51 protein-coding genes and 1 pseudogene (1 of these 52 only partly in view) are annotated in these 57,671 nt (G+C 63.9%); 38 read left to right on the top strand and 14 right to left on the bottom strand.

All coding sequences use genetic code 11. The features are described from left to right. The first annotated feature begins 434 nt into the window (after window positions 1–434). Together AB0H50_RS27460 and AB0H50_RS27455 are read left to right on the top strand one after the other, a co-directional pair. The gene (locus tag AB0H50_RS27460; protein ID WP_357457913.1) at window positions 435–1,967 is read left to right on the top strand and encodes a hypothetical protein; all 1,533 of its coding nucleotides are present in this window, start codon (window positions 435–437) and stop codon (window positions 1,965–1,967) included. Further along, window positions 1,967–2,419, top strand: coding sequence for a YbaB/EbfC family nucleoid-associated protein (locus tag AB0H50_RS27455; RefSeq protein WP_357457911.1), 453 nt, complete (start codon window positions 1,967–1,969; stop codon window positions 2,417–2,419). The genes AB0H50_RS27460 and AB0H50_RS27455 overlap by 1 nt, the downstream gene beginning before the upstream one ends. A 96-nt stretch (window positions 2,420–2,515) precedes the next feature. Here AB0H50_RS27455 and AB0H50_RS27450 read toward each other — a convergent pair whose 3' ends face one another. The 4 genes from AB0H50_RS27450 to AB0H50_RS27435 form a co-directional block, all read right to left on the bottom strand. Continuing rightward, entirely contained in the window at window positions 2,516–3,415 is a 900-nt protein-coding gene (locus AB0H50_RS27450; RefSeq protein WP_357457909.1) for an isocitrate lyase/PEP mutase family protein, read from the bottom strand. A gap of 74 nt (window positions 3,416–3,489) precedes the next feature. Further along, window positions 3,490–4,944, bottom strand: a complete 1,455-nt coding sequence (locus AB0H50_RS27445; RefSeq protein ID WP_357457907.1) for an AMP-binding protein — start codon at window positions 4,942–4,944, stop codon at window positions 3,490–3,492. A gap of 112 nt (window positions 4,945–5,056) precedes the next feature. Beyond that, window positions 5,057–5,350: a DUF4254 domain-containing protein gene (locus tag AB0H50_RS27440; RefSeq protein ID WP_357457905.1), complete on the bottom strand. Its 294-nt coding sequence runs from the start codon at window positions 5,348–5,350 to the stop codon at window positions 5,057–5,059. Window positions 5,351–5,727: 377 nt separating this feature from the next. Further along, on the bottom strand, window positions 5,728–6,981 hold the full coding sequence (locus tag AB0H50_RS27435) for a peptidoglycan DD-metalloendopeptidase family protein (RefSeq protein ID WP_357457902.1): 1,254 nt from the start codon (window positions 6,979–6,981) through the stop codon (window positions 5,728–5,730). A gap of 215 nt (window positions 6,982–7,196) precedes the next feature. Between AB0H50_RS27435 and AB0H50_RS27430 the strand changes: the two genes are divergently transcribed. The 8 genes and pseudogenes from AB0H50_RS27430 to AB0H50_RS27395 all read left to right on the top strand — a co-directional run bounded on the left by AB0H50_RS27430 (window position 7,197) and on the right by AB0H50_RS27395 (window position 15,278). After that, entirely contained in the window at window positions 7,197–8,612 is a 1,416-nt protein-coding gene (locus tag AB0H50_RS27430; RefSeq protein WP_357457900.1) for a PPE domain-containing protein, read from the top strand. Then, window positions 8,609–8,953, top strand: a complete 345-nt coding sequence (locus AB0H50_RS27425; RefSeq protein ID WP_357457897.1) for a hypothetical protein — start codon at window positions 8,609–8,611, stop codon at window positions 8,951–8,953. The genes AB0H50_RS27430 and AB0H50_RS27425 overlap by 4 nt, the downstream gene beginning before the upstream one ends. Beyond that, entirely contained in the window at window positions 8,950–9,618 is a 669-nt protein-coding gene (locus AB0H50_RS27420; RefSeq protein WP_357457895.1) for a hypothetical protein, read from the top strand. Before AB0H50_RS27425 ends, AB0H50_RS27420 begins: the two co-directional genes overlap by 4 nt. Before the next feature lie 55 nt (window positions 9,619–9,673). After that, window positions 9,674–10,030 carry a hypothetical protein gene (locus AB0H50_RS27415; protein ID WP_357457894.1) on the top strand — a complete coding sequence of 119 codons (357 nt, stop codon included), beginning with the start codon at window positions 9,674–9,676 and terminating at the stop codon, window positions 10,028–10,030. Window positions 10,031–10,841: 811 nt separating this feature from the next. After that, window positions 10,842–11,153, top strand: a complete 312-nt coding sequence (locus AB0H50_RS27410) for a hypothetical protein (RefSeq protein WP_357457891.1) — start codon at window positions 10,842–10,844, stop codon at window positions 11,151–11,153. A 50-nt stretch (window positions 11,154–11,203) separates the two neighbouring features. After that, window positions 11,204–13,438, top strand: a complete 2,235-nt coding sequence (locus tag AB0H50_RS27405; RefSeq protein WP_357457889.1) for a hypothetical protein — start codon at window positions 11,204–11,206, stop codon at window positions 13,436–13,438. Between the two features lie 67 nt (window positions 13,439–13,505). Next, window positions 13,506–13,790: pseudogene (locus AB0H50_RS27400) on the top strand (type VII secretion target); the annotation flags it as partial. Between the two features lie 306 nt (window positions 13,791–14,096). Beyond that, on the top strand, window positions 14,097–15,278 hold the full coding sequence (locus tag AB0H50_RS27395) for a hypothetical protein (RefSeq protein WP_357458364.1): 1,182 nt from the start codon (window positions 14,097–14,099) through the stop codon (window positions 15,276–15,278). Window positions 15,279–15,337: 59 nt separating this feature from the next. Here AB0H50_RS27395 and AB0H50_RS27390 read toward each other — a convergent pair whose 3' ends face one another. From AB0H50_RS27390 to AB0H50_RS27375, 4 genes are read right to left on the bottom strand one after another with little or no spacing between them, the layout of a single operon-like run. Beyond that, window positions 15,338–15,508 (bottom strand): hypothetical protein, encoded by a 171-nt coding sequence (locus tag AB0H50_RS27390; protein ID WP_357457886.1) that lies wholly within the window; start codon window positions 15,506–15,508, stop codon window positions 15,338–15,340. 44 nt (window positions 15,509–15,552) lie between these two features. Beyond that, window positions 15,553–15,714, bottom strand: a complete 162-nt coding sequence (locus AB0H50_RS27385; protein ID WP_357457884.1) for a hypothetical protein — start codon at window positions 15,712–15,714, stop codon at window positions 15,553–15,555. 28 nt (window positions 15,715–15,742) lie between these two features. Then, a complete protein-coding gene (locus tag AB0H50_RS27380; protein WP_357457881.1) occupies window positions 15,743–16,801 on the bottom strand; it encodes a hypothetical protein in 1,059 nt (352 codons plus the stop codon). Beyond that, window positions 16,798–17,136: a hypothetical protein gene (locus AB0H50_RS27375; RefSeq protein WP_357457879.1), complete on the bottom strand. Its 339-nt coding sequence runs from the start codon at window positions 17,134–17,136 to the stop codon at window positions 16,798–16,800. Before AB0H50_RS27375 ends, AB0H50_RS27380 begins: the two co-directional genes overlap by 4 nt. Window positions 17,137–17,579: 443 nt before the next feature. Here AB0H50_RS27375 and AB0H50_RS27370 point away from each other — a divergent pair, with 443 nt between their 5' ends. Then, window positions 17,580–18,155 carry a hypothetical protein gene (locus AB0H50_RS27370; protein ID WP_357457876.1) on the top strand — a complete coding sequence of 192 codons (576 nt, stop codon included), beginning with the start codon at window positions 17,580–17,582 and terminating at the stop codon, window positions 18,153–18,155. 29 nt (window positions 18,156–18,184) lie between these two features. Here the strand turns inward: AB0H50_RS27370 and AB0H50_RS27365 are convergent, their stop codons facing one another. Beyond that, window positions 18,185–19,078 carry a hypothetical protein gene (locus AB0H50_RS27365; RefSeq protein ID WP_357457874.1) on the bottom strand — a complete coding sequence of 298 codons (894 nt, stop codon included), beginning with the start codon at window positions 19,076–19,078 and terminating at the stop codon, window positions 18,185–18,187. A 162-nt stretch (window positions 19,079–19,240) separates the two neighbouring features. On the opposite strand from AB0H50_RS27365, the gene AB0H50_RS27360 reads away from it, so the two are divergent. The 6 genes from AB0H50_RS27360 (at window position 19,241) to AB0H50_RS27335 (ending at window position 29,532) form a co-directional block, all read left to right on the top strand. Then, entirely contained in the window at window positions 19,241–20,203 is a 963-nt protein-coding gene (locus AB0H50_RS27360) for an NlpC/P60 family protein (protein ID WP_357457872.1), read from the top strand. 193 nt (window positions 20,204–20,396) lie between these two features. Beyond that, complete coding sequence (eccA, locus tag AB0H50_RS27355; RefSeq protein WP_357457870.1) at window positions 20,397–22,157, top strand: type VII secretion AAA-ATPase EccA; 1,761 nt, start codon at window positions 20,397–20,399, stop codon at window positions 22,155–22,157. A 3-nt stretch (window positions 22,158–22,160) separates the two neighbouring features. Continuing rightward, window positions 22,161–23,711, top strand: a complete 1,551-nt coding sequence (gene eccB / locus AB0H50_RS27350; protein WP_357457867.1) for a type VII secretion protein EccB — start codon at window positions 22,161–22,163, stop codon at window positions 23,709–23,711. Further along, a complete protein-coding gene (gene eccCa, locus AB0H50_RS27345; RefSeq protein WP_357457864.1) occupies window positions 23,711–27,721 on the top strand; it encodes a type VII secretion protein EccCa in 4,011 nt (1,336 codons plus the stop codon). Before eccB ends, eccCa begins: the two co-directional genes overlap by 1 nt. Beyond that, window positions 27,700–27,969, top strand: coding sequence for a WhiB family transcriptional regulator (locus AB0H50_RS27340; protein ID WP_357457861.1), 270 nt, complete (start codon window positions 27,700–27,702; stop codon window positions 27,967–27,969). Before eccCa ends, AB0H50_RS27340 begins: the two co-directional genes overlap by 22 nt. 264 nt (window positions 27,970–28,233) lie before the next feature. Continuing rightward, on the top strand, window positions 28,234–29,532 hold the full coding sequence (locus AB0H50_RS27335; RefSeq protein ID WP_357458340.1) for a sigma-70 family RNA polymerase sigma factor: 1,299 nt from the start codon (window positions 28,234–28,236) through the stop codon (window positions 29,530–29,532). Window positions 29,533–29,611: 79 nt separating this feature from the next. Here the strand turns inward: AB0H50_RS27335 and AB0H50_RS27330 are convergent, their stop codons facing one another. Continuing rightward, entirely contained in the window at window positions 29,612–29,959 is a 348-nt protein-coding gene (locus tag AB0H50_RS27330; protein ID WP_357457858.1) for a hypothetical protein, read from the bottom strand. A 211-nt stretch (window positions 29,960–30,170) separates the two neighbouring features. On the opposite strand from AB0H50_RS27330, the gene AB0H50_RS27325 reads away from it, so the two are divergent. Then, complete coding sequence (locus AB0H50_RS27325) at window positions 30,171–30,872, top strand: class I SAM-dependent methyltransferase (protein WP_357457855.1); 702 nt, start codon at window positions 30,171–30,173, stop codon at window positions 30,870–30,872. A gap of 4 nt (window positions 30,873–30,876) precedes the next feature. Here the strand turns inward: AB0H50_RS27325 and AB0H50_RS27320 are convergent, their stop codons facing one another. Both AB0H50_RS27320 and AB0H50_RS27315 read right to left on the bottom strand, forming a co-directional pair. Next, complete coding sequence (locus tag AB0H50_RS27320; protein WP_357457853.1) at window positions 30,877–31,575, bottom strand: MerR family transcriptional regulator; 699 nt, start codon at window positions 31,573–31,575, stop codon at window positions 30,877–30,879. Between the two features lie 479 nt (window positions 31,576–32,054). Beyond that, a complete protein-coding gene (locus AB0H50_RS27315) occupies window positions 32,055–32,864 on the bottom strand; it encodes a hypothetical protein (protein ID WP_357457851.1) in 810 nt (269 codons plus the stop codon). A gap of 148 nt (window positions 32,865–33,012) precedes the next feature. Between AB0H50_RS27315 and AB0H50_RS27310 the strand changes: the two genes are divergently transcribed. Together AB0H50_RS27310 and AB0H50_RS27305 are read left to right on the top strand one after the other, a co-directional pair. Further along, window positions 33,013–33,525, top strand: coding sequence for a DUF4254 domain-containing protein (locus tag AB0H50_RS27310; protein WP_357457849.1), 513 nt, complete (start codon window positions 33,013–33,015; stop codon window positions 33,523–33,525). Beyond that, window positions 33,522–34,004 (top strand): DUF4254 domain-containing protein, encoded by a 483-nt coding sequence (locus AB0H50_RS27305; RefSeq protein ID WP_357457847.1) that lies wholly within the window; start codon window positions 33,522–33,524, stop codon window positions 34,002–34,004. The genes AB0H50_RS27310 and AB0H50_RS27305 overlap by 4 nt, the downstream gene beginning before the upstream one ends. Window positions 34,005–34,085: 81 nt before the next feature. Here the strand turns inward: AB0H50_RS27305 and AB0H50_RS27300 are convergent, their stop codons facing one another. Further along, on the bottom strand, window positions 34,086–36,623 hold the full coding sequence (locus AB0H50_RS27300; protein ID WP_357457844.1) for a discoidin domain-containing protein: 2,538 nt from the start codon (window positions 36,621–36,623) through the stop codon (window positions 34,086–34,088). Between the two features lie 673 nt (window positions 36,624–37,296). Here AB0H50_RS27300 and AB0H50_RS27295 point away from each other — a divergent pair. The 14 genes from AB0H50_RS27295 to AB0H50_RS27230 all read left to right on the top strand — a co-directional run bounded on the left by AB0H50_RS27295 (window position 37,297) and on the right by AB0H50_RS27230 (window position 52,693). After that, window positions 37,297–38,844, top strand: coding sequence for an amino acid permease (locus AB0H50_RS27295; RefSeq protein WP_357457841.1), 1,548 nt, complete (start codon window positions 37,297–37,299; stop codon window positions 38,842–38,844). Between the two features lie 234 nt (window positions 38,845–39,078). Beyond that, window positions 39,079–41,328: a tetratricopeptide repeat protein gene (locus tag AB0H50_RS27290; protein ID WP_357457839.1), complete on the top strand. Its 2,250-nt coding sequence runs from the start codon at window positions 39,079–39,081 to the stop codon at window positions 41,326–41,328. A 108-nt stretch (window positions 41,329–41,436) separates the two neighbouring features. Beyond that, window positions 41,437–41,754: a PE domain-containing protein gene (locus AB0H50_RS27285; protein WP_357457837.1), complete on the top strand. Its 318-nt coding sequence runs from the start codon at window positions 41,437–41,439 to the stop codon at window positions 41,752–41,754. A 9-nt stretch (window positions 41,755–41,763) separates the two neighbouring features. Further along, window positions 41,764–42,996 (top strand): PPE family protein, encoded by a 1,233-nt coding sequence (locus tag AB0H50_RS27280; RefSeq protein ID WP_357457834.1) that lies wholly within the window; start codon window positions 41,764–41,766, stop codon window positions 42,994–42,996. A 78-nt stretch (window positions 42,997–43,074) separates the two neighbouring features. Continuing rightward, window positions 43,075–43,446, top strand: a complete 372-nt coding sequence (locus AB0H50_RS27275; RefSeq protein WP_357457832.1) for a hypothetical protein — start codon at window positions 43,075–43,077, stop codon at window positions 43,444–43,446. A gap of 36 nt (window positions 43,447–43,482) precedes the next feature. Further along, complete coding sequence (locus tag AB0H50_RS27270) at window positions 43,483–43,782, top strand: WXG100 family type VII secretion target (RefSeq protein ID WP_357457829.1); 300 nt, start codon at window positions 43,483–43,485, stop codon at window positions 43,780–43,782. A gap of 37 nt (window positions 43,783–43,819) precedes the next feature. Beyond that, window positions 43,820–44,632 (top strand): ESX secretion-associated protein EspG, encoded by an 813-nt coding sequence (locus AB0H50_RS27265; RefSeq protein WP_357457826.1) that lies wholly within the window; start codon window positions 43,820–43,822, stop codon window positions 44,630–44,632. A 34-nt stretch (window positions 44,633–44,666) separates the two neighbouring features. Then, window positions 44,667–45,950 carry a MinD/ParA family protein gene (locus tag AB0H50_RS27260; RefSeq protein WP_357457824.1) on the top strand — a complete coding sequence of 428 codons (1,284 nt, stop codon included), beginning with the start codon at window positions 44,667–44,669 and terminating at the stop codon, window positions 45,948–45,950. Further along, complete coding sequence (eccD, locus tag AB0H50_RS27255; RefSeq protein ID WP_357457821.1) at window positions 45,947–47,452, top strand: type VII secretion integral membrane protein EccD; 1,506 nt, start codon at window positions 45,947–45,949, stop codon at window positions 47,450–47,452. Before AB0H50_RS27260 ends, eccD begins: the two co-directional genes overlap by 4 nt. A 17-nt stretch (window positions 47,453–47,469) precedes the next feature. Continuing rightward, complete coding sequence (mycP, locus tag AB0H50_RS27250; RefSeq protein WP_357457819.1) at window positions 47,470–48,807, top strand: type VII secretion-associated serine protease mycosin; 1,338 nt, start codon at window positions 47,470–47,472, stop codon at window positions 48,805–48,807. An 11-nt stretch (window positions 48,808–48,818) separates the two neighbouring features. Further along, entirely contained in the window at window positions 48,819–50,534 is a 1,716-nt protein-coding gene (gene eccE, locus AB0H50_RS27245; protein WP_357457816.1) for a type VII secretion protein EccE, read from the top strand. A 6-nt stretch (window positions 50,535–50,540) separates the two neighbouring features. Then, complete coding sequence (locus AB0H50_RS27240) at window positions 50,541–50,891, top strand: helix-turn-helix transcriptional regulator (RefSeq protein ID WP_357457814.1); 351 nt, start codon at window positions 50,541–50,543, stop codon at window positions 50,889–50,891. Between the two features lie 90 nt (window positions 50,892–50,981). Next, a complete protein-coding gene (locus AB0H50_RS27235) occupies window positions 50,982–52,022 on the top strand; it encodes a hypothetical protein (RefSeq protein ID WP_357457812.1) in 1,041 nt (346 codons plus the stop codon). Window positions 52,023–52,030: 8 nt separating this feature from the next. Further along, on the top strand, window positions 52,031–52,693 hold the full coding sequence (locus tag AB0H50_RS27230) for a hypothetical protein (RefSeq protein ID WP_357457810.1): 663 nt from the start codon (window positions 52,031–52,033) through the stop codon (window positions 52,691–52,693). Window positions 52,694–52,718: 25 nt separating this feature from the next. On the opposite strand, the gene AB0H50_RS27225 is transcribed toward AB0H50_RS27230, so the two are convergent. Then, the gene (locus AB0H50_RS27225; protein ID WP_357457807.1) at window positions 52,719–53,993 is read right to left on the bottom strand and encodes an SPFH domain-containing protein; all 1,275 of its coding nucleotides are present in this window, start codon (window positions 53,991–53,993) and stop codon (window positions 52,719–52,721) included. Here AB0H50_RS27225 and AB0H50_RS27220 point away from each other — a divergent pair. The 4 genes from AB0H50_RS27220 to AB0H50_RS27205 all read left to right on the top strand — a co-directional run. Further along, the gene (locus tag AB0H50_RS27220; protein WP_357457805.1) at window positions 53,957–54,907 is read left to right on the top strand and encodes a hypothetical protein; all 951 of its coding nucleotides are present in this window, start codon (window positions 53,957–53,959) and stop codon (window positions 54,905–54,907) included. The two genes, AB0H50_RS27225 and AB0H50_RS27220, sit on opposite strands and share 37 nt — an antisense overlap. 108 nt (window positions 54,908–55,015) lie before the next feature. Then, complete coding sequence (locus tag AB0H50_RS27215) at window positions 55,016–55,435, top strand: nuclear transport factor 2 family protein (RefSeq protein WP_357457803.1); 420 nt, start codon at window positions 55,016–55,018, stop codon at window positions 55,433–55,435. An 11-nt stretch (window positions 55,436–55,446) separates the two neighbouring features. Beyond that, on the top strand, window positions 55,447–56,298 hold the full coding sequence (locus AB0H50_RS27210) for an SDR family NAD(P)-dependent oxidoreductase (protein WP_357457800.1): 852 nt from the start codon (window positions 55,447–55,449) through the stop codon (window positions 56,296–56,298). A gap of 588 nt (window positions 56,299–56,886) precedes the next feature. Then, window positions 56,887–57,671: the 5' portion of an MFS transporter gene (locus AB0H50_RS27205; protein ID WP_357457797.1), read on the top strand. The gene runs 415 nt beyond the window's last position; the window shows 785 of its 1,200 coding nt (coding positions 1–785); it begins with the start codon at window positions 56,887–56,889; its stop codon lies off the right edge, out of view.

Below are 57,671 nucleotides of genomic sequence, written 5' to 3'. Positions count from 1 at the left end.
TGTGGTGCAATTGGTTTCGATGTTGTCCACGACCACAGTGACTGCTCCCGAGAAGGGCGAGTTACGACGGGGCTGAATCAGTTGGCGCTTCGCCGAGACCGCTGCCTACCGCCGAACTCAGTGCCCGTTGATCAGAGCCATTTTCCAGCCTTCTCACCAGTGGGACGGGAGCGAGAGTAGCGCGGCAACCCGCTGGCGTTCACTGCGTTTTCCGAAGGCTGGCGGGCGGACAGGCACCAGCACCCCGATCACCAGCGACGTTATGTTCATCGAGCATGGTCGTGATCCCCAGTTGTGGGAAGGCTCGAAAATCAGATCCAATACTTCGACCGGGCAACGGCGCAAATGACACGCTCTCAGGCAGGAGCGGTTACAGACTCCGTTTGGCGCCGCAGCACCGGGGTGGGTTGGCATGTTGCAGGGACGGAGATGAAGTGGCTCAGGCGCTGCATGTGGACTTGGACGGGCTACGTGCGCAGGGTGCGGCGTTCGAGGAGATCGGGGATGCCATGCGGGCGACCGTCGAACGGTTGAGGGCCGGCCTCGCAGCAGAGGGAAAGCCCTGGGGTGACGACGAGCCGGGTCGGGCATTCGAGCGAGGCTATCTGCCGAACTCTGAGCAAGGGATGGCTGGCCTTGCCCAAACAGCTGAAACACTCCGCGAATTCGGCAAACGGATGCGGACAACTGCTGGCAACTTCGAGGGCGAGGACTTCGCCGGGGGAGAGGAGATCGACGCCCTGGACAATCAGTTTCCGGCCAACGCCAGTCCGTCCATGGTTCCAAGCCCTGAGTCAGTCTCCGATACAGGTGACGTTGTGACGGCTGATCCTGTGGGAGAGGGAAGCGGCCAGACCGGTTACGGAGCAGCGCGCCCCCAGTTGCCCACGGCGCCAAACTTCGACACAAGCGCAAGCAACCAGTCGCGAGACACTTCCAGCTCTCCCCGCGGTCAGTCGGCTGGAGCGGCCGCCACACCAGTGGATCGTCGGGTCCCCGGCGCCGGAGCGCGTCTGCTCGGCCCGACGCCGTGGCGCGAACAACAACGTGTCAGCGCTGCACAAGACCGCAGGCCATCAACCAACCCGTGGTCGAAATCTGGTATGTCCGCAGATCAGTCGTCGACTCCGCCGCGGCCGACCGCCAATTCGAGCCAACGTCCCCGGCGCCACGGGACCGACGATCGTCGTGGGCGCACGAACATGTCGAAATCGGACGGGCTGTCTGGAACTGCAGCGGGTCGTGAGGACTCGGGTAGCGTCACCGAGCTCGCGCGGATGCTTGCCGACCGGCATGGTCTCGAGGTGATCGGATTCGAGACCTCTGGGTTGGACCTGGTGACCGTTCGCGAGTTCGTGAGTGCGGTCGACGATGTGCTGTCGACCTACCCCATGCTCCGTTTGCGGTGCGTCGGCATTGGCGTTCTCGGTCCTGAATCGACCGTGATAAGCGTCCAGCCCAGCAGGACGAGCAGAGACGATACGTCGCAGCCATCTGCGTGGTCGATCATTCTGGACGCAGATGCTGCCCGTGAGCCGCATCGTCATGCTGAGGGTTTCCGTGAGGTATTGCAGGGGCTCTTATCTGTTGTGGCAGGCGCAGACCAACGTCCGATCTATTCATCCGCGGTTCTCTCCCTGGGTCGCGCCCTTGATGTGGGAGCCTGCGGTGCCGCGCGTCAGCGGGCCGAGAGGGCGCTCATTGCCGAGTACCTGTTCGTCCATGGTGGCGGATATCGCAGGCTGGGACTCGGACGGGTCGTCAGTGACTACCGTCGCTGGCGCGGGCCCTTGTGCGGGAGCGCTTATGGCTCGCTAGATCCAGGTCGAGCGCTCGCAACAGCATTCACCGACGTCGTCCTCAATCGTGCTTGTGCCGCCGAGCCTGCCAAAGCGTTGCATCGGCTGCTTGTCGAAACAGCGAGGCAGGCATTGACGCCTGCGACGACAGAGGACAGGAGTGGGTAATGAGCACTGATTACGAGTTCGCCGACGACAGATTGAGAAGGGAAGCGGAGCGCGCACTGACGGCGTTCGAACGACAGCAGGCTGCGCTGCCCGATGTAGTTGCACAGCTCGCCGCTCTGCGTTCCCAAGCCAGCTCCGTGGACGGGCTTGTCACTGTGACGGTCAACGCCGCTGGAATCGTGGTCGATGTTCAGCTCGCCGCTGATGCGTTCCGTCGCAGCAGCCCCGCGAAGTTGGGGCGCTCCATCGCCGAAGCAGCCGCCCGCAGTGCCCACCTCGCGCAGCAGCAGTCGGCGGCGGTGACCGAGCCCCTGCTCGCCGCCACAAGCGATCTTCCTGATGTTTCGGAGCTGATCCCTGGTGCCGAAAGCCTGCGTGATCTACGCGAATCGCTGATGCGGGACTTGGACACCGTTCGGGGGGCGTCGAACACTGATTCCCGAGGCGTATAGGGCATTCACGTGCGTCCATAAGCCAGGCCAACCGGCCTACCAGCAAAGAACTCGGGGTCGGTTATGTCGTTCGTTGGTCTCGGCGTGATGCCGTAGTCACCCGGCTGCTGTCGTGTTGTTCAAGACGAACCGTTGCTCCTGGGCGCGGATTTCGGGTAGTCCGATCACCTCGGTGAACTGGTCGAAGCCAACCTTGTCGGTGAAGTCCCTGGGACTGCCGCCTCGGCGCATGAACTCGAGTATGGCGATCACGTTGTGGGTAGCCGCGAAGAGCACGCTGACCGAGTAGAGAACCAGGGTGAAGCCCAGCGCTTCGAGTTCGAGTTGTGACGGTAGCGGCATCCTGCCGCTCTCGACCCAGTTGAATGCCAATGGGATTCCGCGGAAGTTTCGGCTGATGGTGATGAGTTCTTTCTCGGATTGGGGCGCTTCCAGCAGGATCATGTCGGCACCCGCCGCTGCGTAGGCCTCTGCGCGGTGCAGCGCGTCATCGAAGCCGTTGACGGTGTTGGCGTCGGTGCGGCCTATGATGACGAAGTCGGGGTTGTCGCGGGCGTCGACGGCGGCGCGGATCTTTTGGACCATCTCCTCGCACGGGATGACGCGCTTGCCATCGAGGTGGCCGCACTTCTTGGGCCACACCTGATCTTCGAGGTGCAGGCCGGCGACGCCGGTGCGTTCGTATTCGTGTACGGTGCGCCGGACGTTGATCGGGTTGCCGTAGCCGGTGTCGGCATCGGCGATGACTGGTACGCCCGTAACGGTTTCCGCGAGTGCCGCGGCGCGCTGCGACATCTCTGTCATGGTCATGAGGCCAACATCAGGCTTGCCCAATGCGCTTGCAGCCGAACCGAATCCAGTCATGTAGACTGCATCGAATCCCGCCTGCACGATGAGCCGCGCGGTGAGCGCGTCATATGCACCCGGGGCGGTGATGATGCCGGGTTGGGACATCAGTTTCCGGAGCTGTGCGGGACCGTGCATGTTCTTCCTCATCTTTGCTGCTTCCTCCTCCCATCGGTTATCCCCCGGTACTCGAGCCACGGACGACGCGGTTCGGCGGATATCGGTCACTGCCGTGCGTCTGCTTTGAACAGCGTCGCGGCCAGGCGTCGGCTGGGTTTGCCGTTCGGCAGTTGGGGCAGCGCCGTCACGATCCGCAGCTCGCCGGGAATCTTGTAGTCCGCGAGGCTGTTTCGACAGTGTCGTAGGAGATCGCGGCGGGTCACGTTCGAGCCTGACCGGGTTTGCACGACAGCCGCGAGTTCCTGGCCGAGGTGCGGATGGTCCAAGCCTGTCACCAGGGCGCTCACCACTTCGGGGTGCTCGCACAGCACGGTCTCTACCTCGACGGGCGCGATCTTGTAGCCGCCTCGGTTGACGATCTCGCTGAGGCGACCCAGCAACTGCAACTGGCCGTCGTCGGTCCAACGCGCCACGTCGAGGGTGCGGAACCAGCCGTCGGGAGTGAACGCGGCCGCGGTCGCATTCGGGTCGCCGAGGTAGGCCCGGAATACGGCCGGGCCCTTGACCTGCAGCTCTTGGCCACCGATGACTATGTCACCGGCCAATCGGAACTCGGTGCCGGTGGCGGTGCCTACGGTGCCGAGCACCCGGTTCCATGACGGTGGGTTCGCGGCGGCTTGATGGCTGGTCTCGGTGAGCCCAAGTGCCTCCGCGACGGGGCAGGCCAGGAGCTTCTCGGCTCGTTCGGCTACCGCATGCGGGAGCGGCGCCGAGGCGGTTCGCAGGAATCGCAGTCTCGGTCCGGTTGTGTCGGAGTGCTCCAACCCGGAGACGAGCATCGCCAGCTGGGTGGGGGTGGAGGTTATCCAGGTCGGTCGAACGGTGTTGAGCAGCGTGTGCGGTCGTCTCGTCTCGCCTACCGCTGGCAACACGACAGTCCCACCGCTGCGATAGGGTGCCAGCAGCGTTGCGAACAGGCCATGTCCGTGCGACCACGGCATCAGCGCAAGGGTCCGGTCCTCCGACGTGAGCGCGAAATGATATGCGACTGCAGCAATGCCGGCATTGACGTTGTCTTCGGTGAGCACCACTGCCTTGGGTCGGCCGGTGCTGCCCGAGGTGAACAGCAGGAGCCGGTCCGTCTCGGAGGTCAGTGGCTCGGGCATCGGATTACCCCGGAACCAGTAGAGGCCGTCGGGAGCGCCGAATGGATCAGGCCACACGAGGGTGGAGACCCGAAACATCGGTGGGGTAGCCGCGACCACGAGTTGGGGGTTCGTGAGGGCAATGATGTCGTTCTTCTCGCGAGCGGTGAGTTGCGGGTTCATCGGGGCGAAGACTGCGCCGATATCCCAGGTTGCGCGGAGGACGGCAGCGAAAGCGGGTGAGTTGGGGAGGTCTGCGATGACTACGTGACCGGGTCTGACACCGTGACGAAGCAGTTCGCTCGCCGCCGTCTCGGCCCAGGTGTCGAGGCCTTGGATGGTGAGGATGTGGTCCGCCGTGCCGACCAGAAACGGGTTGTCGGAGGCGGATGGCTGGTCGGGTGGAAGGATCATGGGGTTTCCTCGTTCGGTCCGGGGACCTGGTGACGCGCTTGCCTGATATGACGGTCGATGTGTGGACGGATTTCGACCTCAGTGATGCAACGGTGAGTTGTCTGCGTGTGTTCTATTCGAGTGCGGCCGGAACCGGGAGGCGGCGGCGGCCGGTGGTTACTTCGGCGATCAGGTCGGTGTATCCGTCGGCGAGCTCGGCTAGCCGCAACCAGGCTGTATGGGCGGCCAGATCGCTGGGCCCGATGTCGACCATCAGATGGTCTGCGGATACGCAGGCTGCGGCGATCCGGTCGACCACTGAGCCGAAGGTCTCGGTGTGCAGGGTGGAGCCGTACCGATGTTGTGGCACATGTGATTCCATCCAGACGTCGATCGCGTGCACCACGTGTGCCCGGGAGTGTGCCATGTCGCTCGTGGCTTCCGTTTCACCTGTCACGTGACGGTGTATCTCGGCTAGTTCGCGGGCCCAGCAGGTGATAGGGTGCTGGATCGCTCGGCAGTCTCGGATAGCGAGAAGAAGTTCGGTGGCGGTCGGTAGGGCGTCGCCGGGGTTGAGCTGGCGCACTGCGGTTCCTTCGACGAGCAGGCGGCCCCGGCATGCTCGGATTTCGTTGCCTACCATGGGATCTCCTTGTATCCACTTCCCGCGAAGAAGAGCGGCAAATGCGCAATTCACCCTTCGCGATCCGGTGTCGAAGTCATCGTCGCACCTTCCCAATGTTGGGAATAGTCATGGTTGTGTGGAATGCGCACCTCATTTGCGCGACGCATGGAAGCGGCAGGTTAGGAAGATAGTTGAATGCCGTGTTGCTGCAGCCAATCCAAGGCATTGATGGATTGCCCGTTACGTCTGACTTCAAAATGGAGGTGTGGCCCTGTGACTTTACTTCCAGTACTACCCATGGTGGCAATTTGGTATCCCGCCGATACCTGCTGTCCAACTTCAACGGAAGAGGAGTTGAGGTGGTAGTAGATTTCAGTAGTGCCGTCTGACTGTTCTATCTTTACATAGTTTCCGCCTGCAGGATCGGATCCGACTGCGGTGACTTTTCCGCCGACCGCGGCGTAGACGGGGGTTCCGATGGAATTGGCAATATCGATGCCATGATGGAAGTCGGATACCGTCTGATCAGTCGGGTCGGTGCGGTGACCGTACGGGGAGGTCAATGTTCCACGGGCGGGGAGTGCGTAGCGTGTACCTGTTTCGGTTGTCTTCCCCGCGATACTGTCCAGATATATCTGGGTTAGTGCATCAATTTTCTTGACAATCTCATCCGAATTCGACTTTCCTTCTTCTATGATGCTCATAGCGCTTTTCAGGGCGTTGGCGATGATCGTATGGACTGCGGCTTTGCCCGCCTGTGTATATGCTCCCGAACCAAGATCATTCAGCTGTTGGTTGACCTTCGCTACGATATCGGTGATGGCCTTCTTGTTTTCTGCCGAACTGGCCGCGAGAGATTGAAGATAGTCGGCGAGTTGTGCATCGACGGCCGTGAATGCGGCCTTGCGGTTGTTTTGGAATCGTTGCTGTGCCTCCAATGCGGCGGCGGTTGCGCCCGCGCCGGCCAATCCGCGTTCTTCGAGGAGCCTGATGGCGTCCGGATCGGTCAACTCACCTTTGCCGTACGCGTTAGCCAGCTGATTCAGCACTTGCATCGCCCGCTGCGCTTCCGGTGTCATTCCCGACCCAGCAACCGCGGCGGGGGCGGTGCTTCCGCCTCCGAGCCCGGACAGCGCGGACGCCAGCATCGGCAACATCATCAGCGCGGTTGTCCCAGCGGTGACGGCAACCGGTGCCAGCTTGGCTACGAGATCCGGATCTATCAGCGGCGCAGGCGGATTCGACTCGTTGTTCGGTGTCGCCGTTGGCCCCTGAGCCTCGTCGGGCGGCGGCGCCTCCGTGGCGGGGTCCTGCCCGGGCTGCTGCTCATCACCGGCAGTCGAAGGAGATTTGGTGTCTGTGCCACCGCTCGTACAATCCGGTTCCGCACCGGTGGTGGCCGGCTCCTCGATCGAGGCTTCTGCTCCTGTCATCGTTCCTCCGCTCATCGGCGAATCACGCGGCACCGGTGCATGATTCGCGGAGGTCTCGTACCGGGCCATGGCTGTGCGCTCATCGTGACCGCTACACGCGGGTTCCGGTTCCCATGATTGGGAATCTTCGACAATGGTGGGTGCCGAGACCATCGGTTCGGCATTCGTGATATTCGGATCGGGATCGTTGGCTGGGGCGGTGAGAGGAGGCGAGGGTGGAGGTCGACCCATCGGAGCTGACGACAATCGCGGTGAAACTCGCCGAATTGGCGCGCGACCTCGGGGCGGCCTTGCCTGCTGGTGGTGTGGTGCCTGCGGGGTCGGATCCCATCTCCGCCCAGTTGGTGCCGCAGCTGAACAATCATGCGACGGCGCTGTCGAACGGCATCATCGCGGTGCTCAATGAGGTACTGCGGCATGCGCACGAAATCGGAGCCGCCGCCGCGGAATACAGTACGACCGACGATCACAGCGCAGCATTGCTGGGCGGTGGCGGCGGTGACCTGGTCGCCAACCCGGTCACACTTGTGGAAGCTCTCGCGCCGTGGCGAGCGCAGCAGTTCACCATGAAGGGTGCGGTCGGTGAGTCGGTGGATCCGCTGACCTTCGCCCGGCAGTTGCGCGCGGGCCCGGGGCCGGCGGCGGCGGCTCAGTACTCTGGCGATTTGCGGTCGTTCCTGACCGGTAGTTACGCCACGGCTGGTGATGGCCTCGGCGTGGCCTCCTCGGTCATGAGCAACTGGACACCGGTCGGCGAGACGGTGGCCGAGAACCTGAACCGTCACCAGTCCTGGATGGATCAGCTCGGTACCGGGCTGGGGTTGCTCGCCAATGACATCGACACTTACACCGCCGCTTTCACCGCCGCCCAAGCCAAGCATCCAACTCCCGAGGAGATCCTCGCAGCACGCAAGAAACTGCTGGCAGCCGTGCGGGCTAAGGACGAGCTCACCGCACAGGAGGCGCTTGCCGAACTCGGAGAGCAGACTACGCGCTCGGCCGAAACTGCTGGAGAATACGGGAATGCGGTGAATACTGCATCCGGGTCGGGCGGAAGTTCCGGAGGCAGCGATATGAGCATGCTCGCCTCTATGCTGCCAGCCCTGATGAGCGCGATGTCTGCGAACGGATTCGATCTGGGCGACAATCTTTCGGACGACATAGACGAATTCGGTTACGACGACTATCTCGACAGCTATCCGGCACTGGGGGGAGGTGGGGGGTCCGGCGGCGGAGGCCTTGATATCGGTGGAGGCGAGGAATCTGCCCCGGGATCGGTATGGACGCCCACCCCGCTGGTCAACGCAATGACGACGGCCGGCGCCACCTCGGCGATGCCACGTGCCTCGGTGATCGAGCCCTTCACGGCTTCCTCGTCATCGAACTCGGCTTACGGGCGCAACGGGATGCCGATGACGCCGTACATGCCCATGGCGCCGGGCACCGCCGGTGCGGGGACAGGAAGCAACGAACGCAGCCGCGTGGTCGCGTGGCATCCTGATCGGCTCATGTACGTCGACAGCACCCCGTACACCGAGCTGGTGATCGGTGAGAGGCCGACGATCGCCCCGGCCGTGACACCACCGACACCGGGCCAGCAGGCATCGTCTCAATCCGGAGGTATCGCATGAGTGACATCCATCCCGACGTGCAGGCAGCACTAGACGCTGCCCGCGACCTGCGGCACCGCATCGCCGACATGCGAGAACGTATCGACCGTGTCCGCGCCCGGCGGCCCTCCCCCGGTGGTGGGGTGATCCCTGAGGTCGACGCGATGGGTCGGCTCACCGATCTGTATCTCGCGCCCGGTACCTGTGCCCGGTTCACCGCCGCCGACCTGGTTGCCGAGATCATGGCGGCGATCAGGGAGAGCGCGGCGGACGCGGCACGTCAGCACAAGGCAATCATGGAGTCGGCCACGTTCTCCAGCGACGTCGCTCCGGTCGGCAGCGAAGCGGAGTCGTCGGTATGACCGAGACCGGGCAGGTCACAGTCTCCGATACGGTGCGCTGGCTGCATGAGGAAGGTCTGCCGCGGCTGGTCGGAGTCGCTGCGCGCATGTCGAATCCTGTTGTCGCATATACCGTCGACGTGGCCACCGGAACTGTGACCGCCCATCCGACGACCAGTGTCGGCGCCGGTTCGGATGTTTTCACGCTCGCTGCCGATGACCTGCCGCACCCGCAGGGCTCGGCGCGCCGTTTGGTGATCATCGGTGTCACCGTCTCCGACGCGGTTCTGGTCGTCGATCTGGCGACCTCGCTGGGGATCTCGATCAATGCCGACCAGCCCGCGGAAGCAGCACGAGCCTGGGTGATGCAATTGCTGCTCAATCCGGAGATCACTCTCACCACCAACAGCGCCGCCGTGGCGGTCACGGGTGCCGCCCGGTACCGGCGTACCTATATTCCTGGTGCGGACGCCATGATCATCAATGTCGACGATCGCCGCCCACCAGTCACCACTGTGACCCTCAACGCGATCGATGAGGGCCCCGATCATCTCGATGTCGCCGCGGACGGCGCCGGGGAGATGTATTTGGGCTCGCGCTTCTGGCGCTTGCGTGAGGTCCTGCGGATCGGAGACAACTCATGGACCACTCTGGCATCGACCCTGACCACCGCATCCGGCAACTAGAGCTCAGACGCGGGAGCGAAACTGGCTACTGCCAACCACATTCGGAGAGTGAAAGATGACGAGTCCGTATACCACCGGTACAGGGGATGCCGACGAGGGCACCCGAGCGCCGGACTGGCATGCCAGGACCTACGAGGTTTTCAACCCCGACAGCACCGTCGGTGTCGCATGCGATCGGGAAGGTGAAATGGTCGGCCTGCACATCACCGATCACGCCCGGGAACAAGGCGACACCTGGCTGGCGGCGGAGGTCCTACGGATCGCGAAACTGGCGCACATGAAGTCGCGGGTCGGGGTCCGAGGCGAGATGGAGCGCAGTGGGGTTCAGCCTTACACGATCGACTCGTTCGGACTGCCAACCGAAGCAGCGTACCGGGCTGCGGAGAACGCCGAATTCGGCACCTCGTCCTGAAAGGGGCGAGATGCCGATGCGAACGTCAATATTCGGTAATATTTCGGGAGTCCTTATGGTGCTGTGATGGATTGAGCTGATACCTCACTACAATTGATATTTTGGGCGATGTCACGCATACGTCGTATGGCTGCCCAATACGTTTCCTCCAGTACGGTGCACGTTTCTCGCACTCTGCGCTGAATGTCCTGATCGATATCTAGTGGGAGTGGAATCCGGTCGTGAAGTCTCAAATTCTTGTCGAGGTTATCGATCTGATCTCTGAATACGTGCAAGGTTTCAAGTCTAATTCGCTCCAACTCGGAAAGTTCTGTGTGAATTTTGCTATGGTTGGCTTGAATAATTGACTCTGTCGATTGCAGGTGGTCGAGATGTTCTTGGTAACTGATCATCGAATCCCCGTTGCCAGAAGTTCCCTGATCCTCGCCTCGGTACCCACCTTGGGGCTTATCATCAAGTTTTGGCGGGAGCGTGGATCCAGGCGCTAGGGTGTCTACCCAGATCTGGAGAACGTAGCTGGTGTAATCAATCAGACCTTTGAGATCGGGCGATGCCCCCCGGGGAATCGGGAGTGCTATGGTCCAATAGCGATCGATAACTTTGCTCATTGTACCCTCTGGCGTTAGTTGTTCGAATATGCGCCGAGTGTGAATGATGATCAGCTTCTGAGTATATAGTTCGAGCGCCAACGCTACTCGCTCGTGTCCCCAATTTTGAGAAGCCCGGAAGATCCGGATTATGGTGGGGACCAAGCCATCGACAGCGTGTCAGTTGGTGACGGACGCAGTCTGGACGATGGGAGTGGAACGCCATGGTCGATATCGACGATCCGGATCGGGTTCGTGCCGCGGCGGCGACGTTCGAGGAAGCTGTGACGACAGCAATCTGGCAGGCCGTGGAAACCGTACGGAAGCTGTCCATCTCGGGTGGATCTCCGCAGTCGCAACTCGAACGTGAACTGGCTTCGGTCCTTCGTGCCGGCCTGACCACGGTGGAGGTTGCGGCGCAGGGGCACCAGTCCGGTGTGGCAGCGACGGCGCTGGGTGTACGGGCGGCGGTAGATGCACTGGTTGCTGCAGATTCCGCCGCCGCTGCGAGTATTCAACTGCAGCAGTCGATCTGACCCGCCCGCGGTGGTGGTACGACGATCCAGCCGCAACCGAAGGGAGCCGCGTGGCAGACGATGCGGGTGCGGGTGACCAGGGTCCGTACTGGCAGGCAATCGTCGGGGATGCCTGGCCCACAATCGATCCGGCGCTGTGGAACGAGCTGGCGACCTTCGCGAGTCAGGGCGCGTCGATGCTGGATGCGCAGGCCGCCGAGAACGCCTACCAGGTCTTCCATTCGACGGTCCGTGAGAGCGTGCTGTTGCGTGAGCTCGAGGATCAGATGCTGGGCCAGCGCCTGTATCCTCAGGCATACCGGGACGTCCTAACCCATTGTGGGCGATTTCTCGAGGAATGCGCGAATTTGTTCCGCCAGATCCGAAATAGGATTACCGACATCGTCGATCGTACGAGAACTAAGATTTCCGGGTTCGACAAGGCCGACGTCGACTATCGAGACAAGGTTGCCGGAGCTGTCGATGCCGCGCGCGGTGAAGTGGAGGAGCTGGTCAGCTCTGCGCTGTCCCAGCTTCCTCACCTCGCCCCCGAGGCCTTGCTCACCTCCCTGCCCGGCGGATCGGGCGTAACACCGGGTCCAGTGACCGGGCCATCGTTGATGCCCTGGGCGCAGGGCGACGGCCAGCTCGGTGGGGCTTCCACCACGACGGGGGTCACACCGAGTCCGACAGGAGGACCGGTCATGGCGAGTCTTTACCACTCGCCCTACTGGCAGAGTGAAAGCGAGAGTGGTCCACACATAGGGGCTGGTGTGCCCGCGTCGATTTCGCCACGGACGCCCAGCGAGGTTCATGGTGGGCCGACAGACAGCGGATCGGGAGGAGTTCCCGCAACGTCAGGACCCGCTCCTGCCGCGCCGATTGACGGATCTGCTGGGAACCGCATCGGTTCGGCTCCGAGCGCGGACATTGCCGACACAACCAGGAGCACAGGCGATTTCCCTTCGTCGTTCGCGTATGCGGTGACCGCGGGCACCGGGATGGAGCTCGGGCCTGTGCCGCTGGCGACAGGTGTGGCGGGTGGGGATGGCAGGGCCGGGTCCGGCCCCGTAACCGCCCGAACCGGTGCGGTCGTCGGCCAGTCGACCGCACCCGCGGTGGCGTCGGGTTCCGGAGGTGGGGTCACGTCGTCGCCGCGACGTCCTGCCACTTTCGCGCCGTTCAGCGGGGTGCGAATGGCGCCTTCCGGGCCTGGAGGGTCCGCTGTTGGGCATCCTCGTGGTCAGGCTGACCCGCCCGCACCCGAACCGGCGAACCCAGCGAGTAGCGATGAGCTGATTCGGGCAGCTGTCGGCGGTGTGATGATCACGGCCGCGGCGCCATCGTTCGTGGTCGGCGACGAGATCGACGGCGACTTGGCTCTCGCACGGACCATATTGAGCGGGGTGCTCGCGGCGACTGGAGAACCGGTGATCGGCCCGAGCTGGGCTGTGTCGATCATGCGTCACCAAAGCGGGATCAGCGCGTTCGTGACTTCGACCGAAGGCCGCGGATGGCTTCCGGCCGGCCTGTATTTGCCGCGCGAGATGTCGACACCGTGGGTCTGGTCTCAGTGGAATGATGTTGCGTCGGAGAATGTCTCGGACCCCGCGAGAATATTGGCGGAGTTCGGTATCGGCTGGGGTGCGAAGCGTGGCGCCCGCATGTCCGCGCTGGCCTCGTCAGCGGTGATCGTGGACTCGATGCGGCGCCAGTTGGGCGATGTATCGGTGGTGGGCGAGGTGACGCCCGCGTCGGTGCTGGATCTCAGCCGGCCTGCACCCGGGTTGGTCGATCGCCTTGGCCTGTTGGCGTCGTCACGGCTGTTGGACCAGGTCGCGGGCGTACCCGACGAGGGCATCGAGATGCGATGCGTCGAGTTGGCGTGCGACGCGCACACCCGAGTAGGCATCGAGCGGAAGTCCTCGAGTGAGCTGTTCGGTGTCCCGGAGGTGCGGGCGCGAATCCTGTCGACGATCCGACAAGGGCAGCGGGTGTCCGAGGAGCGGTGGTCGGAGCTGCGTGACGCTGACGATCTGCTGGCGGCATCAATGCCGACGCGGCGGGCTGATGTGGCACGGATACCATTGGGCCAGTTGCGGTCTGAGGATGCCGCGGGACGTCGACCCGGTTCCGGCGTGTCGGATGCGGAGCTGAGCAGAGCGATGGGGTTCGAACGGCGATGCGATGAACTGGCGCTGCTGCTGGCTGAAGAGCCGGACAGGCAATGTCTCCGTGACGCCGTGTATGCCTACGGGCACATCGCGGATAGCATACGCCGCCAAGGACTTTCAGTGACGAGTTAGGCCTGTTCCCATGGTAGGGAGTGCCGGACAATGAATTGGCCCAGCAGTAAAGAAGGAGTGATCGGACGTGGCGGACCGGCTGGACATCGATCCTGAACTGCTGCGCCGGTTGGCGAACGAGCACAATAACCACGCGAACGACATCCGGAAGTGGGCAGAACCGCCACACGAATGGTTGGACAAGTTTCTGGACAACTACGGCACGATCGCAAAAGACGTGAAAAAGGCGCTGGACGGATACTACGACGCGCGGCAGCGTGCCGGATACGCTCTGGCTGACGAGCACGACTACACCGCGGATTCCTTGCGCGCCTCTGCCGCTGCCTTCGAACACGTCGATGCCGACAGCGGCGCGCAGATCCGGCAAGCCGGACAGCCGTTTGACCCGACCCCGTCCTCATTGTCGGGGAACCCGCCAGGTGGTTCGCACTTCGGCGAGCCTGCTGATTCGGCGACCGGGGGCCGCAGTGCCGGCCCGGGCGCAACGCCTCCCTTGAACCCGGTAGCCGACAACGGCTCTTCGTCACACGCTGGTGGCAGTGGCCCACAGCCGGGTAACCAGGGGCCATCCGGCACGATCAGCGGACCGGTGCAAGATCCCGGGCCTGTACTGCCGGGCGGTGGAGCCGGATCGATAGATGATCGTAACTCAGGAGCAATGCACTCCGGCGCGGCAGCGCGGTCCGATTCGGCCCCGGCCTTCGTGCCGACTCCCTTCGCGGCAGCGGTTGCGGCGGCCAAGGACAAGGCGACCGGTGCGGGCTATGTAGTGGGCGACGAGGTGAACGACGACCTGGTTCTCGCGCGAACACTCCTGGGTGCAGTGCTGGCCGCGGTCGACGGGTCGGTGGTCGGTCTTTCCTGGGCGGTCGCGGTAATGCGCGGCCCATCCGGGACAGGTGTGTTCATAACCTCCAACGAGGGCCGCGGCTGGTTGCCTGCCGGGTTGTTCCTGCCGCACGAGGTGTCCACGCCGTGGCTGTGGGACGAGGTTCTCGGCGCCGATGACGGAGACGGGCGTGCTAGCGTGCGCTGGGAGGGGATCTCGGATCCGGCCCGAATCCTGGTGGAGTTCGCTGAGATGTGGGGGCCGCTGGCCGATGCCCGGCTTTCGGCGTTGGCATCCTCGGGCCCGATCGATTCGAGCCTGCGCGCTCGCCTGGACGAGGTGGCCGTAGCTGGGATGGTCGGTCCTACCTTCGATATAGATCTGCGGGTTCCGGCGTCCGGCACCGCGGACCGGCTCAGAGTGGCAGGTTCCGCTCCAGCGCTGGAAAATGCTGCGGCGGTGGAGGACTCACGCCTGCGCCAGAAATGCATCGAACTCGCGGTGCAGGCGCATGAGCGCCTGGGTCAGGGCCCGCCCGCAGCTGCTGAGGCACGAATCATGCGGGAACGCATCCTCGCTGTGATCCAGGCCGGTGAGCAGGTGCCCTCCTCGTGGTGGGAGGAACTGCGTGATGCCGATCATTTGTTGGCGGCTGCCATGGTGCCGCGCCGGGCCGATGTGGGCCGGGTGGAACTCGGCCAACTCCGCGCCGATTCCGCTGATCCGGTCCTGAGCCAACTGGTGTTCGAACGCCGATGCGACGAGCTGGTTCTGCTGTTGGAAGGTGAGCAGACCAGACAGCACCTACGCGACGCGACCTACGCACACGACCAGATCGTTCGACACCCGATATTCGCCGCGGCCCCGGTGCAGGTGTCGGTGGGCGACACACGGCAGGTCGGCGGCGCGGCATCCAGCGGCGGCGTGGTCATTGCGCCGTCGGACACGGTTCCGCCCCCGATTGCGGTCGCGGATCGTGACGTGACCGGACCGCGCCGTACAGACGCTTGACCCAGGGGCGTTCGTAGGCGAGGGGACGCTGTTGCCTGTCAGCAGATTCTCTGTGGATTTCAAATTGGATGAACCACCTCAACCGCGAAGGAGATTGCCGCCATGCGGCCACGACCGTCGCGAACAGCCAGTTCGGTGGCGGCACGTGCTGATTGGATATCTACCGCAACGGGGTGCTGGGGGTCCGACGTGACGGTTCCCGCCGTCTCTTCAACGATGGTCAACGTCAACGTCACGAGTCCAGCGACGACCTCTATCACCTCGGGCGATCTGATCACGCTGCAGGCGCGTGCCGGGTCGATAAGAACGGCCGCGGTTCCGTGCCGTCGCAGGCGAATCCGCCACCGTTCCGCTCGAGCCAGACCAGCATCGCCTCCGCGGTGTTCAGCACGAAGTCGAGCTCGTAGTCGAAGATGCGCCGCAGCTCGTCGGACACAGTGAAGGTCAGCGTTACGAGCCGGCGCTCATCGCACCCGCCAGCGCAGCACCGGATCCACGGGCATCGATGCGGTGCGGTCGAGCAGCTGCTGGTCGAGCCACACCGTGACGACAGACCGCATGAGAGCCGCGCCGCGAGCCGGATCGATAGTGCCGCACAGGTCGACGCCGCATCCGAACGCGGGCAAGTCGGTGCCGCTGTAGTGCCCGGCGTCCGCGATCGTCGCGATCACCGCTCTCGTGGCAGCCCAGGATGCGTGCAGCGTCGCGCCGGACGCGAGCAGCAGAACCGGCCGGTCGACGTCGGGCGCCGCGTTGGTGCCGTCCCACCTGGCCGGCCCGTCGAGCACTACGCCGATGCGGATCCGGGGATCGGCGGCCATGGCCGACACCGTGGTCTGCCCGCCGTAGCTATGGCCCGCCATCGCCACCCGACCAAGGTCGATGCTGTCGCCGACGATGGGCAGCGTCGGGAGCCGGTCGAGCACCAGGCGGGCGTCGGCGGCGCGGATGTCGAACGCCTGCTGCAAGAATGCCGTGTCGCTGGCGTCCGGCGGTGATCCGGCTTGCACGCGCCCACCTACTTCGACGGCCGGTGCTTCTCCAGCGTGGTCGATGGCCACCACGACGTATCCGCGTGAGGCCAGCTCCATCAGCAGGCCGGAGGCGAGCCAGCGCGGCGTGCCCAGCCCGGGCGACCAGATCACCACCGGCAGACCGTTATCGGCGACGGGCGCGCCCTCGGCTACCGGCAGGACGGCGGCGGTCATCGCCGGGGCGGCGGTTGGGGTTCGCAGCCACAGCGCCGCCTGCCCGGCCAGCTGGACTCGTGCCGTGGCCGAGGACGCCGGAATGTACGGCGCTACACCGGTGACGGCGGTCGGGTACCAGACCGACACGGGAATCGCACGAGCCCCCGCTGCGAGAGTCACCTCGACGCGGCCAACCATGGCCTGTCCGGTCGGCGCTGGTATCGGCGAGGTCTCCGCACGGGCTGTGCTGGCCGCCCAAGCCGCGCCGGTGCACAGCAGCGTCGCGGTGGCGAGGGCGACGGTGATACGCCGGGTTATCGCGGTAGCCCTCACCGGGCCGCCGAGGCAAGGACGATCTGCTCGAGTAGTGCGGCGAGCGCAGCCTTACGGGTGGGGTGCCCCTTGCCGCTGCCGCCTTCGAAGGTGTTCCACCGGGCCGCGCCGTCGCCGTCCTCACGCCAGGCCGCATGCCATCGGCAGCCGCCGTGGCAGTTGCCGCGCCATTCGCGGGCGTCTCCGACCCAGCCGACGAAGCGGCCCCCCGGGTCGCGGTACGGCAACGACGTCTGGGTGAAGACGCGCGCCAGAAAACCGACCTCCTGCTCGCCATCCCACAATTCAGCGGCAGCGGGCACGATTTCCAACGGGCTGCGTTGAAGGCGTCGCATGGACGTAGCGTGGCAGGATTCCAGCAAACATCCAGCTCTGGGAAGAACTTTGGGATTTAGCCCTTGCCCCCTGAGTCGGGCGGCCCAGCAGGCTGCAACACGACGGGAGTCGCCAAGGTGTGCCGAACATCACCGTGCCGCCGCCGTGCAGCTTCTCGTCGGTTGCGGGTCAGTCGGATCGCGGGCTTGGTTGTACGGTGGTCATCGGACCATCGCCAGACGCCGTCCGCTCGGGGCGATCTCGTCAAGCCATTCGAGGACGCCCGGCCAGCCCCGCGTGCAGCTGCTGCAGGAGTGGCCCGGCATGGTCGGCTGATTCGTAGTGCAAGTTTCCTGCAATTCGACGGTGTCTCGCCGCGCTCCGTCCCAGCCGTGAGAAGACGGCAGAATGAGGTGGTTCAGGAGGGCTGGATGGATCCGAGAAAAAATGGAGGGTTGCAAATATGGAGTCGGAATCGGACAGAACGTCACTTGTGACCCTCTCTATACCCAGTGGCGCGTCCTCGAAGGTTGTTAAAGCGATTATCGAAGCCGAAGCCGATATCCAGGACGGGCTGCGACATCTGAGTAACTCCAGGATTGGCGGAAAGCCGCCACCACCGATTTTCAGTTCTGAATTCTACGATGGCGGAGCTCGCGATCTGTTCCATATGTCGGGATCGCTTTCCGGCGACACCACGACTTCATATGAGTCGGGTGTGGCCATCTTAGGTGTCGAACAAATTAAGTTTGCTGCTCTCGACCAAGAAGTTAACCGGCATATTATCGAGCTCGCCGATCTGATCGATATTTCTATCCAGCAGATTCGATATGCCGGCGGAGACTTCAACTCCAAATTGATGTCCCGTGAATACAACTTGTATCCCAGATTGTCGGCGACTCAGGAGTATGAAGTTTTGACACTTTTGTATATGTGCCATTCCGGGTTCCGTGCAGCATATTGTATTGTGGTCGATGCATCGGCGGCTGTGGCGAGTAAACTAGGCACTTTGGCGAATGATATAAACCCTGACGTCTAGAGTGTGTCTCCACCCATGGGAGACTCGCGCTAGCTGCCCGTCGCCGCGGGTTGATCCTCTTTCTCGACATCTCCCGACTTATCGGATTGACCCTCCTTGTCCTCGTCGGCTTTGCCAGTGGCGCTCTCACCTTTCTGTTCTTCTTTCTCGTCTGGCTTTTTGTCCTTGACCGGATCATTTGCGGAAGTGCCGTCACCCTTGTCCTTGTCCTTGTCTGAGTCATCCTGATCCTTATCTTTTGTGAATGCCTCGATGAGTTGCGGAGCTTGCATCGCAATCATTGCAGCCAAGGGGGCAAGGCCTGATATAAGGCCTTCGATACCTCCGCCCCCGCCTCCGCCGGCATTCGCGGCAGGGTTGACGGTATTGGCGATCTCGGCGCTACCATTCTGAAGTTGTGCCCAGTCATCGACCAGATTCAAGCCACCGTTAACGGCCTCGTCCACAACCTTCAGCGCCTGGTCGAGCCAAGTCAGGATATTTTTGTCTGTGTCTGCGGACGTTTTACCGTTGCCAACCTTCTTAAGGTTCTCATTGAGCGTGTTTACGGTGCCCTCGATGGACTCGAGTATCAATTCGTTCTGATCGGAGACGATGACTGCTGTCTTAAGAGTAGTTTCGTCGAGCGTCCTGATGGTTGCGGTACGGTTCTTCAAACGTTCTACAATCCATTGGTGCTGGTCGGCGGTGGTGCTCAAGTCCAGGCTTTCAAAATCGGGTAGCTCCAGTGCCTTCGCGAAAGCTTGGGGAGTTCCAGGGGTCCCGGATCCGAGCATGTTGACCAATGCTTGAATCTTGGCCTCAACGGCTGGGATAAGAGCCTTCAACACCTCATGCGCGCCACCTGGAACGTGCAAGCTGATAATTGGTCCGGATCGCCGCCTCGTCCCCGGCTGTGTCTGCCCAGTATTGGAGGAAACCATCGCTCTCCTAGTCATTCCGCTGCACATCGCCTCCTGAAGGCGCCCTTCATTGTCTCTCCTTCTCGATATTGGGAAGGGGGGATTTGCGCTGTTGGGGACGATTGTAAACAGCGGTTCCGAATCGGAAAGGTGGTCGGATGTGAGTGAATGTGAGTCGGTCTGATGACGCAGGCACTGCTGGGAGATGTGCACGCGGTTTTGCGTTCGCTCTACGGTGTATATGGAGGGGGTGGGTCGGCGGCCGGGCCGGGTGTGTTGCCTACGATGGGGCGGCTGGACATGCAGGCGTCCCTCGGATCGATATCGGCTGGTTACGACCAGTCGTTGGGTTGGCATGCGGCGACGGCTGATGCGCACGGCGGGCACGACAGTGTGATTCACTCCGTGGTCGGGCGCTCGGGGTTGGATCTCATGCGCGGGCGAAATCGGTTGGGCGACATCATCGCCGGATTCGAGTCACGAGCGCAGACATTGGCATCGCTCGGGGTCTCCCGGTTCACGATGCCAGCGCTCCTGTCCACCGCGCAGGCGGCCATCGATACCGCGACGAATCGGGTGAACTCCGATCTGAATGCGGTTCGCGCGCAGGCCGCTGAAATCGTGCCCCCGGTGCTGCCGACGCCGGTGCGTCGGCAGCACCGGGTATCGGGCCGTCCGCGCCGGACGTCGCGGGCGGCGCGCCGGCTGAGAAGCCGGACGGTGAGAGATCTCCCAAATGGTGTTCAAGCGGTAGAGGCTGCGGCCGATTGGCTTGACACGCCGTATGTTTGGGGTGGAGGCGGATGGGATAGAAGTGGGCGTCGTGGGCCGAGCGGCGGCGGATTCGATTGCTCGGGGTTGACGCAATACGCGATCGCCGAGGCGACACACGGCGAGGTGGTATTGCCGCGTACAACCTACGATCAAATCCATAGCGGTGTCTGGGTGTCCATGGCGGATGTGCGCCCTGGTGATCTGGTATTCCCAGCCGGTTCGTGGGGTGCGAGGGGGCCGGAGCATGTTCAGCTAGCGGCCGGCAACGGTTTGGTTATCGAGGCCCCGTACTCGGGATCGACGGTGAAATGGTCCCGTATGCCCAAAGATGCTGTTGTGGTCCGGGTAATCGGATCCGATCGAGACGCGTAGTAATCGAATCCGTGCGTGTCGTCTGTCAGCCGTCCAGCGATAGCTCGTTTCCAGGAATGGGTGGCGGCTGCGACTATGGTCAACTTTGGTTTTTCGGGTCCGTCCTTCCCGTCGCTGGGAAGAGCTCACCTGTGCTGCAACGTAATTCCGGCTTATCGTTCGCTACGACCAGATCGGCGAAAGGGTAGCCCGAGTGTCAGCGGCCGAGGAAGCGTTCTATACAGGAGTTCAGTGCTTGGGGCTGGTCGCCGGAGGGATACGCAACCAGGAGCATGCGTCGGCGGCGTTTCGGGCAGCGACCGATCTCGATCCGGACATGTGCGATGCGTGGCTAGGTCGGGCGATGGCGGGAGAGGTCACCAGCGAAGTGATCTACGGCGCGTATCGGTCGGTGCACAATCTCTATAGGGATCAGCAGCGGGCGGGGCTGGCTGATCGCTCGCTGTGGTGTCAGGTCGAAGTCGGTGTGTACGGGCTGCGCATCGCTATGTCCGATCGTGACCAGATCGCGCTTGCGCAAGCGTGCTCATATGCCGCAGGTGGGGAATGGCACGAAGCGGCCGCGATTCTCGACGACGTCCGCAGCGATGAGGTCGCGGATTTCGTGCGTCTATCACTGTATTTCCGGACTGGCCGCTGGCCCGAGGTGATCGCGGCTCGGACCGAGCATCCGGTTCTCGAGGACAGCCTGCTCGATATCGCCGCCGAGCTCATGGCCGCGCAGTCGCTGGCGCATCTGGGGCGGTTCGGCGAGTCGATGCCGCGTGCCCAGCGTGTCGTGGAGGACAGCTCGTCGGGCAACCGATCGTATCTGTGGGCGGATGCGCACTTCCTGGTCGGAATGTTGTTGCGGCAGAAAGGGGACTCGGATGCCGCTGATCGGGTCCTCGCCGGTTTGCAAGGATCGAGTCTGTGGTCGGAGCGCCCGGAATGGCAGCGGGCGGTGCGGGATCGGTCGTATCGATTAGCGGTGACCACACCCGAGGTGATCGGTTCCCGCGCCGATCTGTGGGATCCGAGGTCCGGCGACGATCCGGTCGAGGTGGCGGCGCGAACGGCGACCGAGACACGTAGCCGGTTGCTGGCCGAAGCGTCCGAGCTGCTCGACGCGCAGATCGGGATGGCGTCGGTCAAGGAGCAGGTGGATCGACTGCGTTCGGGGGTGCAGATGGATCAGGTACGTGTCCGCCGCGGGTTGGCGGTGGAATCCCGCTCGCGCCACCTGATCTTCTCCGGTCCGCCGGGCACCGGTAAGACGACGATCGCGCGTGTGATCGCCAAGATCTTCGCGGGACTGGGGGTCACCCAGAATGCCGACGTGATCGAGGCTTCGCGCAACGACATGGTCGGCACCCACCTCGGTCAGACGGCGCCGAAAACCAACGGGTTGATCGATTCAGCCCTGGGCGGGGTGCTGTTCATCGATGAGGCCTATACCTTGATCCAGGAGGGTTTGTCCGGCGGTGACGCCTTCGGCAAGGAAGCCGTCGACACACTGCTGGCCCGAATGGAGAACGATCGCGACAAACTAGTGGTGATCATCGCCGGCTACGAAGAAGAGATCGACCGCTTCTTGGCCTCCAACGATGGACTCGCGTCCCGCTTCACCAAGCGGATCCGGTTCGCCAGCTACGAGGCCGGCGAACTGGTGCAGATCGCGGAGCATGTGGCGCGCAACAAGGACTCGCGGCTATCGGAGGAAGCTCGCGTTGTATTGCTCGAACGTTGTGAACACATGGTCGGTCAGCACCGCAATGGTCGCCGCCTCATCGACCTGGCCGGAAACGGCCGATTCGTTCGCAATGTCATCGAAGCCGCTGAAGCGGAACGCGACTATCGTTTCACCAAGACCACGGTCGATATCGCGACGCTCACCGACGAAGAGCTGATGGTGATCGACGCCGCGGACATCACTGCGGCACTGGTGGGATCGACGCCGTTCGCAGCGGGGTGAGCGATGGCACGTTTCCGGGTCGTAACGAAACACCAGATATCAGGCTGGCGGTTCCTGCAGCGCCGAATCGAGCACGCCTTGGTGCGGCGGGATGTGTCGATGCGCGACGACCCACAGCAGGGCCGGTCCACCGCCCTCATGATCGGGTTGGCACTCGCGTGTGTCGGCGTTGTCGGCGCCGCGGTGCTCGCATTCTTCAAACCGGCAAAATTGGTCGGGAACGCCCGCATTGTCTCGGAGAAGGACAGCGGCGCACTCTATGTGCGACTGGGCGGTCGGCTGCATCCGGCTCTGAATCTGACTTCTGCCCGGCTGATCGTCGGAGCAGCCGAGAATCCGGTTCGAGTGTCGCGGGAAGAGCTGGCGAAATATCCGCGCGGACCGTGGGTGGGTATCCCGGGTGCACCTGGTCAGATCGTCGACTCCGGCGACCGTGATTCCTCGTGGACAGTTTGTGATCAAGCCAAGCCGGGAGCACCCCTCGATCCAGCGACCGGGCTCCCGTCGGCCGCGTTATCGCCGGTGCGGACCACGGTTATCGGCGGTCCGCTCGTCGTCGACGGCGCCACGGTGGGTGAGCTCACTGGCGCCGCGGCCCGACTGCTGCGCGATGACACCACCACGTGGCTGGTGTACCGGGACAGCGAGAGGGGGGTGGTTCGAGCTTCCGTCAGCCTGGGAAATTCAGCGGTCACGATGGCTCTCGGAATCGACTCCACCGCACCGGTTCTCGCTGTGTCGAAGGGATTCATCAACGCGATCCCCGAGGCACCGCCGCTGCGGGTGCCTGACGTGCCTGGCGCCGGTGAACCGGTCACTTTGGCGTCGGGTCCGGAGGTTGCCGTCGGTTCGGTGCTGACGGTACCTGCGATCGACATCGACCGGGGAGCAGCATACTACCTGGTGTCACGCTCGGGTGTGGTGCGGATCAGTAGCGTCGTCGCGGCGATGGTTCGCAACGCCAGCTCCCAGGGGACGGTATCGGCGCGAACCGTAGGCCCGGACGTGATCGCGGCGAATCTGCGCTCGGGCACGTGGCCAGGCACCGCCTCGTTCCCGACCGACCCGATCCGGTTGGTCGACCCGGTTCGGATCGGGGTGACCTGTTACCGCTGGGCGCGCGGTAGCGGTGACTCTGCTTCTGCCACTGTGCTTTTGGCAGGTAGCAGGCTGCCGTTGCCGGAGACGGCGCTCACGCAGACCGTCAGTCTGGTCACCGCCCCGGCCTCTCGCGGCGCCACCGCCGACGCGGTGTATCTGCCGCGAAACACCGGCAGGTTCGTGCAGGTGACTGGGACCGAACCGGATTCACCGCGCCGGGAATCGCTGTTCTGGATCTCCGACAGCGGTGTCCGCTACGGCATCGACGCCAATCCGGCGGAGCGCAGCGATCCCACCCTGACCGCGCTGAACCTGCGTAACCCGGTGGTTGCGCCGTGGAGCATCGTGTCGCTGTTCGCGGTCGGCCCCACGCTGTCCCAACGCGATGCCCGAATTCAACACGACGGGATACCTGTGAATGGGTCGGCACGAGGTCTCGACGGCACACCCTGATGACCACTATTCGTCGATTCGTCCGCCCGGCTCGCCCGGCCAGCGGGCCGAAAGCCCCCGCGGTCACCGAGCTGCGGCTGCAACCACCGACAGAACTGCCCAAACCGGTGCCGCCGTCGAAACTACGAATGATCCTGCCGGTGGTAATGGTGTCGGCCACCATCGGTATGACGGTGATGATGTTCCGCGGCGGCATGGCGACGTCGCCGATGGCGATGTTCTTTCCGATCATGATGCTGGTTTCGGTATTCGGCATGATGGGGGGTGCGCTGGGCGGCAATTCGGCTGGCGCGTCGGCCGCGGGTCTCAACGAGGAGCGCAAGGACTACCTGCGCAGCCTCATCGACAACCGCAAGTCGGTACACGAAGCCGAAGTCGCGTTGTACGAGTACCTGCAACACATCCACCCCGGGCCCGCCGCAGTCGGCCGGTTGATCGGTGGCAAGCGCATGTGGGAAGTCCAGGTTGCCAGCCCGCAGTTTCTTCGGCTCCGGGTCGGGCGCGGGCGCATCGCCAATCAGGTGCGGGTGGTTACGCCCGAGGCCGCACCCACTGCGGACCTGGATCCCGTTGGCGTTGTGGAACTTACACGCTTCGCGAAGGCATACTCCACAGTCGGTGGCATGCCGGTGGCTATCAACATGCTCTCGGCCCCACAAGTGTGTTTCGACGGCGACCCGAACGCTGTGGCTGCGCTGGTGCGGGCGATCGTCGCCGAGGCAGTGGTCCTGCATGGCCCCGACCAGGTGGCAGTAGCCGCGGTACTGCCGGAACCAGATACACCGGACTGGGCGTGGCTCAAATGGCTTCCGCATGTCCAACACCCCAGCGACACCGATGCGATCGGTTCGGACCGGATGGTATACGGCAGCGTCGGTGAACTGCGCGCGAAGGTGCTGACTGGGCTCAATCGCGGTCCGTTCTCCGCCAACAGCGAACCTGCCCAGGACCGAAAGCACTTCCTGCTCATCGTCGACGGAGGCGGAGCGGCCGCCGAACGCGATATCTCCGGGATCGACGGTTGCACATGGATCCGTCTCGGCCCGGTGGACCACGCACTGCCCCGGGCATTGTCGTTCACGGTCGAATCCGACCGCGCGCTCAAAGAGATCACCACTCGCGGCGTCCGCCACATCGGTACAGCGGATGTCTTATCGGTTGCCGCCATGACCGCTCTGGCGCATCGGATTTCGCCGTATCGGCTGACCACCTTGGTCGAGGCCGTGGCGGCCGAGCACGCCAGCGGTGGTACGACATGGGAAGAGATGGTCGGCATCTCCGATCCGGGGGACGTCACGTCCGCCCGACAGTGGCCACGGCGACGCGACAGCGACCGGGCGCGCCTGAACATCCCGTTCGGCTACGACCCTGCCGGCGGCGTGGTCTATCTGGATATCAAAGAGTCCGCCGAGGACGGCATGGGACCGCACGGAATGTGCATCGGCGCAACCGGATCCGGCAAATCGGAGTTCCTGCGGACGCTGGTGCTATCGGCGGTCGCGACACATTCCCCCGACTCGCTGAACCTGCTGCTGGTCGATTTCAAAGGCGGCGCCACATTCCTCGGATTCGATCGCCTCTCACATGTGACGGCCGTGGTCACCAACATGGAGGAAGAAGCCGATCTGGTCACCCGTATGGAGGACGTGATCAACGGCGAGATGGCACGACGGCAACGAATTCTGCGTGATACCGGCAACTTCGCCAACGTCGCCGACTACGAGCGCGCTCGCGAGCAGGGCGCCGACTTCGCACCGTTGCCGACACTGTTCATCATCCTCGACGAATTCGCCGAGTTGCTGGAGCAGTACCCGGACTTCGCGAAGCTGTTCGTGGCCATTGGGCGGCTCGGGCGCTCGCTCCGTATCCATCTGCTGCTGTCGTCACAGAAGGTGCCGATGAACCGGATGGGTGAGCTGGAAGCGCACCTGTCCTACCGGGTTGCCCTGCGTACCAACCAGACCAGCGATTCCCGCGACGCGATCGGCACCGCCGACGCCTACCACCTGCCCAAGAAACCAGGCTCGGGATACCTTCGGGTCGGTTCCGGTGATCTGCAACGCTTCCAGGTCGCCTACGTAGGCGACCCTTACAGCGCGCCGGCGACCGCCGCGACGGCAACCGCGCAGAGCCGGGCACGGCGTGCCGGCGGCGGCTACCGGCCACCGCAGCTGTTCACCTGCACGTCGATCACCGATGCCCGTATGGTCCGGCCGCCGGAACCTGCCCCCGCGGAGCCGGAGTCGCCCGACGCCGAACCGATCACCGTCATGGAGACAGTACTGGGTAGACTTGCCGGGCACGGTCGACCGGCGCACCGAATGTGGTTGCCGCCGCTGAACATTCCACCGACGCTCGATCAGTTGACCGCCACGGTGGCACCCGGGTCGCTGCGGGTACCGATGGCGGTTCAGGACCGCCCTCGTCAGCAACGCCAGGATGTGTGGTCGGCCGACCTGTCGGCGGCCGGGGGGCATCTGGCGATCGTCGGTGGCACGCAATCCGGCAAATCGACGGCGCTGCAGACCTTCATCCTCTCTGCGGCATTGACGCACACTCCCGAGCAGGTGCAGTTCTATTGCATCGACTTCTCCGGCGGCGCGCTATCGGCTATGCGGGATCTACCACATGTCGGTTCGGTGGCCACGGCCAGAGAGGGTGACCGCATTCGGCGCACTATCGCCCTGATCACCGGTCTGATCGAAAGCCGACAGGCACTATTTGCGGAGTTCGGCATCGACACTACGCGCAAGTTCCGTGCTCTGCGCAACTCCGGCGAGAAGCCGCCCTGGGACGCACGTGACCCGTTCGGCGACGTGTTCCTGGTCATCGATGGCTGGGACATCGGCTTCGCTACATCTGGGCCCTATTTCGACGAGTACTCCGCGGTCATGGAATCGATTGCGCTGCAGGGCCTCAACTTCGGAGTGCACTTGGTACTGACCAGTTCGCGATGGTTGGCAATCCGGCCGGCGATCAAGGACATGCTGCAGACCCGGCTCGAGATGCGGCTCGGTGACCTCACCGATACAGTCTTCACCACCAACCGCGCTGTGGTGGCGGCGATTCCGGCAAATCGCCCCGGGCGCTGCATCTCCTCCGACGCGCTGCACATGCTCACCGCGTTGCCGCGCACCGACGGCAACGGCGACACCGAATCCGCCGCCGAGGGCTTAGCCGCTGCATGCGCGCAGGTGCGCGAACGCTACGCCGGACGGCGGGCCCCGGAGGTGAAACTGCTGCCGTCGCAGATCAGCCTCTCCGACATTCGCATCGCATACCCACTGCCACACACCATCGCCGAGCGGCTGGTCGTTCCGTTCGGAGTCCGAGAATCGGACCTTGGGCCTGCGGCAATCGATTTCGGCGTCTCCACGCACTTCCTGGTCCTCGGGTCGTCTGGGTGTGGGAAGTCGGCGGTGCTCGCGGCACTGCTGGAATCGATTCGCACTCAGTTCAACGCCGACCAGGCCCGGGTGCTGCTCATCGACTACCGCCGTCGACACATCGAGTCCGTGCCCGCGGAGATGCTGATCGGGCACCTGACCAATGAGCGGGATGTTCAAGAGGCGTTGCCGGCACTGGTGGCGAAGATCCGAACCCGTCGTCCGCCGGACACAGTGACCAGCCGTCAGTTGGCCGAGCGGTCGTGGTGGAGCGGACCGGAAGTGTTCGTCCTCATCGACGACTATCACATGGTCGCCCAGCGCGGCATGTTGAATCCACTCGATCCGATCAAGGAGCTCCTGGTCGATGGCCGCGACACCGGTCTGCATGTTGTCGCCGCTCGCAATATCGCCCAGGCCGACACCGCTCTCTACGACAACGTGCTCGGACAGATGAAGAATCTGAACTCCGCGGGACTGATCATGGATGGCTCCAAACTCGACGGCATGCTCATCGGGGACGTCCGGCCCACCAAGCAGCCGCCCGGGCGGGGAATCTTCGTCGAGCCGATGAATTCCCGTAAGGACCTGGTGCAGGTCGCATGGTCGCCACCGCAGATCTGACCGCGCGATTCGGATTTTGGCAGGAACGAGGGGCGTGCCGGAACTCGGATCCCAACCTGTTCTTTCATCCGGACGGTGAGCGAGGGCTGGCGCGTGTGACACGGGTATTCAACGCGAAACAGGTGTGTCAGACCTGTGAGGTGATGGACACGTGTCGAGCGTATTCCCTGGCAGCCAAGGAGCCGTTCGGCATCTGGGGTGGCATGTCAGAAGATGAGCGGCAGCTGCACCTGAACTCGGGGACCTAGGAATTCCACATGAGGGAAGTCGCCGCACGATCGTTCCGCCCGACGGCTGTGCCTGCCCACCGCCGCCGATCGGCGGGTTCCGGCCAGGACCACTGACCGGGGAGTGCCTGGTAGGCAAGGCTCGACACCGCGACGTTTGCCGGTCGGGAAAAGGGCTCCGCGGATCACCTGCGAGCGCGGGCCCTTTGCGGTAGGTTTCCCAATTCTGGGAAGCCGCTCGCAATTGTGGCGGCATTGTGCTGGAGTGCGCGAAGAGTGGACGACATGGCTGATCCGTGTGTTGCCAATGACGATACGTGCGACGAACCGGATCGGGTGGGGACAAACGCGGCGACGACCGACCTTACCCGGATCTTCCGGGAGGAGTGGGCAGGCGTTGTCGCGACGCTCGCGCGGCGACTCGACGGCGATCTGGAAGCAGCCGAGGACGCCGTCCAAGAGGCACTGGTCGCTGCTGCCCGAACCTGGCCCCGCGACGGTGTGCCATCCCGACCTGGCGCGTGGCTCAACGTCACCGCGTGGCGCAAAGCTGTTGACCGGATCCGCCACGACCGTCTGCTTACCGAGCACAGCGATGACCTCTCACGCGCCGCAGAGGTGGCCGATGACCGGCGGTTTGGGCCTCGAACGCTTGTCGAGGACGACCTGCTGCAGCTGATCTTCACCTGCTGCGATCCCGCACTGCCTCTGGACGCCCGCATCGCCTTGACACTGCGATTCGTCGCGGGTTTGACCACTCGGGAGATTGCACACGCCTTCCTGGTACCCGAACCGACCTTGGGGCAGCGTCTGGTGCGGGCGAAGCGGAAGATCCGCCGAGGTGAGGTCGCGTTCACAGTGCCGGACGGAGCGGAGCTGGAGGCTCGGCTACCCGGTGTGCTCAGCGTTGTGTACCTGGTGTTCAACGAGGGGTATGCCGCCACCGGTGGCGTCGAACTTGTGCGCGGTGACCTGTGTGACGAGGCGATCTGGCTCGGATCCTTGCTGCACCGGCTGTTGCCGAACGACCCCGAAATCGCCGGGCTACTCGCGCTCATGCAGCTGCATCACGCGCGAGCCGCGACCCGTAAGGACTCCGACGGACGCCCACTGCCCCTCAGTGAACAGGATCGGTCGCGATGGGATCGCTCGGTGATCGATCAGTCGTCCGCACTGCTCGATTCGGCCCTCGAGCACGGGCGCCCCGGTGCCTACCAGATCCAGGCTGCTATCGCGGCAGTGCACGCCCAGGCACCGAGTTTCGAGCAGACCGATTGGGTCCAGATCAGTGCGTTGTACAGCGAGCTCGCTCGCGTATTGCCCTCGCCTGTCGTAGAGATCAACCGAGCCGTCGCTGTGGGGATGGCCGAGGGCCCGAGTGCCGGCCTAGCGCTTCTGGAACCAATCCTTGCCTCGGATACGATGGCCGACTACGCACCGCTGCATTCCGCGCATGCCAACTTGCTTGATCGGCTTGGGGAGACGGCAGCGGCCAACACAGCCTGGCGGCAGGCGCTCGCCGCTACGCGCAATGACGCTCTACACACCGAGCTTTCTCGCAGAATCAGCGAGGACCCGTTGTAACTACGCTACGAGCCTGCTGCTGAGCGCGTGTTACTCAACTGACCGTGTTGCGGGCCCGGTCTGATCTATCACCCTGACCCTAGCCGCACTGACGGGCGTGTGGTTTGCACACGACCCAACCGTTGCCGTCGGGGCGAGCGGCTGCGGTCCAGGTTTGGGAACCGCTGCTGCCGGATGTCGCTGTGCCGATCGAGGTTTCGGGTGCGTTCAGATGCCGGTAGTACTCGCGTTGGTTATCGCGGTGCTCGGCTTCCATCCGAGGGTCCAGGTCGGTGTGGTGGAAGCCGAACCGATCGATGTGGTGCCACCCGGTGGTGTCGCTTGGGGTGCGGTCCGCGGGTTCGGCGGCCGCCTGGGTGGTAGCGATCGCGAGAGCGCCGATCACGGCGGCTGTCGCCGCGAAGGTCTTCGCGGCGATTGTGGACACGGTGGCCATTGGAAACCTCTTCACCTCGAATGCGTCACTATTTAATGTGCCGCTATATAGCGTCACACTAAAGGACGTTTTGTTCTGTTGCTCGGCGACGTCCTCTCAACGGTGGGGAGGCGACTGAGGGCCAGTTCTTTGAGGGCAAGAAGTCGACGGCTCCCCACGGCTGGCAAATCCGCAGGGCAACGACGGTAATACGCTCGTGCGTATGCCGACCTTTGCGGACTTCGACCGCCGCAATTACCGCTCAGTCGACGTCGTGACCGGGTATGACGGATGGGCGCCGACCTACGACGACATCGTCATGCCCGAAATGGATCTGGCGTTGCTGGATCGGCTCGAACAGGTGGACTGGATGTCGGTGCACTCGGCAGCGGACCTCGGGTGCGGCACCGGGCGCACCGGCGCGTGGTTGCGCGGACGTGGGATCACCCGGATCGACGGTGTCGATCTCAGTCCCGGAATGCTGAGCCGAGCGGCTACGCGCGGAGCGCATTCGACCCTGACGTTGCGGGATGTCCGAGATACGGGCCTGCGGGCGGAGACCTACGATTTGGTCATCGCTTCGTTGATCGATGAGCACCTTCCGGACCTGGCGCCCCTGTACTCCGAGGCGTACCGACTCGCCGTGCGCGGCGGCTTCCTGGTCATGGTGAGTTACCACCCACAGTTCATGATGGTGAGCGGCATGCCGACCCACTACACGAGCTGGACCGGTGAGCCCGTTGCGATCAGCACTCACCTGCACCTCTTCACCGATCGTCTGACCGCCGCTGCCGCGGCCGGATGGCAGCTGATGGAAACATCCGAGGCGCTGGTCGACGACACCTGGATCGAATCGAAACCCAAGTGGGGCAGCCTGATCGGGCATCCATTCAGCGTGGCACTGGTCTGGCGGAAACCGTCGTAGCGAGCTATGCCTGCGATAAACCGCGTGATTCGACGTAGCGGGTGATGTATCGGTCCACGAGCTCAGCGGTCGCCTGCGCAGCGACGGCCCGGACGCCGACGTTCACCGGTGCGATGCGAGCGTCGTCCGGGCCGCCATCGGCGGCGGTCACCGTCGGCTCGAGCAGACCGACGAATCGACGCGCAATACGGTCGGCGTCGGCCCGCAGGTGCTCGAGTTCGGCGATCGCCGCGGCGGGGGCGATCCCCGCTGCGATGAGGTGGTCGGCGATCTCCGCGAGCCGAGGGTCCACGAGCCGGTACGTGGTGGTGTCGACGCGGTCGTAGAGGCCGAGGGCAACCAGCCGAATCAAGCCGTCCGGGACTTCGCGATATAACTGTTCGAGCTCGCTTGCGCTAATGGTCTTTTCGGTTTGGGGTTGAGAAGAACTGTCGGCGATACCGACTCCCAGGACGTCGCCCAGGTCGTCACCACGGTCCCAGGCTTTGAGCAACTCCTTGATTCCGTTGAGTTTGATGCCGCGGTCCAGGAGCCGGCTGATGGTGCGCACCCTGTTCAAATGGTCGGGGCTGTAATAGCCGGTGCGGCCTTTGAGGTCGGGCGGAGGGAGAACGCCGCGTTCGTGGTAGACCCGCAGGCTGCGGACGGTCGTGCCCGCTGCGCGGGCCAGTTCGTCGATCGTGTACTCCATGTCCGCTGCCATATGTCAAGGAAACCACACCGCTCTGTGTTCTCCCGTCGGTGATTGGTGCTCCTGTGGCCCTTCGAGCGGAGCCCGCATTGGGAGACTCGTCTGGCAGATGCACCCACCACGGGTGATGCGTATGCACGAGTCGCCACAGTGTGCCACTGCTCAGCAGCCAGGTGGATTGCCGGGGCCCGTAGCCCGTTCCGGGCACCGCGCGAACCTGCAGATGCAAGCCACGGCGATGTCACGCCACACTTGTATCCGCGCGCAGCACAGATCCTTGTCAGGTGCTGCGGTGACTGAGCCGTGATTCGTACACCAGTTGCCCATTCAGTTGAGATCGCTTCCACGGTGCCAGCGATCGGAGCTGGTCCGGCCGGAAAACCGGGATTAGGAGTCGAGGGAGGTCGTATCGGAAGGATGCGAAATGGACGAGCACGGCATGGTCCGACGCGCTGCTCCGCATCCTGTGGGATCCCGTCGACCGGCTCGGATCACGGGTTCTCGAGGGACTTGCCGGCGTCGGCAGCCAAGACCACCTCCGGTGACGCGACCGCAGGACTGGACCGGCGACTGACACGGGCGGACCGGATCCACTGGGCGATCGCGGCGACCGCTGAGATCATTGAGATGGCGCACGCGTAGAACGCCGTTGTGGTGAGGTTTGCGGTGGCGTTGTAGGACACAGTCTTGTGTCCTGGGATGGGGTAGGTTCCATTGCCCGACGCCCACCGGATTATGAGACCGAGTTGCGTTCCGACATCGACAATCGGTCCTGTACCGACCATGTTGCGGAAGGCGATCCCGGTGCTGCTCAGGTGGATCATGGTGATGGTGACGAGGATTGTGACTGCCACCGCCGAACCTGTTGCCAGCAGGGTCAGCAGGTTCGAACGTGCGCGGATGTTGGCTCCAACAGTGATCACGGTGGCGCCGATAGCGCAGCTGGCGACGATCGCCCAGCTGCCACTGATCGGGGCGACGGCTGGGGGATTGGACGACCATAGGCTTACCAGCGTGGTAGTCACTCGAATGTGCCCGAACGCGGTGGCTGTGACCTTGCCGTCGGCGTGGGTGGCCAGCAGCCACGGCTTGAACATCAGGAAGAACACGACGATGTTGCCTGTCGCCGTGCACAGGTAGCCCCAATGGCCGCGCAGCGGCGTAGAGGACGAACGCAGCCGCGTCAGGAACGTACGGAGGTCGACGCTGGATGGTCGTGTCACCCAATTCAGCGGTGGCCCGGCCGAAACTGCTTGTGGGGCATGCGGCTTCTTCGCTTGCCAGGGAGTCGGCTGCACCATCTTCCGAAGTGTAGGAGTCAGGCGTCGACCGAGGCCGGTAGGTGCTCACCGCTCCTGGGAAGCTTCCACCTTTGGACCATACCGCTCGGCCTGTGCCCGTTCTAGCGTCGAACTCTACCGTTCGAACCATGCAAGTTAGGCGGATGTCATGGGTAAAGGGCCTCGTGACGGTTATCGGCAGCGCCGGCGACCAGAGTCTCGGTGCGATTGTGGATTCGGGCCGTTTCCGCGAGCGGAGGAGTTGTTGAGCGCGATGCGTGGGGAGCGCGCCGTCTCTAACCCTCTCGCCCGGTGGGCGAGCCAGCTCGCCGAAACGCACCGTGGAGCATGCGCGCCGTGGCATATCGTGCCTGTGGGAGAAAGACCTTGTTCACGTATCGAATTGATCGACGCTATCGACCTGTGGGTGGTCGGGCAAGTGCGGCACCACAGAGACGATCGGGCGGTGCATACCGAGACCATCGGCTCGGTTATCGACCATATGGCCGCAGCGCATGTGCGCGCCGAGGCGCTACTGCGTGAGTCGCTTCCAGCCCGAGACCCGCGTATACATGCGACGTGGCATCGCCTCGCCGAGCTGGTCAATGGCTATGACGATCTGGTCTCCGCAGTCGTCGACGGCGAGCGGCGGTTGCCAGTTGCGGTCGGGGGAAGCCTGTGAGGCCGCCCAACTCGACTCCGCTGCCCGGTAAGGACGAGCTGCTGGCGGCCTGTCGCGGAGGCCCGGCGCGGGACAACCTGCTGCTGGCTGCGGCCGGGGAACTTGCCGAGTTGCACGAAACGGGGGCTGGCCGGGAGGACGAGACCGTGGTGTACCTCAACGCGGCCCGTCAGCGCTGGATGGTGGTCATCGACGGCTGGGTGTCGTCAGTGCTGCCGCCGACCGCACAGTCCGCGTCGGTGCATACCGAATCGATGGGGCAGGTAGTTGACCGCATCGCCAGGCTCACCACCTATGCCTATGTCGCGCTGGCCGACGGCACGGACTTGGTGTTCCAGGATGTCAGAGCCCGCTTAGCCGAACTGGCGGATGGATACGCCACGCTGACCGCAGAGTTGCACGCCGGGACCCGACGGCTCCCGGCTCACCGCGGCTATCCGGAAATGCGGGAGTTCGGTCCACGGCACTTGTTCCGTTAATGCTCGCCGGGATTCACGGGCGAGGATCGTTGAACAGTCCCGTGTTGGTCCACACCCAAGCGGTATGGACCAACACACAAGTCACTTTCGAGAACCGAGTATTTCCAGCTCACTCAGGCTGGGCATAGCGCCCAGGGCGGCACCCGACAAGCGAATGCGTACAAACTGTGCGCGACCGGGACGCCCGGGTGGTTCGACGGCGACGGGCGTCCAATGTTCGGTGTCCGACGACACCGAGATGGTGTAGGCGGGCTGTTCCGGTCCCGCCCAGCGGGGCACGATTTGCTCAATGTCGGTGCTCGCGCCGAGGTCGATGGTCAAGGTGGCATCGGAGCTGGCAGGTGTCCACCCGGTCGCCGGGCTCCCGTCCACGGCCGCGTCGCCGTACTTGCCGCTTTCGGCGGAGGATGTGGTCACCGGCTTGCAGCGCGCGAGGTTTTCAGTGGCCGACAGATCCGGACGTCGAGTGTTGATCGTCAGTTTCTGATCGACTTCGATCGTCCGCACACTCGAGGAAGTGCGGACCGGCATCGGCGCTCCGTCGGTGAGCACGATGGTGGTTTCGTCAGGTCCGATTTGCGCGTCGAACGTTCGCCCCTGCCAGTGCATTCCGGTAACGGTGATCCCGCTGCTCAGCTCCGGTGGCAGGATCGGATCGACGACCACTTCATCTTGCCGGAGCCGAAGACCCAGCAGGCCGTTGGTAAACGATTGCAGAAACCCGCCCGCTGCGGTGACGAACGTGAACGCGGGTGCGCCTGCCAGCGGGTCGTGGGCTCCGGCCTTTTCACCGCGAGCCTCGGCGAATTGGCCGAACGGTGCGCGAACGAAGGGCCGTGCCGCACGATCGATGAATGTGTGTGTGACACAGCCGGGCATGCCGATTCCGGCCGCGCCGATTGCGTGGACCGAGTCGGTCATCGCCGGACCGTCGGGATCGGTGCGCTGGGCGTAGTACTCCAATAGACGGGTCGACACCGATTGGGGCATAGGCCATTCCAATGGGTAGAGCAGCAGTACCGTGTCGGCCTGCTTGATCGGTGTGCTCTGGTATCCGTCGTATTGGAGGAAGACTTGGCGCTGCTGGTCGAAGGGCATGCGTAGGCGATCGGCGATGCCCGTCCACTCCGGCGGCGGCGTCGTTCCCAGCACCTGTGCGGCCTCGGAAGCGTTGCGCAGTGCCAGCGCGGCGACCGCGTTGGTGTAGACGGCGTCCCTGACACCGTTGCTGTATTCGTCCGGACCCGCGACGTTGTCGATGGAGTAGCTACCGTCGGGGTTCGAGGTGACGCGCGCTGTCCAGAACTCCGCCAGACTCTTCATGATCGGCCAGATCCGCTCCCGCAGATAGCCCTGGTCGCCGGTGGCGAGATAGTACTGCCACGCTGCCAGTGAGATGTCGCCCTGCAAGTGGATCTGAGTCAGGCAGTGCGGTGGATTCCAACTGTGGCACTCGGCGAGATCTCCGCGGCTGGTGCTCGTCCACGGGTAGAACGCGCCGCGATAGCCCAGTCGTTGCGCATTTGCTTGCGCGGCAGGCAGGGTCCGAAACCGGTACTCCACAATGGATTTCGCCAAGTCCGGGGCAAGTTGAACGAGGGCGGGGAACATCCACAAGTCGGCATCCCAGAAGATCGCGCCGGCATAGTTGTCGCTGCTCAGCCCGACGGGAGAGATGCTGTTGTCTTGTTGGGGATTGGTGCTGGCGTACAGCGCGTACAGCGCTCCTCGCACCCACGATTGCACATCGGAACGCCCGGGAACAGCGATGTCGCCACGCCACAACGCCCGCCACGCCGCAGCCGAATCGGCCAATACGGTAGACCAGCCTCGCTCACTCGCACGGCGTGCCGCAGCCGACGCCGCCGCGGCGGGGTCCGGTGCGGTGTGTGCGGTGTCGACGCCGACGAATTTGGTGACTTCATAGGTCTCGCCGGCTCGAACCTGCAGACGGAACTCCTGTCGAGCGGTGAGGCCGTTGGCGGTTACCGTGCGATCCTCGGTGCGCTGTGCCTGGTCCGAGGGTAGCCGCAGCACCGAGGTCACCGCGCCGGTGACCCCCGTGCCCTCGGTGCGGAAGCCGACGTGAATGGAATCCTGGTCGCTGGCACCAGCATCGGTGGCAGTTATCCGTCGTGCCCCGGCGCCGTCGAGCACATCGGTCAGTACCAGTTCACCCGACCAGCGTGGCACCACAGTGAGCCGGACAGCACCGACGTGTTGGTCGGAGCGGTCGGCGAGCACGGCGTAATCCAGATCGACGGACTTGCCCTCCTCGATGGTCCAGGTGAGTTTGGTGCGGACGACACCACAGCGCCAGTCGAGTGTCTGGCGGAACCTGCTGATCTGGGCCGCCGGTGTGTCCGGGGTGTACTCAGAGGCTCCGATGCGGACAGTAAGTCCCGACCAATTCGGAATCGCCGCAACGACTTCCCGGTCATCGGCGACAGCCGGGGTGTGACTGTAGAGCCCGGCGACGAATGCGCCGTCGAACGCCGGAGTGTAGAGCGGCCACCCCGTCTTCTCTCCTGTTGCGGTATAACCGATTCCGTGTGGTGGCACCCGCAGGCCCAGATAGCCGTTGCCGACGAAGGGGTGGCTGCTCGCCGGAGCCGACACCGTTATGTTCGACGGTGCCCACTCCGGTGCTGAGGCTGGATCGTCGCTAGGGCAGGACGCGGTCGACGCTGGGCCTGAAGTGTGCCGTACCACGACCACCATCCCGGCCACCGTCACCGTGATGATCACAGCGAGGGCGATACCGGTCAGCGCACGGTTTCGGCAGCTCAATCGCCTGAGGTACCGCGATATCCGGGTCAACACCATCTCGTCTTCTTTCCAGGTTCGCGTCGAACCGCACGAGCCCGCATGCCGTTCGACTGGCAGGTCGGGCGTGGTAACTCGGGAGCAGGTGCGCCCCCGGATCCGGGGAATGGGAGCGGGATCCGGGGGCGCAGGTGTCGCGGCCGATACGGCCACGGGCGCAGGGTGGGTCTGCAGTGCCGCACCTCGCGGTGGAAGAGGGGGCGTCCCCGCGAGGCGCGGGCGAGGCAATCCGGCCGCGACGTCGAGTCGGCCATCGGATTATCCGATGGCCTGGCGTTTTGTAGAGCGAATCGAACGGTACTCGATCGTGGCGCGCACCGAGCGCCGCCAGTTCCCAAGTGTGAGAAGCCTTGAGACCACGTCGGCGATCGGCTCAGACACTCCCTGAAGTTACCCATTGAACGTACCGTTATTTGACGGTACATTGCTTGACGTCGCACCTTCCGTTGCTGGAAAGGCCACTCTCATGACCACATCCCACCCCCCTTCGGATGCGCCGACGGTGGCACCGGACGCGCTGCACGCCGAGGACGCCGGCTACCACAAGGCGTTGCGTCCCAGGCAGCTTCAGATGATCGCCATCGGTGGCGCCATCGGCACCGGTCTGTTCCTTGGAGCGGGAGGTCGGCTCGCCCACGCGGGCCCGGGCCTGTTCTTGGTCTACGCGGTGTGCGGCATTTTCGTATTCCTCATCCTTCGCGCGCTCGGTGAACTCGTACTACACCGGCCGTCATCCGGCTCGTTCGTCTCCTACGCACGTGAGTTCTACGGCGAGAAGCTGGCGTTCGTTGCCGGCTGGATGTACTTCTTCCACTGGGCGATGGTCGGGATCGTCGACATCACTGCCATCGCGGCGTACTTCCACTACTGGGGGGCGTTCGCGGTGGTTCCCCGCTGGTTGATCGCGTTGATCGCGTTGGCGATCGTCGTGGGCATCAATCTGGTGTCGGTGAAGTGGTTCGGTGAGCTGGAGTTCTGGGCAGCGATCATCAAGGTGCTGGCGTTGGTGGTGTTCCTGATCGTCGGGACAGTGTTCCTAGCGGGTCGATTCACTCTCGCGGGTCAGCACACCGGTGCGAGTGTCATCAGCCAGAGCGGCGGGCTGTTTCCGGCCGGGGTACTGCCCCTGGTTCTCGTCACCACCGGCGTCGTCTTCGCTTATGCCGGCGTGGAAATGGTCGGCACCGCGGCGGGTGAAGCACAGCACGCGACCAAGATCATGCCGCGTGCCATCAATTCCGTCATCGCGCGCATCGCGGTGTTCTATGTGGGGTCCCTCGTACTGCTCGCACTCTTGTTGCCGTACACGGCATTTCGGTCCGGTGAGAGCCCGTTCGTGACCTTCTTCGCGAAACTGGGGTTGCAGGGTGCCGGGTCGATGATGAATGTGGTGGTGTTGACCGCTGCCTTCTCCAGCCTGAATGCCGGGCTGTATTCGACCGGGCGAGTGTTGCGGTCGATGTCGATGAACGGCAGTGCCCCGGCGATCACGGCCCGCATGTCCGCCAGCGGCGTGCCCTACGTCGGAATCCTGGCTACCGCCTCGATCTCCTCAGTCGGTGTGGCACTCAACGCGGTTGTGCCCGAGCGAGCATTCGAGATCGTGCTCAACATGTCCGCGCTCGGTGTCATCTCGACCTGGGCCACGATCATGCTGTGTCACCTGCAGCTGTGGCGGTGGTGGCGGCGCGGGCAGGTGGAGCGTCCGAGCTTCCGGATGGTCGGCGCGCCCTATACGAACGTCGCAGTGCTGATCTTCCTGGCAGGTGTGGTGGCGCTGATGGTATTCGGAGACGACGACATTCAGCGTGGTGCAGTCCTCACCATGGCGATCATCATGGTCCCGGCCCTGGTGGCCGGCTGGTTCGTGGTGCGCCGCCGCGTGACGCAACTGGCAGCACAACGCCAGGGCTACACCGGGCAGTTCCCCATCATTACGGAACGACCACTCGAGGCACTCGTGCGCGAGCGCTCGACCGGCGCCGCGCACAAAGACGCCACTGCGACCGACTAACGACAGGCCCACGCGGCTTTCCGCGCGGATGCTTCCCAGCCTGGGGAACGCAGGGGGATCGCCAGGCTGGGAAGCTCCGACCAGAATGACCCTCTCCACCCGTGGATCTGAGAGGGGCGCATGCCGGAACACTCCAGCGTGCCGGGCGGTCCACACTTGCATCCTTGGGCTCGCCAGAGGCTGCGCGCTACCGAGTTCCGCCGTCGGTTCAACCATCCATGGGCTACCCGCCGGATGCCGAACCCCGAACTGTCAAAACCGATTCCGACAAGTCCACCGGGCTCCGATCCCGTCGCAGAGATGGTGGGGGAACACGACGCGGATCTCCTGGCTACGCTGGAGGACCCCCCTCCTCCCAACAGCCGTTCACGCCCGAGTGTGCGCCGCCTCGGCGGGGGACTGGTAGTCCTTCCCCGGATCGCCTCGGCCGACCCGATGTCCGCCGTGCTGGCGAATCCCGAAGTGCCCGAACACAAACGGTTCTGCTGGAGCTGCGATCAACCAGTAGGCCGATCGACCGGCACCGAGGCGGGATCGGTGACGGGTCGTTGCGCGCAGTGCGAATCTCCCTACAACTTTCGCCCGCCACTGTCCCAGGGCGAGCTCGTGGCAGGCCAATACGAGGTCCAGGGATGTCTCGCCCACGGCGGGCTGGGGTGGATCTTCCTGGCGATCGACCGCAATGTCAGCGACCGCTGGGTGGTGTTGAAAGGACTACAGAATCCGCTCGATTTCGAGGCGCACGTGGTCGCGCTGGCCGAGCGCCAGTTCCTTGCCGAAATGGCCTACTCCGGCATCGTGAAGATCTACAACTTCGTCGATCACCGATCTGCGGACGGCGTGTCCTGTGGGTACATCGTCATGGAGTACGTCGGTGGTCGCTCGCTGAAGACGATGCTCGAACTTCACGCGCCGCTGGGCCTTCCGGTATCGGAAGCCATCGCATACGTGCTCGAGGTCTTGCCTGCACTCGACTACCTGCACTCGTTCGACCTGGCCTACAACGATCTCAAGCCCGACAACATCATGGTCACCGAGGACGAGGTCAAACTGATCGATCTCGGCGCGGTCGCGGCCATCGGCGCATACGGCAGCCTGTATGGCACACCCGGATATCAAGCACCCGAGTTCACCACTACCGGGCCAACTGTCGCGTCCGACATCTACACCGTGGGCCGGACGCTTGCCGCGCTCATCCACGACCTACCCACAGACGCGGCGGGGCATTTGCTCCCTGGAATGCCCCGCCCTGAGCAGTCCGCAACACTGCGGCGTCACCCGCCACTCCATAGGCTGTTGCTCCGCGCAACCGATCCCGATCCGGCACAACGATTCCCGACTGCCTACAGCATGTACAACCAACTGTCCGGAGTTCTTCGTGCGGTGCTGGCCACCGAGACCGGCCAGGAACACCCACAAGCGTCGGTGGTCTTCTCGCCGATGCGAGGTGAGTTCGGAATCGAAACGGTGATCGGACAGACCGACGGCATCGTCGACGGTATTCACAAGAGCGCTGCACTGCAGGCTGCGGATATCGTTGCGACACTGCCGATTCCTCTGGTCGACAGCGAAGACCCGAGCGCCGACCTGCTGTCGAGCCTGCTGCACGCTGAACCACGCCGGGCACTGGAAGCGATCCAGCGGTCCCAGGATCGAATGCGCGATGGGACCATCGATACTCCTGACACCTTCGCCATCGAAGGAACCCTTGCTGCCATTCGCGCGCACATCGATCTCCACGAAGTCGAGACCGCCTGCGCCCAGCTGGCCACCCTGCTTCCTGAACACCGCGGGGACTGGAGGATCGAGTGGTACGCCGGACTCGCCGCACTGCTGGACGGCCGCTACCGCCGTGCCTACGAACGATTCGACACCGTGTACACGATGGTTTCTGGCGAAATCGCCCCTCAAATGGCGCTGGCCGCGACGGCCGAACTGATCTACCAGCAGCTCGACACTCCGGAGGAGAAACGACGCTGGAACAGGGCGGCGATCGACTATTACCACGCGGTCTGGCGAACAAACCGAGGCGTTGTCAGCGCGGCGTTCGGTATGGCACGCGGGCTCGCTGCCACCAGCGATGTGCCAGAGGCCGTTTCGGCTCTCGACCAGGTGCCGGAAGCGTCGCGCTACCGCCAGATCGCGACCAGCACCGGCTGTCTCCTGCTGGCATCCCGTCCGATCGACGAGACCACCGAAGGCGATATCCACCGTGCGGCCGATCGCCTGGCCGAACTCCGAGACGACCGCCGCCAACTGCAGTTGCGCATCATCCTGCTGGGCGCCGCCCTGGCCTGGCTGCGTCACGGTGGACGACCGCACCGCGCCGACGCGACGATCCTCGACTTGCCTTGGACTGAATCGGCGCTACGGCAGGGCATGGAAGCAGCCCTGCGTGCGATCGCGCGTCTCGCTCCCACCCGACTGCACCGCTACCGGCTGATCGACCTGGCGAATGCCATCCGTCCGCTATCGCGGTGGTAGGCGCAGCTTTCCAGCCGCATCTAGCCTGCTCCCATCGCTGGGGATACCCTACCGTTTTCTTTGATACCGCTCGAGCCGCAGCGGATACACGTCGAATGGAGTCTCACCATGCTGCCACTCGAAGTCTCGACTGAACATTTGACGATTTCCAGCGCAAGCCTGACCGCTATTCAGGCTGCTCTCTCATCGGCGATCGCCGATGGTTCGGCGCCCTGCAGCCCGCTTCCGGCAGCCGTTGATTCGGTCAGCAATACCGCAGCGGGGGCGTTCACAGCCTTCGCCGCGGAATTTCTTTCCATCGTGCACGACGGTCTCTCCAAGCTTGCCGATGGGGCAGCAGCACTCGTGCCGATCAGCATGGAGTACGAAGCTTCAGATCTGTCTAACGCGGGTAGTGTGCAATCCACTGCCGCCGGTTTCGCATAGGGAACGACAGTGAGTTTCGCGGCATACCCCCCAGAGTACAACTCCATCCAACTCTCCGTCGGACCTGGGCCAGTGCCGATGATCGCTGCGGCGAACGTCTACGAAGCAATCGCAGCAGCGCTACAGGGATCCGCTACCGGCATCGAGGGCCAGATATCCGAAATGGCCTCAACGTGGCGAGGTGAATCCGCAATAAAGGCGCTTCACGCATTTCGTCTCCACAATGTGTGGATGCGAAGTGCTGCTGCAGCTGCGTCTCATCTCGCAGCGCAATCTCTTGCCCAAGCACAAGCCTATATCGCAGCCCGCGCGATGATGCCATCAATTGAAGTCATCGTGGCGAACAGAATGGCACTGGCCGCGTATGTTGCCACAAATACAATGGGCCAAAATACACCACTCATTGCCGCCAACGAACTCACCTACGCCGGGCTGTGGGCAATGGCAGCCGCGGCCATGGATACCTATGCGGCAACCACTGCGGCGATCAATGTCGGCCATCTGCCGCCGCCAACCGCTCCGAATATCGTTCAGGGCACATCCGGCCGAGGGATGCTTCCGCTCGATCCGCCTGCCGACCCGGTCGGAGGAAGCTCGACCTTGGGAGCAACCAGCAACCCGGTGACTCGGACCCCCGAGGTCGGCCAATCCTTATCGGAGGTCGGCAACAGTGCACCCCACGTCGAAAACGCCTCATCCGAGGTTGCTCGCGCAGCCGGGGACCTTCCGTGGAACTCGGAGCCGATCGGCAGCGCCTCGGACGGAGCCACACCGTGGACTCACGACCTGCCGGAGCAGACCGGATTCTTAGGCACAAATCCGTATTCGCCCATGCTTGCGGCCCTGCAAGGCGGCGCAGGCAGCTCAGTCGCACTTGGGCTGACTCGCGGTGGACTCAATGCCATGTCCGGAGCTTCCACTGGATTTCGAATGCCCGCAAAGTGGCACCTGGGTATGGGGGGCGGCGCCGCTTTTGGCGCTCCACTCGCGAACCAATTGCCAGCACCGGTAACTCGAACAGCCCCGCCGCGAGGCGTATCCGCCCCCAGATCGACACAGAGGCGCGGCAGCGGCCGCGAAGAAGATCCCGCGAAGTCAAAGGCATTCACTCCTAATTACCTCTCGGATGTACCCACTCTGGGCGCTCGTCCCATCCTTGCGGTCATAGACGGCAACGATCGAGAGACCCGAGATGATGGAAGGATGGATTGGTCGGCAATTAATCGGGCTACAACAATATGAGCGTTCATATTCTCGATCTTCCATCCGTTTTCGATTTAACGATCTCGTCGACAGTTCTCATAGTGAAAAGGAGTATTTATGACCATCGAATACAATGGAGACCCTGAAAGGCTGCGCGGATCAGCGAACAACACCGCTGCGTGTTTGGGGGAGCTCGAAAGTCATCTCAAAGCACTATTCATGGTCCAGGATGATTTGCATGATGCAGTCCAGAGCAAAGGGACCGGCGTGGCAATCTACAACAGTCTCGGCGATGCTCATTCCAAAGGTAAAATACTTGCGGGCACTCTGCAGGAAATTATCGACGAGCTTAACAACACCGGCGTTCAGGTCGAGCTTCAGGACCTGGAGGGCGCCGGACGCGTTAACGCTGCACTGGGTAACGATCATGCCGTGGATGCTGGATCCTGGTCCGAGAGCTCGGCCGCCAAGATAAATACTTCGTGGTAGTAGTTCAGTCGTTGTCAAGATAGGATCTGACGTATTATGAAATACAATTATGTCAAAGTGGACGCAAGTGGTGCGACCCTTCAGACAATCATTAGTGGAATGGAAAGCAACCTTCAGAACATGCGAACTCTGAAGAATCAGCTGCTTCAGGACTTTACGGGTGCAGGTGCTACGGGTTACCAAGCTGTCACCGACAAGTTGCAGGCTCAGCTCGACGCTTATGGCCAGACTTTGAATAGCGTTCGAGGAGCGATCGTTGCTACCTCCGGTAGTGACGGTCTTATGAATGTCACCGACGTAAATCAAGCAAACCGGTTCACGTCGATTGGTGGTTGACAGCACGCGCCCGGATTGGAGCCTATCCGTCCCCGCGGTGGTCGATCTGAACGTCGATGCCGCCCTGTTTCTGCAGAACATGGTCGGCATCGACGCATATCCGCCAGTACTTGCATTAATGCCCAACGTCTTTGACGCCAACGACCTCGAGCAAGTCCGCGCCATTATCGCCCAGGACTTGCGCACGGCAGGAGTTATCGAAAACGATCGAGTGCATCCGGCTATAGAGCACTGGCTCCAGTGCCTATACCGCCCTGACGTGGAACTCGCAGCAAGGATCGTCGATCTTGGCCCAGGTGAAGTGCCATCAGCAGTGTTGAGAATGTCGCTGATCCGACACGAAGACACTCATGTGCTGGCCGTGAGATGCGATGACCATGTGATCATTCAATCGGTATTCCATTCTGGACGACAGCTGAATACGCTGACTGCAGCGCTGATAGCGGGAATGGGCTCCGGCCCGGCGCCGCAATTTGAACCAATCACAGCGACCTTGGAACAGTTCACTGCGGTTCCTAGCGACCAGGCGGAACGGAGACGGGCGCTGCTGGAGCTGGGCGCGCATCCGCATACCGCTGGTGTACTCAGCCGGGTTCTCGATGAGGTGGTGCGGCGGGCCGAAGTTGTGATGGTGGAGCATCACGACGGCGGTTCGGTGCAGACCGAGGTGTGCCTGAGTGTGCTCGATACCCCGCAAGGACGCATCGTGGTGACTCCGCGGGTGGCGATGGATGGCGAAGTCTGGTCGACGTATGCGCCGGGGGACGATGCGGCGGTGCAAGCGGGAATCGCTGCATTGGTGGAGCTACTGCCAGGGCGTAGCTGGTTCGACACCACACGTGAGAGTTGAGGCATTTCGGTGTTGTTTGGAGAGGACGAGGGATATGGACCGAACACCAATCCTGAACTCGCATTCGAGTGAGCCAGGCCGTGTCGGCTACGACGCCTATTTCTCCCAGCACCCCGGCCCGCCGGTAACGACGTCCGTGACGACGGTGCCGGAACCGAAACTGACGGCAACTCCCTTATCTGCCGACCAGCCCGACTTGCCTACAACATCGGCGGCCAGCGCACCGGCGCACGAGACGACAGTGATGGCTGAGTCGGACATGCGCAATGTGGGCGGAACATCGGCTTCCGTGCCGGTACCTGAGCGGGCGGGCCGTTCGTCCGACCTCGTACCGCTGCCGGAGAATCTTCCCGCCGCGCTGTCGTCTCCCGAACTGCTCGTGGGGGTCACTGCCTACCGGCCCGCCAGGCTGCGATCGACCCGCGGTGTCCGGGGGGCACTCAACAAAGTCGGTTTCCGTTTCGGGCTGTCACCAGCGGAGCAGCGTACCGAGGAGCGCCGCAACCGAATTCGCCATCAGCTCACGGCGACGTTTCAGGTGGCCGTGATCAGCGTGAAAGGTGGTGCCGGAAGAACTACGGCGACCGCCGTCCTCGGCTCGACCTTCGCCAATCTAAGGGCCGATCGAGTGGTCGCGATCGACGCGAACCCCGACTTCGGTGATCTGGCCAGCCGAACCGGCCGACATCCATACGGACTCACGCTACGGGATCTTGCCCGCGCTTCAGGTGTGGAGGCGTTCTCGGCGGTGCAGGCGTTCACCTCGACCAATACCGCCGACCTTGCCACCGTCGCGTCGCCGTGGACGACCGAGTCGAACGAGGCGATGTCCGGTGCCGAATTCGATAACGCGGCAGCGATCCTGCGCCGCCACTACAACCTGTTGTTCGTCGACTGCGGCACCGGTGTGTTGCATCCCGCCACGCAGGCGGTGCTGGCGGCCAGCAATGCGGTCGTCGTCGTCACACCGGCATCCGTTCGCGGAGTGGCCGGGGCGGCATCGACTTTGAGCTGGTTGGGTTCACACGGCCTGGAGCGGTTGGTCGGCCGCTCCACCATCATTGTGGTCCACCAGCATCCCGCAAAACCTATCGTCGATGTGGACGCGGTCGAGCATCTGTTCGCATCGATTCGGCGCCCGACGACGGTCGTACCCTTCGACCAGCACCTGGCCGAGGGCGGGCTGATCGACATGCGCCTGCTCGATCCGGCGACGCGGCTGGCGTTCGAGGAGCTTGCGGCTTCGATCGCCGATGGGTTCCCCAGCTATGTCGTGGGTGGCGCACGTGGAGCCGACGATGCCGGAGCGTGGGCGTGAGCACCAGCCAGGCCGCTGAGCAGTCCGCTGAGGTCGCGCGGGCCCGGATCGCGGTGATTGTCGCCAGCTACCAGGTGGATGTGGTGGTTCCGACCAAGTTCACCATCGAGACTTTCATCGACGATCTGATCGCAGTGTTGAAATCGGCAATCGATGACGAAGATGTCGACTTCACGCCGCCGCATGGGCAGTGGAGCCTGGCTCGTCCGGGTGAGCAGCCGATTCCGCGGTGGCGCAGCCTCAACGACCATGACATCGTCGACGGAACTGTATTGATGTTGTGCCCGGTCGAATCGGCGGAGGTATTCACCCCGGTGGTGGAGGACATCACCGACGCCCTGGCGTTGATCAACGACCGCGAGTTCGCCGAGTTCGACCCCGCGACCGCAATGATCATGGGTTTGGTCGTACTGGGGGCCGGTGTGGGTGCGGTGGCCGCGCTTTCGGCGTGGTCGTGGACCAGGACCGGGTCGGCGGTGTGGTGTCTGTTCGCCCTGGCGGTGGGTGCGACGTGTTGGGTCGCCGCAGTGATGGCCCGCAACCGTGGTGCCGGCACCGTCAGCGCGGGGCTGGCGTTGGCCGCGCTGGCACCGATGTTCGCCGGAGGCGCGACGATCGTGCCTCCGGCCTACACGGTGCCGGGACCGTTCGCGGCGCCGAATGTTGCTGCGGGAGCAGCAATCACCGCAGCCGTAGCAGCGGTGTTGGCGCGCACGTGCCGGATCGCGATCACTGAGCTGACGGCGGTCACCGTTCTCGGAATGTGCGCGACGATTGCGATGGTTCCGCTGACACTGAGCGTATCGGTGGGCCAGGTGTCGGCCGCCATGACATTCGTGGGGGTTGTGCTGCTCAGTGCCGCGCCTCGACTGGCCGTGGTCATCGCTCGCATACGGCCTCCCGACCTGCCAGATCCGGGCAACGAGGTCTCACCGGCCACGCTCACCGACATATTCGACGCGCAGACCCGGCCGGACGACCTCGCCGACTCCGACGAGGACAGTTCGCAGCGGGCAGAGCCGGGTGGGGCACCGAGTATCGAAGGTCGAGCCCGTTTGGCTGTGAAAGCGTTGCGCGGCTTGATCATCGCGATCGTTGTCCTGTTGGTCGCGGCCTCGACCGGGGTTGTGCTGGCCGGTCCCGGCGGCATCCGGGAGATCGTGCTCGCGGCTGCCGTGGCCGGGATTCTGGTGATGCGCGCCCGGTGGTATCCCGATCGGGTGCAGGCGATTGCGCTCATCACCGGCGCGGCAGTTGTCGTCGCGAGCGCGGGGGTAGTGCTCACCGAGACGTATTCGACGACGCTGGCGCGATTGACGGTCGCGGTTGTGATCGGACTGGCCGCTCTGGCCGGATGTCTGGCGGCGCTGCGCCTGCCCGACAAGCGGTTGTCTCCGGTGACACGACGGATCATCGACTTGATCGAGTACGCCCTGCTGGTGGCGGTGCCTGTACTGGCCTTCTGGATCATGGGCGTCTATGCCGCGATGCGGAGGCTGTGATGCGGTCGAGTCTTGTGGTGTGCGCGCTGGTGGCGGCGTTGGCGTCGGGGGCCGGCGCCGTACCGGCAGGTGCGGTCGATCCGCCGCAGATCACCGACACTCAACCGCCCGACGCGTCGGTCGGGCCGGAAGTACCCATGAAGCAGGACAAGATGTGCCTGGCGGCGGGCGTGCTGCCCAACAGCGACCTGTCGCAGGCACCGCCGACGGAGTCCGCCTTGAACCTCGCGGCGGCCCGGGCGTTGAGCCGAGGGGCCGGCGTAACGGTAGCGGTGCTCGACACCGGCGTGTTTCCCAATCCTCGCCTTCCCAACCTGCTCGGCGGCGGCGACTTCGTCCTGACCGGCGGCGACGGCCTATCCGATTGTGACGCGCACGGCACGTTGGTCGCTGGAATCATCGGTGCGACAATCGATCCCGTCGATGGGTTCGCCGGTGTCGCGCCCGATGCACGCCTGATCTCCATCCGGTACCGCTCCGGTGCGTTCACCGCCGAACAACCGGCACAGCATGACCAGGTTCAGCAGCTGGGCATCGAAATCCGCACACTTGCACGGGCGATCACGCACGCGGCGAACCTCGGCGCCGGTGTGATCTTGGTGTCGCTGCCGATCTGCGTGCCCGCCGGACTAGCGGTGGACCAGTCCATGCTGGCATCCGCGGTGGGATATGCGGTGCATGTACGCGGATCCCTCATCGTGGCCGGAGCCGGTAACACCGGGAGTACCGGGTGCGAACAGAACCCGGATCATGATCCCGATCGGCCACTGGATCCGCGGAACTGGCGTGGCGTCAAAACTATCGCGACGCCGGCGTGGTACACCCCCGATGTCTTGACGGTGGGATTCACGACCGCAGCCGGCGTCCCGATGCCGGATTCGTTGACTGGCCCGTGGGTATCGGTGGCAGCGCCGGGCACCGGAATCGAGTCGCTCGGGCCCGGCGGTGGTGGGCTGATCAACGGCGTCGGCGCACCGGACAAGCTGGTGCCGGCAGCTGGTGCGTCCTTCGCCGCCGCGTACGTCAGCGGCGTTGCGGCGCTGCTTCGGTCTCGGTTCCCCAACGAAACTCCGGGCGAGATCATCGCTCGCATGCAGGCCTCTGCTCACGCACCTGCCCGTGGTCTGGACAATGCGGTAGGGGCGGGAGTCATCGACCCGCTTGCGGCCCTGAGCTTTCGCAGCCCGCCCCGCCTTCCCTCGAAGAGTTCGCGACCGGTAGCGCTGGACATGCCCGCCGCCGCGCGGGACGCAGATCGGCGTCCTGCGTTTATCGCCGCCGCGGTCGTCGCATCCGCGGTCGTACTGGGCGTGGGAATCGGTCCGCTCGGCACGATGCTGCGGAGGCGACGGTGAAGGCGCCCAGTATGCGGGTCGCACTCGAACCGGGTCCGCTGGGGGGCGCGGTGATACTCGGCTCGGTCTTGCTCGCCGGCTCAGGTGGCCGGGTTTCCTGGTGGATCACCGGGGCCCTCGTGACAACTGTTGCCGCCGTGGTGACCGTCGCGGTGAACGAACGCACGATCGTGCGCTGGATAATCGATTGGGCTGAGTATCGGTGGCGTCGAGAAAGCCGGGCACGGGCTCGGACCGCGACGCTCGAGGTCTCCGACGTGCGTGTCGCCGACGGCGTCTGCGGTGTCGGCGACGCCGGAACAATCCTGGTTGCCATGATTCAGCTGGCTCCCAATCTGGATCTGCCGACCGTGATCACCGAGGAGTCGGTCTACACCGAAGACACGCTTCCGGTCAGCGCAGTCGCAGCAATGCTCGATCAATACGGTCTCACCGTCGACATCGACATCGTGACCACCGGCCAGCGAATCCGGTCGACGGGCAGTTACCGCATGCTCTACGACCAGCTCATCGGGCCGCATCCCGTAGTCGGCAACCGGTCGACCTGGCTGGTGATCCGCCTGGACCTGGACCGCAACCTCGCGGTCCTGGCGCGGCGCGGACCTGTCACCGCTGTGGCGCCGAAAGCGCTGGCCGCGGCCGCCCACCGTATCGCCGGCCGATTGCGGCAGCGGGGGGTATCCGCGCTCGTACTGCCGGCCACCGCGATGGTCGAGGCCACTCGATTACTCCACGCTGGCGTGGAAATAAGCGAGTTGCGCGAGACCTGGCGCGGTTTGACATCGACGGTACCCGGCCGACGCGTCACCAGTTATGCCCTCGACTGGCGCGATTTCGGCGAGACCACGCTCGAAGAGTGCTGGACCTGGAACAGCGGCCACACGACGGTCGTGGTCAGCCTGACACACCATGCCGACGGACCGCGGGTACTGGTGCGCTATATCGGTACCGACACCACGGCGCCGCGGTATCTGAAACCACTGACAGGCCGGCAGTCCACCGCCTTGTTGGCGTCGCTGCCGACGGGAGAGTCGGTCCGATCCTTGCCGCAGGCCATGTGGGACAGCGCTGATCGTGATGCGGGTGGGCTTCGCGAGTTGACGATCACGATCGGCCCCAACGGCCAGATCTTCGGAGCGATCAGTGGCCGGCCCCGTCACACGCTGGCCTTGCCACTCTACGATCCGTCGCACTATCAGCCGCAATCTCGTCGCATCGATGTGTGTGCCGAGCTTCCGGTAGCGCAGCAGTTCGTCTTGCGCGCCACCGTGGTCGGCGCGCAAGTGGAAATTCACACCGATCGACCGGGTCGCTGGGAGCACCTGGTCGCGGCGGTGGGCGACCCGCACTGCTTGCGGCTGGCTTCGGCAGTCGAGGATGAGCGCACCGACCGGTCCGACGCCGAGCCGCAGACCGACACCGCAACGATCGCCGTGTTCGATCATCTGCCGCCACGCGTCTCGGCGGCACACACGATCATGACCGTCAGTGAGCCCGGCACCGACGGTCCTCGGCCAGTGGACCTGACGATTCACCAGGTGAGTCCGACCACGGTCGATGTCGGCATCCCGATGCGCACAGTGCGGGTGGATCTGATCGAACCACGCGGCGAGACCCGATATCTAGAGCCCGTGGCAGAGCAGAACCCCGGCGCGATCCCGCCGTCGGTGGCCGCCGTGCCCGATCCGCCGCGTTCTGTTGATCACCGTGTGAGCGCAGGGGAGTGAGCGGTAATGTCGGTGAATGTGGGCGCCGAGCTCGAATCCGAAGTCAACGGTTCGCATCTTGACGAGAGTCGAGACGAACTCACGCCGCGGCAGGCCGCGGCGGCGATTTTCTCGCGGCGACTGTCGGAACTGATCTCCGAATCCCTGGTGTCGACAGAGGACGGCTCGACCCGTTCGCTGACGTTGTATTCGCTGGCGCAGCATCTCGAACTCTCGTATCCCGATGTGCCGGTCTCACAGTCAGGCTTGTATCGCCTCATCCACGGACAAGCGATCCCGCGCCTGGATTTGATCATCGCGCTGTCGCGGGTGTTCGATGTCCCACCTGAATACTTCGTTACCGACAAAGCACAGTGAACTGTCGGAGCCGTCGGTCGAAGTCGGTATTCTCCTCACCGGGAACAGTGGCGAATCCGATCGCACTGGAGGCGAATACGATCTCATATCATGTCCGCCGCCGATTCGGAAGATCTCTTCCTCCGGCACCGAGGTGCCATTTTGGACGCGCTTCTGTCCAAGACCGAGGAACCGGCAGCCACGTCATCGGCAGCACCCGATAACGCTTCCGCTTCGGAACCAAGCACCGCAGGCGGGGAAGCGAAGCCACCCGACGCTACGGAGACCGCAACCACCGAGCCCACCGCGGCCCGGCGAGAACCGAAACCCAGCGATCGCATCAATGCGTTGCTGAGCGGCATCGACCCCGACACCGGGGACGACGAACCGGAGCCGTCGCCCGCCTCGAATGGCGAAGACAAGAAACCCGGGCGAGAAGACGAGCACAGTCGGCGCACGACGACACGCTCCGTGCCGGGTGCGCACTCGCTGGCACCGATCGCAGTGTTCGCGCGCGGAGCCATCACGCAACTGCGGCGGCCGAAGGTGGCATTGGCTGCGGCCGGAGTGCTTCTCGTGCTGGTGGTGTGGGGTCTGGTCGCCGGAGGCGATGATGACGAAACCACTGCAAGACCACCGCTGATTGTCCCGACTTCATCGCCGACAGTCACGACTGCGCAGGCCACACCGAGTGAGCCCGCAGCGGCCAGCGGGCAACTGATCACGGTGCGGTCGGCGGAGTCGCGGTGCCCACCCGGAAGCACCCCGGGGATAGATGCTTTCGGTCCTGATACGACCAAGGCGTGGGCATGCGTGCGCGCCTACCGCGTCGATGGACAAGTCCTGCGCATCGATCTCGGCAAGACCTACCAGATCGATTCGATCGGAATCGTCCCGGGCTGGGATCATGTCGGACAGAACGGTGAGGACCAGTGGGACCGCTATCGCACGGTGCGGCGGGTGTCCTACCGCTTCGACGATCCCCGGTCGACCGTCTATACCCAGCAGACCCTCGACCAGCGCACCTTGGTTGTGACCAAGATCGAGCCGCCGGTCACCGCGTCGCGGGTCGTACTGACAGTTCTCGAATCAAGTGGGGCGCCGTCGGTGAATACCACCGCGATATCTTCGATCCAGGTCACCGGACGTTGACGGCTCCCATGTCCGAAATCGACTGCCAATACTGCGCACATCGCAACCTTGTCGGTACTCCACGCTGTGAGCACTGTGGTGCGCCGTTGCGACGCGACAACCGACCGGGGCCGACACAGAAGGGCGTCGTAGTGCCTACGCCCGCACCGCCGGCGGTTCCACTCACCGCGCGGCTGCCCAGGCGGCTCGCCAGGCTGTGGCGGCCCGTCGCGGCCGCGGTTTTCGCCAGCACGGTGCTCGTCGGGCTGGCTTGGGTGATCATGCAGTCCAGCCCGATGGAAATTCCTCGACCGCCAGTAACTACCGCCGCCGACTCGCTGCCTGCCTCGATTCGTGGGATCGCGTCCTGTCGTTCGCACAATCAGCAACAGGGTATCGACCGATGTGTCATATCGGCACACAGTCCGATGCTCAGTGGTGGTTTGGCAAACGGCCTGGATCTACCGTTCTACATCCAGCTCTCCTCACCGGATCAGGCCAACTGGCTCGTGGGGCGATGGCGCGGTGCCGGGAGCACGGTCGTCTCCGAGGGCCGCACTGTGGCTGCGATCAGCCCCGCGAATGCGGTGTTGTATCTGGACACCGTCACCGGATTCCATTTGGAGACTGGATCTTTCGCCAGCAAGGCGGCCGCACGAACATTTTTGGCCAGGTCCGGTTTGGTCGGGTGAACACTATTCGCCATGCTGACCGCACTCAGGGCGGGACCGCTGTACCGCACTCCCCGCAGAACCGTGCGGTGGCAGGCACAATATTGCCGCAGCGGTGACACCGCCGATCAATCGCCACCAGGTGGTTCCCGCACTTGTGACAGAAGCGCGCGCCTGCTGGGTTGGCACACCCGCACCCAGTGCACACTGAGTCGGAGGTTGAGGCCGCATCGTCGGAGCCGGAGCAGCGGCGGGAATTGTCCGCCGCCTGTGTGTGCAGCTGCTGAACAGTGCTCAATCCCAGAGCCGCACCGAGAAACCCGCCGGCATCGGTACGGGACAAGCCATGTCCGGCGCCGAGCGCCAGTTCGCCAGCCGCGTACGGCTGGAACCCGCCCGCGATGTCGATGTAGGTGCGGTCTTTGGCCAGGCGCTTGATCCGGTCCGTGTCCTCGGGCGCGAGATTGATATCGAAATTGCCCAGCCGTGTGATTCGCACCCCGTACTCCGACAATAGCCGGTCGGCGACCTCGCGCACCGCAGTATCCACCTCGGCCAGGTGTGCGGACAACCCGAGGATCGGCCACCTGCCTTGGAGAATTCCCTGGGTTACAGCGACTTTCATCGATCGCATCAGAATGTCCGAACACCAGGCGGGTACGGTGTCGGGATCGGCGAGATCGACAGAACCGATCAGCCCGCTGACCAGATCACTCGGCTCGCGCACCGCTATCGCGTATTCGCCGAAGACTCGCAGCGTCACGACCTGCTGGCTGTGCGGGTCGGGGATGTCATCGATCCGACCGCCGAACCGGTTGCCCGGGAACTCCCGTGTGCGCAGAAAGTACAGTTCGGCCCGATAGGCATTGGATCCGGTCAGGCGATCGATGACCGCGCCAAGGCCGGGAAGTTCAGCGGTGTCTACTCGGTGCCTGCCAGGCCCCATGACGTCGGTGACGTGACCGGAATCGACGAATAGAGCAATCTCATCGGTGTTGACGATGATTCGGGAGAATCGCCGGATATTGACGTCGGGCCATTTGTAGACCAGCTGATTCTTCCGCTCCTCGGGAACAGCGATGAATTCCCGCTCGAACCATGCCATGCCTTCCTCCATCGCGTTCGCAACCGCCTGCGCCCGAAGGTCTTTCGAAATGACGAGTGTATCGGCCAGCAATCGGGGACAGGTGTGCCTGAACAGTCCCCAACTGAGGGAAGCTGTCTCGGCTTTGCCCGCACTGTGCGAGACCACAATGGGTGGCGCCACAAGGAAACGGGGCTGGGATGGCGAAAACGGGTCAGACGTCCGCGCCGCGGACAATCGACTACACGTTGCTCGGGCGCAAGCTCATGTTCGTCGACGAGTTCGCGCTCGAGCCCGGGTTGCGCAGAAAATTGGCCGACCGGCGCGCGGCAGGCTACCCCCCCGCGCATCGGGGAACGGGCCCAGGCGAGCGTGAAGAATCCACAGCGTGGGCGGGGCTAGCCATCGCCGGTGCGACGGCTGCTCCTTTCCTGATTGCCGGGGGCCTGGGCTGGACCTGGCTGGGGTGGCTGCTCGGGTTCGGCGTGCCGATCGTGGTCGCGATCGTGTGTGGCCGGCTGATCGGCGCGCGAAATCGCCTGGGGCTCTCGGCAGCCGAGCGGCAGGCGGTCGCGGTAGCGACTCGATACCTGGTGTTGCCGTCAGCGGACCCGCCGGATTCATCGGCGCTGGAGACCGGGGCCGAGGAGATCGTCGGTCGCGCCTGGGTGGTGTGCCGGCGAATCATGGGCTCAGGGGCGTGGGCCAGTGGCTACCTCGACACTCATCGGACGCGGCTGGATCCGGCCGCGGAGCTGGACAGCGTCATTCAGCACGCCTTGCACCTGCATTGCGTGGCCCGGCACTTGAGGTCGGCCCGCACAGGCGCACGCGCCCCGATCGATGCCGGTTGGCGCAGCCTCTGCGATCGTGTAACCGCGTTGGCCGAGTACAGCGTGCACCTCGACCAGCTCGCGGCCGAGTTGTCCTGCGCCGACTCGGTCGCCGCGGAATCAATCGAGGCCGACAGCGCTGTTGTGCAGGTGCACCTCAACACGGTCGCCGACGAGTTCGCAGCCGCCGGTATCCGGCAGCTGCAGGAGGAGGCCGACGATGTCGGCGTGGTGATCGGGGAGCTCGTCGCCACTCTCGACCGCGACCTGGCCGTCGTCACCTCGTTCGCCTCAGGAGATGCCGGTCCGAGGGGCTGAATTCGCCTCCCACACTTGGGGATATCGGCCCGTAGGTTGTCGCTTCAACTGTTCTTAGGATCGTTTCGTTCTGCATCGAGCCACACAATCCGCATAGTGAGGGAAGCCATGAGCGCAACCACGAAGGATGTCATCGAGGGCTGGATCCGAGCCCTCAACACCAGCGATCTGGACGGTGTGCTGTCTCGCCTCACCGAGGACGTGACCTGGCACGTTCCCGGTGACTTTCTCGGGTTGTCGGGAGTTCATCGCGGACACTCCGAAGTGGTAGCCCTGCTGGGGTTGCTGGCGACGGTCTTCGAGCCGGGGACCCTGCGGGTTGAGCCGCATCGGATGATCACCGGCGAGGGAGCCGCCGCTCTCGAATGCACTACCACGGCCCGCGTTCTCGACGGGCGGGAGTACCGAAACCGCTACGCATTCCTTTTCGACATTCCCGACGGCAGGATTTCCGCTATTCACGAATATCTGGACACCGACTATGCCCGGCGCGTGTTGTTCCCCGACTCGGCGACCGTCCCCGAGTGAGGAGAACGGCGATGACGAGAACACAGCGGGATCTGACGGGACGAGTAGTGGTGATAACCGGTGCCAGCTCGGGCATCGGTGCGGCCGCGGCAGCCGTGTTCGCAGCTCAGGGCGCGCGTGTGGGCGTGGTCGGCCGAAATCCGGAACGCACCGAGGCGGTCGCCGCCAGCATCGGCGCGGACCCGTTCGTCGCGGATTTCAGTAGGCTCGACGACGTGCGAACGCTCGCGGCACAACTGGGCGAGCACTATCCGAGAATCGATGTGCTGGCCAACAACGCCGGCGGCGCCTGGTCACGTCGAACCACCACCGTGGACGGCAATGAGCAGACCTTCCAAGTCAATCACCTCGCACCGTTCCTGCTGACCATGTTGCTGCTGCCGCGTCTGATGGCAGCCCTCCGGCCGCGGGTGATCAACACCGGGAGCATGACCTATCGGTGGGCTCGGCTCCGCCCATCGTCAGTGAACGCCGCGACGGGTCGATACTCACTGTTCGGAGCCTATGCCAGCTCCAAGCTGGCAACGGTCCTGTTCACCAGGGAACTCGCGCGCCGGACGATCGACAGCTCGTTGACCACGGCCGCCTTTCACCCCGGCGCTGTGGCCACCCACGTGTACGATGACTTCCCACTCGGGTTCGGGAAGCTCATCTCGTCGCCCCTGTCGCGACCGGTGTTCATGACCCCAGCAGCGGGTGCGGGTCCACTGGTGCACCTGGTGACCACGCCCGATACCGCAGCGATCGATGGGCGCTACTTTCATCGGTTCACACCGGAGAATCCCCGCAACCCGCAGGCCTTGGACCCTGCGTTGGGAGAATGGCTGTGGACGACATCGGAGCGAATCACCGGCGTGCCTTGAGGTCCAGCCGAGGTTTGAAGTCCAACCGGTGTTCCCACTGGAGACGATATGGAACGCTCGGCCTATGGCGGGAGGTAAGTCACAGCATCCCGGCCTGGCCCGAGCGCTCCGAGACAGGGTGAAACTCCACCGACGCCAGCTGCGCTTGGACAGTCAGGATTTCACGGTGATCGGGCTGCGGCCAGGCACGGCAGCGCGATTCAGCACTGGCTATTTCGACCATGAGTTCATGAACAGCACCCATTCCTGGCAGATCCCGTCGGACGATCGGGGAGCCGAGATGTCGGGACTGCTCTTGTGCGCGTTGGCATTCCATGCTCGACCGACCACGTGCAGATGTGGTTGGGATTTCGCCGACGTCGGTCGAGACGACCGGCAACTGAACATCTTCGGCGATTGTGCAAACCTCTGGATCAGACCGACACCAGAGCCTGCTCCAGTAGGGACCGGCCGGTGACGGGGCGGCACAGACGTGTTCGCGAGGCCGCTTTCCCGGTTGGAGCCGAACGGAACCGCCTGTCGCCGGCGCATAGAATGCCGTCTCGACGACTCCGAGCAACTCAGCGACCTCAGGTCGGCGTGCAGCGCATGCCTGCGACCCTGTCCCGTCGCATGCTGGCTTTGTTTGCCGTCACATGTGGCAGTGCGGCGGCGAATGCGCACTTCTCCTCGGTAGTCACCCCACTGGTCGCACAGGGATTCGCGGTGTCACCGAGTTCGGCGGCGCCGATCGTCACGGCATCTCAATTCGGCTGCGGAGCTGGCATATTCCTCCTGGTTCCACTAGCGGATCGACTCGCTCCCCGTCACCTCGTGGTCGGCATCCTCTGGGGTGCCACGGCTGGATTACTGGTGGCGGCCACCGCATCGAATCTGCTCGTGCTCGTGGTCGCCAGTGTTGTGATTGGTGCCGCGGCCGCTGTGCCTCCGATCGTCACTGCAATGGCGGTCGGGCTGGCATCGGCTGCACACCGGGGCTTCGTCGCCGCGGTCCTGTTCGGTGGCGCGACCATCGGAATAGTGGTGGCTCGCGGCATGGCCGGCGCGCTGGCCGAGTGGTGTGGCTGGCGAATGCCGTACGTGATCCTCGCTGGGGTCATGGCTGTCCTGGCAGCAACGTTGGCTGCAGTGTTCCCGCCGATCGGCGCGGCGACGCGGATACCCTATCCGGCCTTGCTGAGAACCACCGCGCAGCTGTGGTGGACGCTGTCCGCCTTGCGCCGAAGGGCCGTCGATCAGGCGATCGTGTACGGGTGCTTCATGGCGGCGTGGACCGGCGTCGTCCTGGTCTGCGCAGGATCCAGCTACGGCGGCGGCTCGACGGTGAGTCTGATCGCCTGGGTCTGCGCGACAGGTGTGGCGATCACACCGCT

This window comes from Nocardia sp. NPDC050793 (assembly GCF_040654065.1).
In the GTDB taxonomy this organism is placed as follows: Bacteria; Actinomycetota; Actinomycetes; order Mycobacteriales; family Mycobacteriaceae; genus Nocardia.
This window is presented reverse-complemented; position numbering and strand designations above follow the sequence as displayed.

Coding starts and splice junctions, on each gene's coding strand:
- AB0H50_RS27455 (WP_357457911.1), top strand. CDS start 1,967: ATGAGCACTGATTACGAGTTCGCCGACGACAGATTGAGAAGGGAAGCG.
- AB0H50_RS27450 (WP_357457909.1), bottom strand. CDS start 3,415: ATGAGGAAGAACATGCACGGTCCCGCACAGCTCCGGAAACTGATGTCC.
- AB0H50_RS27445 (WP_357457907.1), bottom strand. CDS start 4,944: ATGATCCTTCCACCCGACCAGCCATCCGCCTCCGACAACCCGTTTCTG.
- AB0H50_RS27440 (WP_357457905.1), bottom strand. CDS start 5,350: ATGGCACACTCCCGGGCACACGTGGTGCACGCGATCGACGTCTGGATG.
- AB0H50_RS27435 (WP_357457902.1), bottom strand. CDS start 6,981: ATGACAGGAGCAGAAGCCTCGATCGAGGAGCCGGCCACCACCGGTGCG.
- AB0H50_RS27425 (WP_357457897.1), top strand. CDS start 8,609: ATGAGTGACATCCATCCCGACGTGCAGGCAGCACTAGACGCTGCCCGC.
- AB0H50_RS27420 (WP_357457895.1), top strand. CDS start 8,950: ATGACCGAGACCGGGCAGGTCACAGTCTCCGATACGGTGCGCTGGCTG.
- AB0H50_RS27415 (WP_357457894.1), top strand. CDS start 9,674: ATGACGAGTCCGTATACCACCGGTACAGGGGATGCCGACGAGGGCACC.
- AB0H50_RS27410 (WP_357457891.1), top strand. CDS start 10,842: ATGGTCGATATCGACGATCCGGATCGGGTTCGTGCCGCGGCGGCGACG.
- AB0H50_RS27395 (WP_357458364.1), top strand. CDS start 14,097: ATGCACTCCGGCGCGGCAGCGCGGTCCGATTCGGCCCCGGCCTTCGTG.
- AB0H50_RS27375 (WP_357457879.1), bottom strand. CDS start 17,136: ATGCGACGCCTTCAACGCAGCCCGTTGGAAATCGTGCCCGCTGCCGCT.
- AB0H50_RS27370 (WP_357457876.1), top strand. CDS start 17,580: ATGGAGTCGGAATCGGACAGAACGTCACTTGTGACCCTCTCTATACCC.
- AB0H50_RS27365 (WP_357457874.1), bottom strand. CDS start 19,078: ATGGTTTCCTCCAATACTGGGCAGACACAGCCGGGGACGAGGCGGCGA.
- AB0H50_RS27360 (WP_357457872.1), top strand. CDS start 19,241: ATGACGCAGGCACTGCTGGGAGATGTGCACGCGGTTTTGCGTTCGCTC.
- eccB (WP_357457867.1), top strand. CDS start 22,161: ATGGCACGTTTCCGGGTCGTAACGAAACACCAGATATCAGGCTGGCGG.
- eccCa (WP_357457864.1), top strand. CDS start 23,711: ATGACCACTATTCGTCGATTCGTCCGCCCGGCTCGCCCGGCCAGCGGG.
- AB0H50_RS27340 (WP_357457861.1), top strand. CDS start 27,700: ATGGTCGCCACCGCAGATCTGACCGCGCGATTCGGATTTTGGCAGGAA.
- AB0H50_RS27335 (WP_357458340.1), top strand. CDS start 28,234: ATGGCTGATCCGTGTGTTGCCAATGACGATACGTGCGACGAACCGGAT.
- AB0H50_RS27325 (WP_357457855.1), top strand. CDS start 30,171: ATGCCGACCTTTGCGGACTTCGACCGCCGCAATTACCGCTCAGTCGAC.
- AB0H50_RS27320 (WP_357457853.1), bottom strand. CDS start 31,575: ATGGCAGCGGACATGGAGTACACGATCGACGAACTGGCCCGCGCAGCG.
- AB0H50_RS27315 (WP_357457851.1), bottom strand. CDS start 32,864: ATGGTGCAGCCGACTCCCTGGCAAGCGAAGAAGCCGCATGCCCCACAA.
- AB0H50_RS27310 (WP_357457849.1), top strand. CDS start 33,013: ATGGGTAAAGGGCCTCGTGACGGTTATCGGCAGCGCCGGCGACCAGAG.
- AB0H50_RS27295 (WP_357457841.1), top strand. CDS start 37,297: ATGACCACATCCCACCCCCCTTCGGATGCGCCGACGGTGGCACCGGAC.
- AB0H50_RS27290 (WP_357457839.1), top strand. CDS start 39,079: ATGCCGAACCCCGAACTGTCAAAACCGATTCCGACAAGTCCACCGGGC.
- AB0H50_RS27285 (WP_357457837.1), top strand. CDS start 41,437: ATGCTGCCACTCGAAGTCTCGACTGAACATTTGACGATTTCCAGCGCA.
- AB0H50_RS27275 (WP_357457832.1), top strand. CDS start 43,075: ATGACCATCGAATACAATGGAGACCCTGAAAGGCTGCGCGGATCAGCG.
- AB0H50_RS27270 (WP_357457829.1), top strand. CDS start 43,483: ATGAAATACAATTATGTCAAAGTGGACGCAAGTGGTGCGACCCTTCAG.
- AB0H50_RS27260 (WP_357457824.1), top strand. CDS start 44,667: ATGGACCGAACACCAATCCTGAACTCGCATTCGAGTGAGCCAGGCCGT.
- eccE (WP_357457816.1), top strand. CDS start 48,819: ATGCGGGTCGCACTCGAACCGGGTCCGCTGGGGGGCGCGGTGATACTC.
- AB0H50_RS27240 (WP_357457814.1), top strand. CDS start 50,541: ATGTCGGTGAATGTGGGCGCCGAGCTCGAATCCGAAGTCAACGGTTCG.
- AB0H50_RS27235 (WP_357457812.1), top strand. CDS start 50,982: ATGTCCGCCGCCGATTCGGAAGATCTCTTCCTCCGGCACCGAGGTGCC.
- AB0H50_RS27230 (WP_357457810.1), top strand. CDS start 52,031: ATGTCCGAAATCGACTGCCAATACTGCGCACATCGCAACCTTGTCGGT.
- AB0H50_RS27220 (WP_357457805.1), top strand. CDS start 53,957: ATGGCGAAAACGGGTCAGACGTCCGCGCCGCGGACAATCGACTACACG.
- AB0H50_RS27215 (WP_357457803.1), top strand. CDS start 55,016: ATGAGCGCAACCACGAAGGATGTCATCGAGGGCTGGATCCGAGCCCTC.
- AB0H50_RS27210 (WP_357457800.1), top strand. CDS start 55,447: ATGACGAGAACACAGCGGGATCTGACGGGACGAGTAGTGGTGATAACC.